Origin of the sequence: Aeromonas cavernicola, from assembly GCF_002795305.1 — a bacterium.
GTDB lineage: Bacteria > Pseudomonadota > Gammaproteobacteria > Enterobacterales > Aeromonadaceae > Aeromonas > Aeromonas cavernicola.
The window spans coordinates 1-57,671 of sequence record NZ_PGGC01000013.1; the positions used below are offsets into that span (position 1 = coordinate 1).

Genomic DNA, 57,671 nt, shown 5'->3' on the forward strand with positions numbered 1-57,671 from the left:
CTGGCTTCACTAGGAGGCGAGCTCATCAGCGTGGCGCTAGGTGCCGTGCTGGTAGGGGCGCATTATAGGGAGGCGCGCCAAGATGACAAGGGGAAAATTGCAAAAACAGGCTCTTTTTACCTATTTTCGATTCAACCGTTGTTTTATTAAACAAAAACCCCTTCATAAAGGGGTTTTGCGGGCCTGCAGGACCCTATCTCACTTTGATTTGTTATTTTTTTAGCCAAAACTCGCGAGCAAAACTGCGCACTTTTTCCCAATCGGTAAACTCGAGGTCTTGGCGGGTATCCGTGCTACCGCCAGTTATCTTCATAATCAGTTGGATAATCCGCGTCTGCCACCAATTGTAACGAGAGTACTGCAGCGCACCTGCCACCACGCCCAACGTTTTCGGCTGCCAGGGTGAGAGGCGCAAGAACTTCTTCATATAGGCATTAGTTTGCGGTGTCTGCTTTTCAGGTTTACGGGCGGTCAGATTGACACAGAAGAAAGCCGCATTCGCCACTTCTAGTTGCTCTCGATGAGCATGGATAAAGCTAAATAGGCTGGGATGAAAGTTGCCGTAGCGAACAGAGGCACCTATCAACACCTTGGCATACTTGCTGAGATTACACATTGGCAACATATGCAAATCATGACTCACCACCTCGCATCCTGGCATCTCCTCCAGCATGACATCGATGATTTTGCGGGTTTGGCCATCCCGAGAGGAATAAAGCACCAGAATCTTGTCCATAACAACCTCAGCTTCGCCAAAATGCGGGAGTGAATAGCACTAACAGAGTGAATACCTCTAATCGCCCAAATAACATCGCCAACACCAGCAACCATTTAGCAGTGGCTGTGGTGCTAGAAAAATTAGCAGCAACATCGCCAAGACCTGGGCCTACGTTAGTCAGGGTGGCAGCCACTGCGGAGAAGGCGGTTAACTCATTCATCCCCGTGGCGATCAGGGCCAGTATAAATAGCACAAATAAGATGATGTAAGTGGCGAAAAACCCCCAGACAGCCTCCACCACCCGTTCTGGCACCGCTTTATGGCCGAGTTTGAGGGTGTAAACCGCGCGCGGATGAACCAATCGGCGTAATTCACGCATGCCTTGCATAAATAAAATCATGAAACGCATCACTTTGATGCCACCGCCAGTACTTCCGGCACAGCAGCCTATAAACGTCGATGTCATCAACAGGATTGGCAAGATGGACGGCCAGTCAGCATAGCTCGTCGTATTGTAACCCGTCGTCGTGCCTATTGAGACCGACTGAAACAAGGCGTGATTGAGGGTCTCCAGCCAATCCTCATAGTGGTTATGTTGCAGTAGTACGACCGCACAGAATAGGAATAGAAAAAGCTGAATCCCGAGAAATACCTTCACTTCAGGATCCCGTAAGTAGGTTAACAGCCGGACCGGCATGTGTGTAAACACGGTAAAATGCAGGCCAAAATTAATGCTGGCAATCAGCAGAAAACAGACCGTGATGAGGTTGATGGCGCCACTGTTGAAATAACCAATGCTGGCATCATGGGTAGAAAACCCGCCGATAGACAGGCTGGAGAAAGAGTGGCAGATGGCATCGAATAGCGTCATACCTGCCAACCAATAAGCTAATGCACACAAGAGGGTCAGCAGCAGATAGATGGACCACAGCACTTTAGCCGTCTCGGCAATACGCGGCGTTACCTTGGTATCCTTCACTGGCCCTGGAATTTCGGCACGATAGAGCTGCATCCCGCCGATCCCGAGCAGCGGTAAAATAGCAACGGCCAGCACGATGATACCCATCCCGCCAAGCCACTGCAGCAACTGGCGGTAGAACAAAAAGGCCTTGGGCAAATCATCTAATCCCGTTAATACCGTCGCGCCTGTGGTCGTTAGGCCAGAAAATGACTCAAAGAATGCTTCAGGCACCGACATATTGGGGGCATCACTGAGGATAAACGGCACGGCACCCACGCTGCCCAACACGGTCCAGAACAGCACCACAATCAAGAAGCCCTCTTTTGAGCGCAGCTCTTTTTTGTGATAGCGATTGGGGAACCAGAGCATCCCGCCAAGCAATAGCGCAATCAGGAACGAGCTCACAAATTCGGCACCACCGCCATCCCGGTAGCCAAAAGCCACCAGCGCAGGCAACAGCATGGTCGAACTAAACAGTGCAACCAACAGGCCAACGATGCGAATAATGCTCAAGATCTGCATTCAAGCTCTCTCCAGACTAAAAGAGCGATGGATTCTAGCCATCTAACGAACGAAGAGATACCCGTCCATGAGTCCGGTCGGTTAATTCTTTATCAATATTGGCCCATGCCGAGGACTCCCACGCAATCTGTAAGCGCACCTGCAAGCCGTACTCAGCGGCCAGCAACTCACCACCGTAACGGTTAATCAGTGACTCCACCACGCCCATATCGCCATAGTCGCACTCAATAAGAGCAGGGGTGCGCAGCACCTTGAGTATTGTGACTAACTGTTTCAGCGCTGCGCCAACCCCACCACCATAGGCTTTCACCAAGCCACCGGTACCAAGCTGAATACCACCGTAATAACGCACCACCACCGCACAGATTTCACCGAACCCTGAGCCCATCAGCTGGGCCAGCATGGGTTTACCTGCCGTGCCGGACGGCTCTCCATCGTCGCTAAAACCGTAAACCTGGCTATCTTGGGGAGCGCCCGCGACAAAGGCCCAGCAGTGGTGACGTGCCGTCGGGTGCTGCCGCTTGACCTCGCTCACCCACGCCTTAGCGGCCGCAACTGTCGGGGTATGACCGATCAGGGTAATGAAACGGCTCTTTTTGATCTCTTCGGTCAGCGCCAGTGGCGCTGCTGGAATGGGGTAAGCGGCTGCCATTAACGCCCTACTGATCTGGTGAGGTGGTCCACGGCACCGCTCCAGATAGCGGCCGATGCACAGCGCCCAACACGCCGGCCGACCTTGATTGGCGGGCCTGCGACAGGCTGATGCTGGATAAACAATAGATTGTTGCGACGCATCGCATCCTGCTCTTAAGTGAAGGGTTGCAGCATACCATCAAGCACAAAGGGGCTCGAGCCGTCACACTGCCGCTTCGTGAAGTCACGCATGGGGGATAGCACATTTGTTATTAAACAAAACCAATCATTAACAAATAAAAAACAATTCAATACACTGCCGGTAGATACATGAAGTCAGGGATTACTCATGGACAACCTCTGCCTGTGGCAACCGGACCCGCTCAGGATGCAGCAAGCCAACCTCTACCGCTTTATGGCTGAAGTGAACCGCTTCCACGGCTTGCAGTTGCAGAATTACCCGCAGCTTTACCAATGGTCGGTGGAGAAGACTACCCGTTTCTGGCCGCTGGTGTGGCAACACTGCGGTGTCAAGGGCGAACTCGGCAACATAGTGGCGGAGAACCGTCAGGAGATGCAGCGCACCCGCTGGTTCCCCGACAGCCGCCTCAACTTCGCCGAAAACCTGCTGCGCCGTCAGGACGAGAGCCCGGCTATCATCTCCCGCATCGAAGGGAGCCCAAGCTGTACTCTTAGCTGGGGTGAACTCAGTGATCAGGTGGCTAGGCTGGCTCAGTGGCTGCGTCATCAGGGGATTGGTCGTGGCGACGTGGTGGCGGCTTATCTGCCCAATATTCCCCAAACCGTGGTTGCCATGCTGGCAACCACCAGCATTGGGGCGATCTGGACCTCCACCAGCCCCGATTTTGGCGAGGCCAGCGTGGTGGAGCGCTTCGGCCAGACCCGGCCGCGAGTGCTGTTCGCCGTGGATGGCTATCGCTACAACGGCAAGGAGATCGACATTCAGCAGAAGGTCGCCAGCGTGGTGGGTCAGATAAGCAGCGTAGAGCAGACGGTGATGGTCCCTCTGCTCGGCAACCCGCTGCAGCTTGGTCACGACTGGCAACAACTGCTGGCGAGCCAGCACAATGCCCAGCTCACCTTCGAGCCGATGGCCTTCAATGATCCGCTCTATATCCTCTACTCCTCCGGCACCACCGGCAAACCCAAGTGCATCGTGCACGGCATCGGCGGCACCCTGCTGCAACATCTGAAAGAACATCAGCTGCACTGCGACATCAAACCGGGGGAGCGGATCTTCTACTTCACCACCTGCGGCTGGATGATGTGGAACTGGCTGGTAAGCGCCCTCGCCTCCGGCGCCACCCTAGTGCTCTACGATGGTTCGCCCTTCTACCCGGATGGCAACGTGCTGTGGGATCTGGCCCACGACGAGCAAGTCAGCTTGTTCGGTACCTCGGCCAAGTATCTCGATGCGCTGCACAAACAGGGTTATGCCCCCATCAAGACCCACGGCTTGCCGCACTTGCGGCTGATCTGCAGCACCGGATCTGTGCTGTCGCCGGAGGGGTTCGACTACGTCTACCGGCAGATAAAGCAGGATGTGCAGCTCAGCTCCATCTCTGGCGGCACCGACATCTGCTCCTGCTTCGTCATCGGCAACCCGCTCAGCCCTGTCTATCGCGGCGAGAGTCAGGGTCGCGGCCTCGGTCTCGCGGTGCAGGTATTCAACGAAGCGGGCCAGCCGGTGCAGGGGGAGAAGGGCGAGCTGGTCTGTACCAAGCCGTTCCCGGCCCAGCCAGTGGGCTTCTGGGGGGATGAGAGCGGCGACAAGTACCACGCCGCCTACTTCGAGCGGTTCGACAACATCTGGTGCCACGGCGACTGGATCGAGCTGACCCCGACCGGCGGCATTCTGTTCTACGGCCGCTCCGACGCCACCCTCAATCCTGGAGGCGTGCGTATCGGCACTAGCGAAATTTACCGCTATGTCGAGCGACTGGACGAGGTGGAGGAGAGCATCGTCATTGGCCAGCAGTGGCAGCAGGACGAGCGGGTGGTACTGTTCGTCAAACTCAAGGCAGGCTGCCAGCTGGACGAGCCACTGCGCGAGCGCATTCGCCAGCAAATAAAGCGACACTGCACCGCCCGCCACGTGCCCGCCCGCATCCTGCAGGTGGATGCCATCCCACGCACCAAGTCTGGCAAAATCGTCGAATTGGCGGTACGGGAAGTGGTGCACAATCGGCCAGTCAACAACACCCACGCCCTCGCCGACCCAGAGGTACTGAACCAGTATCGCAATCGACCGGAGCTGGCTGACTGAGGGTCAGGGCCCTTGCTCCCACCTTAATAGATAAGGGCCGCAAGCGGCCCTTATCTGGTCTAGGTTAACGATGCTGTTGGCGGCGTCGCTGCAACCAGACGATCACCCCAAACAGCAGGAAGCCAGGAATCCACATCCACTCTTTGGTCCAGCGCTCGGTCGGCGCCTTGACCTGTTCAATCTCCTGATCAAACTCCAGCCCCATGGCGGCGGCTGGGCTACCAAAGGTGACGTTGTCGATCAGCGTCTTGCCATCCTGCTCATAGAGGCTCAACCCCAGATTGGCCAGCCGCGCCTCACCGGTAGCCCCTTCCGGCACGGCGACCAGCAAGGTGAATGTGCGCGCTTTGCCGACCGCGTCCTCGCCCACCACACGAAGTCGCAGGGTGCTCTCTGCTTCCACTTCGCCCATGGTTTGCGCAAGTTGGGCAGGTGGCGTCTCACGATAGGGATCGTGCACCATGTCCATCCAAAAACCGGGGCGGAACAGGGTAAAGGCGACCAGAAGCAGCAAGACGCTCTCGTACCAGCGACTCTTGACCAAGAACCAGCCCTGAGTGGCGGCGGCGAAGATCAGCATGGCGATGGTCGCCACCACGAAGATCAGCACCCCGTGGGCAAAGTCCACGTCGATCAGCAGCAGATCAGTGTTGAAGATAAACAGGAACGGCAACGCTGCGGTACGCAAGCTGTAGTAAAACGCCGTGATCCCAGTCTTGATGGGATCGCCCTTGGAGACGGCGGCAGCGGCGAACGAGGCCAGTCCCACCGGTGGCGTCACATCCGCCATGATGCCGAAGTAGAAGACGAACAGGTGCACCGCGATCAGCGGCACGATCAGCCCGTTCTGCTGCCCAAGCGTCACCACCACCGGCGCCAGCAGGCTGGATACCACGATGTAGTTGGCGGTGGTGGGCAGCCCCATGCCAAGGATCAGGCTCAGCAGGGCGGTCAGCAGCAGCATCAGCAGCAGGTTGCCCATAGAGAGCATCTCTACCAGATCCGCCAATACCAGACCGACCCCAGTCTGAGAAACCGCTCCGACAATGATCCCCGCGGTGGCGGTGGCAATACCGATGCCGATCATATTGCGGGCACCGGCCACCAGCCCTTCCCGCAGATCCACCACCCCATCCGCCACCGTGCCGTAGTCATGCTTGCCGTCACGACGCAGCCAGTTGAGCAGGGGCCGCTGGGTCAGCAGGATGATCACCAACATCACCGTGCCCCAGAAGGCGGACAACCCTGGTGAGAGACGCTCCACCATCAAGCACCACACCAACACCACCACTGGCAGCATAAAGTGCAAGCCAGAGAGCAGCACACTGCGGGTGTTGGGTAGCTCAGTCAGCGGTTTATCCGGGTCTTCCGCCGCCAGCGGTTCGTTGCTGGCAGCAACCTTCAACAGCCCCAAATAGGTAACAGCCAGCAGCAGGGCGATGCCGGGCAGGGCGTAGTCACCCAGCGCAGGCTTGAGCCAGCCAAGGCCGTAGTAGACCGCCAGCGACAGGCCGCTGATGAGGGCCGATCCAAAGGCAAAACCGGTCAGACGCCGTAGCCACGGCTTGGGCTGATGATTGCCGATCGGCTGCATGCCCAGTTTCAGCGCCTCCAGATGGACGATGTAGAGCAGCGCGATATAGGAGATGGTCGCAGGCAGGAAGGCATGTTTGATGATCTCCACGTAGGGAATGCCGACATACTCCACCATCAGGAAGGCGGCGGCCCCCATCACTGGTGGCATGATCTGACCATTAACCGAGGAGGCCACTTCGACCGCCCCCGCTTTCTCGGAGCTAAAGCCAACCTTCTTCATCATCGGGATGGTGAAGGTGCCGGTGGTGACCACGTTGGCAATCGACGAACCGGAAATCAGACCGGTCAGGCCAGAGGCCACCACCGCCGCCTTGGCTGGGCCACCACGCAGATGACCCAGCAGGCTAAAGGCAAGCTGGATAAAGTAGTGACCCGCTCCGGCCCGCTCCAGCAGGGCGCCGAACAGCACGAACAGGAACACGAAACTGGTAGACACCCCGAGGGCAATGCCAAATACCCCTTCGGTGGTGATCCATTGGTGGTTGGCCAGCGCGGTGAAACTTACCCCGCGGTGAGCCAGCAACCCCGGCATCCAAGGCCCCGCCAAACTGTAAGCGAGGAACACGATGGCGATAGCGGCGAGGGCCGGACCCAGCGCTCGGCGGGCGGCTTCCAACAACAGCGGAATGCCGATGCAGGCAGTTACCAGATCCGCAGTGGTGAGGTTGCCCGGTCGCTGCGCCAGCGCCTCATACATCACAAACAGGTAGGCCGCAGCACCAGCAGCAATCAGTGCCAGCGCAATATCGCCAACCGGTACTCGGTCACGGGGCGAAGTGCGACCAGCCGGAAACACCAAAAAGGCCAGCAGCAGAGCAAAGGTAAGGTGAATAGAGCGGGTTTCGGTATCATTGAGTACGCCAAACCCCACCATAAAGGGGAGTGGCGAGGCGATCCAGAGCTGGAACAGCGACCAAGCCAGCGCCAGCGCAGTAATGAGCCAGCCCATGATGCCGAGCGGCAGGCGAGCGCCCACATCCTGGGCGATCAGCTCTTCAGTAGAAAGTTGTTTATCTTGCATAGTTCATTTTTTGCCAACAAGTACCATAAAAACGACACCCGTCGCCGCACATAACGCGGCCAACGGGTGTCGAGGCGTTTAACCAGCCCGCAGGCTTGCTATCAGAGCCAGCCACGCTCTTTGTAATAGCGAGCGGCCCCTTCATGCAACGGCGCTGAGAGTCCGACCTTGATCATGTCGGCCTCTTTCAGGTCAGCAAAGGCGGGGTGCAGACGCTTGAAGCGATCCAGATTATCAAATACCGACTTCACCAGCTGATAGACCACTTCTGGGTCTGCCTTCGCGCTAGTGGAGAGCACTGCTTTACCACCGATGGATGGGGTTGGCTTATCACTACCCTTGTAGATGCCGCCGGGGATCTCGGCTTTGCTGTAGTAGCTCTTCTCAGCCAGCAGCTTGTCGATGTCGGCGCCGGTGACCGGTACCAATACCGCGTCGGTGGTGGTAGAGGCTTCTTGGATGGCACCGTTCGGGTGGCCAACGAAGTAGCTCATGGCGTCGATATTGTTGTCGCCAAGGGCAGAGGCTTGCTCAGCAGGCTTGAGCTCGGAGACCAGACCGAAGTCACCTTTCTTCCAGCCCTTGACCGCCATGATCTCTTCCATGGTGTCCCGTTGGCCGGAGCCCGGGTTACCGATGTTGACGCGTTTACCTTTCAGATCGTCAAAACCGGCGATCTTGGCGTCGCGGCGCGCCAGAATGGTGAACACCTCGCTTTGCAGGGAGAACACGGCACGGATGTCGTCCATCGCGCCTTGTGCTTTGAATGGCTCAAGCCCCTTCATCGCTTTGAACTGGTGATCCGACTGCATGATGCCGAAATTGAACTCGCCGCTCCGGATACCATTGACGTTGGCCACGCCACCGCCGCTAGCAGGGGCATTGCACTTGATCTGATGCTCAGCAGCACCACGATTGAGGAAACGACAGATAGACTGGCCCGCCACATAGTAGACACCAGTTTGGCCGCCAGTCCCTATGGTCACGAAACGCTCCTGTGCTTGCACTGGGCCACCAAAGGAGACACCCACCAGCGCAGCAGACAGGGCGCATGCCAGAGATAATGCTTTCATCTTGTTCATCCTTTTTGATTGATTCCGATCACCCGTTCCCCGGGCGAATGCCAGACGAGCCGCTAGGTAGCCGCAGGACTCATCCATCCTCTCGGTGATGAGACACTGGTGTGAACGCTAAGCGTTTGCCAACTCGTCACCCGCATTCCGTGGTGAGACAGCCGGCTCCCGGTCGACTGAAGATAATTGGCCCCAAAGGGGCCAATTAAGAAGTCATAACCGCCATGATTAAGCACATTACGCCAACATAAATCAAACAAAACAGCAATCTGACAGATTTAAATATTGAGAAATTTGATACGGATCATCAATTCATCGCTCATGAATTCAGGGGTTGTACGAGGGATAAGCAGGCGGGCGGGATAGTGCGAAGATTCTTTTGCAGCCCTTGCCAGACAAGGGCTGCCATCCAATCAGCAGAGGTTAGCGCTTGGCCAGATCCAAGATAAAGGCGTATTCCAGTGCAATATCTTCATACGCCTTGAACCGACCCGACTTGCCACCATGACCGGCATCCATATCAACGTGCAGCAGGAGCTGGTTATGGTCTGTTTTCAGTTCCCGCAGCTTGGCGACCCACTTCGCAGGCTCCCAATACTGCACTTGCGAGTCGTGCAGACCGGTGGTGACCAGCAGATTGGGATAGGCCTGCGCTTTGACTTGGTCGTAGGGGCTGTAGCGCTTCATGTAGTCGTAGTAGCGCTTCTGATTGGGGTTGCCCCACTCGTCATACTCGCCCGTGGTGAGGGGAATTGACTCATCCAGCATGGTGGTAAGCACATCGACAAAGGGCACTTGGGCCACCACGCCGCGATAGAGTTCTGGCGCTTGGTTAATGACGGCCCCCATCAGCAAGCCTCCAGCACTGCCGCCCATGGCATAGACTTGATCGCTCGCGCCATACCCCTGCGCGACTAACGCTTTGGTGACGTCGATGAAGTCATTAAAGGTGTTTTGCTTGTTCAGTAACTTACCCGCGTCGTACCACTGACGACCCAGCTCCTCCCCCCCGCGAATATGAGCAATGGCGTAGACAAAGCCCCTGTCCAGTAAGCTCAGACGAGAGCTGCTGAAGTCGGGGTCCATGCTGGCGCCATAAGAACCATAGCCATAGATCAGCAACGGATTTTTACGGGGTGCCGCCGCCTCTTTCTTCACCAGATCTTTGCGATAGACCAACGACACTGGCACCGCGACCCCATCCCGAGCCGTGACCCAAACTCGCTCGCTAACGTACTGCTGGGCCTTGAAGCCTGCGACGGGCTGCTGCTTGAGCAGGGTACGCTTGCCACTCGCCATATCCAGCTCATAGGTGGAGGAGGGAGTGGTCATCGAGGAGTAGCCATAGCGCAGCGCACTGGTATCGGGTTCTGGGTTATAAGCAAGCCATGTCACGTAAGCCGGATCGTCGAAGGCGATCTCCTGTTGCTCACCACTCTGCCAGTTGATCTGGCGCAGCCGAGTCAGCCCTTGATAACGCTCTTCCACCACCAACCACTCTTTAAACAGGGCATAGCTCTCTAACAGCACCTCAGGATTGGGGGCAATGACCGGCTTCCAGCGATCGACTGGGCTTTCTTTGGTCTCATACAGACCAAAGTTCTTACCATCCTTATTGGAGCGAATATAAAAACGGCCACGGTAGTGATCCAAGCTGTATTCGTGATCCACCTGACGGCTTAAAAATAGCCGTGGCGCTTGCTCTGGTTGGTTTGCATCAATCAGGCGAGCTTCACCTGTGGTGGTGCTGGAGAGGTTGATAACGATGAAGTCATCCGAGGTGGTAGCGTAAAGGCTGACGTAGAAGGTATCGTCTTTCTCCTCATAAACCAGCTGATCCTGGGTGGGGTCAGTCCCTAAGGTATGACGGTAAACCTGATAGGGCAACAGGGTCTTGGGGTGTTTACGGACGTAAAACACCGTTTTGCTGTCGTTCGCCCAGACCAGATTGCCAGAGGTGTTCTCCAGCGTGTCGGCGGCCCACTTGCCACTCTCTAAATCGAGAAATTGCACCCGATATTGGCGGCGGGAGAGATAATCCTCCGCCACCGCTAGCCAGCGGTTGCTGCGGCTCACCTCAAGGGCGCCGAGAGCATAAAATTCGTGCCCTTGCGCGCGCTCATTGCTGTCGAGCAGTAACTTAGTCTCTTGCTCGCCCAGCTTGGTACGAGAATAAATACCGTACTCCTTGCCCGGCTCATAACGCGTCTGGTAGCGATAGCCATTCTTGACGTAAGGCACTGATTCATCTTGCTGAGGAATGCGCGCCACCATCTCTTGATAAAGCTGATCTCGCAGTGGCTGGATAGGCTTAAGCTGCGCCTCGGTGTAGGCGTTCTCCGCCGCTAAATAGGCCAGCACCTCTGGGTTCTGTCGCTCGTCATCGCGTAACCAGTAGTAGTTATCAATGCGGGTATCACCGTGTTGTTTCAGCTGGCGTGGGTGCTTGGCAGCAACCGGCGGGACAATCGAGGTTTCACTTGTCGGCATGGCGGACTCTTGGTTGGCAGATGAATAGGGAATCACTATCAAGCAGGCTAGCAGCAGTAGCCTTTGGTAAACGCTAATCATGTCGCATCCTTGGCTCTTTGCAATGGAGGGCAAATCCGTTGAATGGCTCATCAATCTGCCCCTTGTTGCCTTGCGTTGCAAGTTATCTCCCTGTTAATTCAGCCATATTTATAACAACAAAGGGGCCACTATCGTCAGATAGTGGCCCCTTTTCTGGCCATGAGCAGCACAGGTCCGCTCAAGTGTGCCTCACATGTTAGGGTGGTGCTGATTCATGGCCAGTCTCAGTCAGCCGGGGTAGCTCGACCACACCTTGGTCTCGCCGTCACCCTCTTTGCTGATACTCAATACTTGATAAGGCTGACCTGGAATATCCATACCTGGGGCGCTTTGCGGCATCCCCGGAATAGTCAAACCGTGGATGGCCGGTTTCTCTTTGAGCAGTTTCAACACATCGGTGGCAGGTACATGCCCCTCAATCACATATCCCCCCACCACACCGGTGTGGCAAGAGGCCAACTGCGGTGCAATGCCGTATTGCTGCTTTACCAGATCAAGCTGCTCAGTTTCGATGACCTCAAGCTCGAAGCCATTGTCTGCCATGTGCTTGTTCCATGACTCACAGCATCCGCAGTATTTGGATTTATAGACCGTCATTTTCTCTGCAGCTACCGCAGAAAAGCTAACCGTACCGGCCAAGATGGCCAGCAACAGGGACTTGTACATAACTCACCTCAAATTTAAGAAAACATGCCCAAATAGGGAAAAATGCCGTTAAACCTGAAACTGAGGAGGACGTTCCAGCCGCTCGCAAGGGGCATCTGGTATAAAAAGAGGAGGGGCAATAAAGTCAGGGTTGTCAGGGTCTGGCACTGCCACCTGCAGACTATCGTGCAGCACCATGCTGATGGCCAACACGGCAGTGAAACTACCGCACGGCATCGCTTGCTCTAGGGTGCGCTCACTCTGACTACAGTGGGTGCTCAAGGCGCAGAGATCCGTGGCAGCCCGACTACCAAACGACATCAACACCAGCAACAGACTCCACAATGGGAGCCAGCGGCGAGCGTGAGCGAATTGGCGACGGCTGAGAACCATGAAAAGGCCTACTGACTAAAAGGGCTTGTATGGTAACCCTTGCTACAGGGGGCGGGTCAAGTGCTGTTCATCCGATGGTCAGCTCACATTAAGCTGGCCTCACTGGCTCGCAGGCTGTTGGCAGAGACGGACCCTTCTTGCTAAGGTCGCGTGATAAGGGACTTTTTACACCTCACCCTCCTGGCGAGGTGGCCACTCGGATGATGTCGTCATGAAACGCATTCTAATCATCTTTTCACACCCCGCCCTGCAAAGCGCGCGGGCTAATAAACAGTTACTGCAGGCAATAGAAGGACTGGAAGGCGTTAAGGTTCACGATCTTTATCAGCATTATCCCGATATGTTCATCGATGTTGCCCGCGAACAGGCCTTGCTGTCAGAGCACGACATTATCGTCTTTCAACATCCACTTTATTGGTACTCTTGCCCAGCCATCATGAAAGAGTGGATGGATCTGGTGCTGGAATACGGTTATGCCTATGGCCCCTCGGCCAATGCGCTCAAAGGCAAACAGTGGCTCTCGGCTATCACAACCGGCGGTGCACCCGAATCTTACTGCCGCGAGGGATACAACAGCAGGCCACTGCTCGACTTTCTATTACCATTCCAGCAAACCGCGCAACTCTGTGGCATGACGTGGCTGCCCCCGTTTGTGCTGCACTCTTTTCACAAAATCAAAGACCAAGAGGCACTACGTCGCTGCGGTCAGGATTATCGTCAACTGCTGTGCGCCCTACGTGATGAGCAATTTCCCCCCGAGCAACTGGCCGAGCACCTCTATTTACGGGATTTGCTGGAGGTTCGCTCATGAACAACTCATCACATCGCCAACACGGGCATGACACACCCCTCAGGAGGGTTCGCTAATGGGACATGGCTTGCTGTTTGATGCCTTGATCTACCTCTGTGCCGCCGTCATTGCCGTACCGCTGGCCAAGCGCTGGGGATTGGGCTCGGTGCTGGGCTATCTGTTGGCAGGGATCATCATTGGCCCCTTTCTATTGGGGCTAGTGGGGGAGCAGAAAGATGTGATGCACTTCGCCGAGTTTGGCGTGGTACTGATGCTGTTCTTGGTCGGCTTAGAGCTACGCCCAGCCCTATTGTGGCAATTAAAAGGGCCCATTTTAGGCACGGGTGGGCTCCAAGTGCTGTTAACCACCGGCGTGCTCAGCGCAGTGGCCTACCTCATTGGTTTACCGTTGCAACAAGGCCTAGCGATTGGTTTGATTCTGGCGCTCTCCTCCACCGCCATCGTGCTACAGAGCCTGCAAGAGCGCAGACTGATGCAGAGTGAAAGCGGCCGCAGTGCGTTTGCAGTTTTGCTGTTTCAAGATATTGCCGTCATCCCCATTCTGGCGATCCTGCCACTGCTCGCCATGGCGCCGATGACTACCCAGGGGGGGCCAGACTTAGCGGGCTGGCAACATGGTCTGCTGGTGGTGGCCGCCATCGCGGGCATCGTCTTGGGTGGCCACTATTTGATGCGCCCCGTATTTCGGGCCATTGCCCAATCACATATGCGGGAAATATTCGTCGCGGCCGCATTGCTGTTGGTGATTGCTATTGCAGTCTTGATGGAAGCGGTCGGTCTATCCCCCGCCCTTGGTACCTTTCTCGCCGGTGTCGTCCTCGCGGACAGCGAATATCGTCATGAATTAGAAGCTGACATTGCCCCGTTCAAAGGGTTACTGCTCGGCCTGTTTTTCATGTCGGTAGGGGCGGGTATCAACTTCAGTCTGTTCGCCGAACACCCGCTATTGATCCCAGCCCTAGTTGTCGGGTTGATGGCATTGAAATGGTTAGTGCTAATGGCGTTGGGATGGATCATCCGGATCTCGCCCAGCCAGCGCTGGACCTTTGCCTTAGCGTTAGCGCAAGGGGGCGAGTTTGCCTTCGTGTTGTTCTCGTTTGCAGGGCAAAACCACGTGCTACCTAGCGACACTGTGTCGTTGCTGACACTGGTCGTGGCGCTCTCGATGGCCCTCACCCCTTTGCTGCTGATCCTCAATGATCGGCTGATTCAGCCTTGGTTCGACTATCGTAGCCAGAGCAAAATGCCAGAACATGAGCAGCCTGAATTGGTGGAACATCCGGTTATCATTGCAGGCTTTGGCCGCTTTGGTCAGATTGTGGGTCGTCTACTTCATGGTCATGGCATTGGCACCACGATCCTCGAACAAGACGCCAGCCAGATAGAGATGTTGCGCAAGTATGGCTATCAGGTGTTTTACGGTGATGCGAGCCGCCTCGACCTACTGCATGCCGCCGGCGCCCATAAAGCCAAGCTGCTTGTACTCTCGATTGATGACCCTGCTACCTCATTGACAGTGATTGAGCTGGTAAAGAAACACTTTCCACACCTGAAGGTACTCGCTCGGGCACAGGATCGGCCTCACGCTCATGATATTCTGCGCCACGGGGTCTCGTTGGTATATCGGGAGACCTTGGGATCTGCCGTCGATTTGGGGGTGGAAGCACTGACCCAATTAGGGTTTCGTGCCAATCAAGCTTGGCGGGCTGGGCAAACCTTCAAATTGCACGATAACTGGTTGCTACACGAGCAAGCTAATTACCTCGATGACGAACACACCTATATCAATAAAAGCCTGCAATACCGGGAGATTCTTTCTGACCTGCTGCAAGACGATCAAGAAGAGCAGGAGCGTATCCACGCTCATAACTGGAATAGCGGACTACCCAATGACGACAAGGATCAAAAATGATTGCTTATTACCCTCTGCTGAAACACCTGCACATGACCCTCGCGCTGGTCAGCCTCCTGCTGTTTATCTACCGCTGGGGCCTCGCGCTGGCAGGTAGCAGTAGGCTCCAGCAGAAGTGGTTGAAGGTGTTACCCCACATCAACGATACCTTCTTGCTGTTGTGTGGCGTACTACTGGCGGTAATGCTACAGATGAGCCCAAGCCAACAACCTTGGCTGATGGCCAAACTGATCGCTTTGATGCTCTACATTGGCTTGGGCATCATGGCACTCAAACGAACGGCTACGTCCCACAAGCTGCTGGCCGGTATCGCGGCCCTCACGGCATTTGGCTATCTCATCGGGACGGCTATGACGAAAATGCCAAGCTCTTGGTTAGCCTACTGGTTAGCGTAAATTCTCAGCGTTTAAGAGGGATGAGCCCTTCTTAAACGCACTTCTCTCAAACAAGTACCGCAAAACCACCCTCCATTTGAATCTAATGACTTTTTTATTTGAGGCTATCGCACTTAAAAAAAGCCTCGAATGCACCTTTTAAAATCAGTATTTTCCTTTTAGATCATATAAATAACTCACTTTGTATGTGAATGGCGACAGTTGTCGCAGCAATGCTTACGACATATATTGTCGCAAGTTCTCGATAGGATTATCGTCAACGCTAACACCCGTTAAGGCATGCAAGATGAGTAAGAAGCTGTTACGACAACTGACCTTGGCACGTTGCATTCCGCATCGCCCTTACAAACTGACAGCGAGCCAACTTCAAATGAAGCTTGAGGAGGAGGGGATTCAGGTCAGTCTGCGCACCGTGCAACGGGATCTAGAAGAGATGTCAGGGATGGGATTATTTGACCTCACGTCCGATGAGCGCAGTAAACCCCACGGCTGGTGTTTCGAGCGTCATGGCCTCAATGACTTTGCCAATATCATGCCGCTGTCACTTGCCGTTGCTCTCAAAACATGGAGCGATCAGGCCAGCCAATTACTACCAGCGAGTGTATTGACCGAATTACACCCATTGGTCGATAAGGCCAACCAAGTGATCCGCGATAGCCAAAGTGAGTTAGCCGAACGCTGGCTCGATAGCGTGCACCAATCGCCGCGCCCCTTTGCAGGTAACCCAGATATCCGCCGGAGCACCCTGATCCGCGATGCCCTGTGGCGTGGACGTAAGTTCAGTGCAGAGATCCATCGGGTGATCAAAGAGCGCACGGTATGGCTCTCCTATGATCGTATCAACCCGCTTGGCATCCTGAATCAACCCGAAGGTACTGTGCTGCTGTGTACCCTGTCGGAGCTTGATCCCAAGGTTTATGGCATTCCGTTCGACCACATCAAAGAGGTGGAACTGACGAATTTCAGTGCCACGCAACCCAAGGATTTTAATCTCCAAAAGTTGATACGTGAGCAAAGTTATCAGGATGTTAGTACGCCCATCCGATTGGTTGGCCGGATTAATGCCAGCAGCTCATCGCTGCTAGATAACCAGATCCTTGGCAACAATCCGCGGATGACTCGCTACGATAAACGCAGTGTCGTGGTCGAAACAGAAGTGCAAGATACGCCGTAGTTTGACCACTGATTAAGCGCCGATCTCAGAGACTGGGTCCAGGCTAACGCCAAAAACCCGCAGTAGCGGGCTCGCTTGTGTCAGGACCTCAGCTTAATACCATCAGTAATGTGGGATCTGCCACATGCGATTAAACAAATGGGCCGCTTATCAAGCGGCCCATTTGTTATTGTAAAAGTTGCCAGCAGCTTAGAGGTTATCGCTCATCTGCTCCATCTTGCCCAGCAAGGCTCGCAGGCGCTCTTGCCAAGCGACATGCTCATTACGTAGCTGATGGTTTTCATCATGCAGCTTCCCGTTTTGCTCTTTCAGCTCGTCTAACTCCATCTTCAGTAACGCGATGTTATCGACAGCGGATTGGACTTTGGATTCAAGTTGCTCAAGGACTTCTAGTGACATATGTGTACCTATGTTCGATTGCGATGCCCCTCATCAGGGCGGTGTCAGCGCGTGGGGTCAGCATACCTTGAGCGTCCCAAGACAAACAAGCTGATGTGTTACAAATTGCTCCTACCGTAGCGGTATTGGCTAAATAATCAGCTATTTATAGCGGCCAACCCCAGCAGCTGGATTGGTGGCTAGCATAGGGAGTGAATCGGGCACTACAACGCAGCACTCTCGCCAGTAGTAAAGATGGGGTATACGACACGAGACCAAGCTTGCAAGTAGCATCACTCTGGATAAGCGTGACCGTGGAGACTGGTTATCGGTAAGTACAGATACCTATTTCCTGCCACTGGGCGCACCAAGGTGTTATTCGGGGTTTACCGAGGTGAAGTCGAGCTGCTTATGCTGCCCTTGCCAGATAAAACGTAGGCCTGCCACGTCGGCAAGACTGAGCTGCTCGCCGCTACATAGCTGCAGATATTCGTTCCCACCCCTAGCCTCGATGGTGCGGATCTGGTCATCCCACTGGCGACCATCGCGACGGGTGAGGGTCACTGGCAGTTGCCAGCTGGCGGCAATTTCGAGCCAATCGTAGAGATCGCAGCTGATGGGTTGATAATCCGGCATATTCGACTCCAAAACAGCCAAGTTGCTGAGTCAGGCTTCCTGGACGCAGGTCGGCCAGCCCATCTTCTGCTGGCGTTCCACTTCAAAGCGCAGCTCGCTGGCGCGCAGGTAGTGTTCATCCATCCAGCCCTTGGGCAGGGTCAGGGTCAGTGACTCCTCTTCTACCTGCAGGGTGAAGCTGGGCACCGTGCCCTGGGTGCGGCGCATGCAGAGGATCAGCGCGATGCGCAGGATACGGGCCAGCCGGATTGCTTGCCTAGCAGCGACCGCCCCCTGCTTCTCTAGCGGTTCCAGCTTGAATTCGTCCCGCTGGTTGAACAGCAGGGCCGACAACAGCTTCTTCTGGGCAGGGGTAAAGCCCGGCATATCGATGTTATCGATGATATAGGCCGCGTGTTGCGGCGCTTTTTTGTACTCGATACAGAGACCAATCTCGTGCAGCAGGGCGGCATAACGCAAGATCGGGCGACCGTAGCGTTTGGAGAGTCGCCAGGCCGGTTGCAGCTGGTTGAACGCCTCGACGGCGGTATCGCGAACCCGTTCGGCGTGCTCTTTATCCAGCTGATAGCGGCTGATCAGGCTGTCGGCGGTGCGATCCCGGGCATCACAGTCGTGATTGTTGCCAAGCAGACCGTAGATCAGTCCTTCGCGCAGGGCGCCACCCGCCAGCGTCATGCTCTCGATATCGAGGGTTTCGAAGATGGCGATCAGGATGGCGAGGCCGGAGGGGAACACGGTCAGCCGTTCGGCCGCCAGCCCTTCCAGTTGCAGCCGGTCGAGCTTGCCGCAGGCGATGGCCTGACCCATCAACTCCTGCAACTTCGGCAGGGTGACCCGCTCGCTCTTCCCTTGCGCCAGCATGATCTCTTGCAGCGCCTGTACCGTGCCGGAGGCGCCGACGCAGGTGCGCCAGCCGAGGGCGCGGTAATCTTCCGCCACCTTCTCCAGCACCGCCTTGGCGGCGGCAATCGCCTTCTCGAAACGGGCTTCGGAGAGCTCGCCATCACCGAAGTGATTGTTGAGCCAGGTGACGCAGCCCATGTGCAGGCTGTTGAGCAGTTTTGCTTCGCTATGTTCGCCGATCACCAGTTCGGTGCTGGCACCGCCGATGTCGATCACCAGCCGGTTGCCTTCCCCGGCGGAGGTCCAGGAGACCCCTTCATAGATGGTCTTGGCCTCTTCCTCGCCCGAGATGATCTCGATGCTGTGGTTGAGTACCCGTTCCGCTTCGCTGAGGAACTCATCGACGTTGGTGGCAAGGCGCAAGGTGGCGGTGCCCACCACCCGGATATTGTCGGCCGGAATGTCCTGCAACTGTTCGGAGAACAGACGCAAACAGTCCCAGCCCCGCTCCATGGCGGCACGGCTGAGACGAAATTCCGGATCGAGCCCGGCAGCGAGACGAACCTTGCGCTTAACCTTGGCGACGGTGCGCAAAGCGCCAGCGACCTCGCGCACCACCAGCATGTGAAAGCTGTTGGAGCCGAGGTCGATAGCGGCATAGAGCGGCGAGTTGTGCAACGGGCCTGTCCTTAACTCTTGCGCGGCGGACGACGACGGTTGTTGTTGCTGTTGCCACCGCCCTGGCGATCCCGCATGGTGCGGTTCATCGGCTGACGATTGCGGAACACCCGCTTCGGCGCAGTCACGTCATCTAGCAGCGCTTCGCGATCATATTTGCTGACCGGAATGGCGTGGTGGATGTACTCCTCAATGGCCGGCAGGTTGAAGGCATAGTCTTCACAGGCCAGGCTGATGGAGTGACCGCTCTTGCCGGCACGACCGGTACGACCGATACGGTGTACATAGTCTTCGGCGTCGTCGGGCAGGTCATAGTTGAAGACGTGAGTCACGTCGGGGATATGTAGGCCACGGGCAGCTACATCAGTAGCGACCAGAATATCCAGCGCCCCCTTGGTGAATTCATCCAGAATTCTCATGCGTTTCTTTTGCGGTACATCGCCGGTCAGCAGGCCAACGCGGTGGCCGTCGTTCTCTAGCCAAGCGTGGACGTCTTCGCAGACATGCTTGGTGTTGGCGAAGACGATGGCTTTTTCTGGCCATTCCTCTTCCATCAGGGAGAGCAACAGCAGCATTTTGTCTTCGTTAGAGGGGTAGAACAGCTCCTCTTTGATCCGCACGCCGGTCATCTGCTCCGGTTCGACCTGCACATGTTCTGGGTGATTCATATGCTCATAAGCCAGCTCCTGCACCCGCAGGGAGAGAGTGGCGGAGAACAACATGTTCAGGCGCTCTGTGGCGGGCGGCATACGGCGGAACAGGAAACGGATGTCCTTGATGAAGCCCAGATCGAACATGCGATCCGCTTCGTCCAGTACCACCACTTGGATACTACCAAGGTCAATTACCTTGGACTTGAAATAGTCAATGATGCGGCCAGTAGTGCCGATCAGGATGTCGACACCCTGCTCCAACACGGCCAGCTGCTTGTCATACCCTTCGCCGCCATAGGCAAGGCCGAGTTTTAGACCTGTAGAGGCGGCGATACTGTCAGCATCGTTATAGATCTGTACTGCCAGCTCCCGAGTCGGCGCCATGATGATGGCTCTCGGTTGATTTACCAAACGGGGAGTGGTCAGCGGGTGAGTGAGAAGATAGTTAAACGTTGCCGCTAAAAAAGCGATGGTTTTACCAGTTCCTGTTTGGGCCTGACCAGCTAGATCATGGCCCTCTACAAGCAGTGGCAGAGACAACGCTTGGATGGGCGTGCAGTAGTGAAATCCCTTTGCTTCCAGACCAGCCAGAACTTCGGGTTCGAGGCCCATTTGGGCAAATTTTTCAGTCGTTAAATGTGTTTTGCTCATGGCGGTAGGTTATCAGGTTAGGCTTGCAATAATAAACAGGATCATTTCAAATAGGGCAACTATTGCCTTTATTGATGAGTCAATTAAGGCCTATTTACTGATTGGAGTTGGAGATGAGTGACAAGATTGTTCAGCTGAGCGATGCCAGCTTCGAGGCCGATGTAATCAACGCCGATGGCGCGGTACTGGTCGACTTCTGGGCTGAATGGTGTGGTCCGTGCAAAATGATTGCCCCGATCCTCGACGAGGTCGCCCAAGAGTATGCTGGTCGCGTAACCGTAGCCAAACTGAACATCGATCATAACGCCGACACTCCGCCCAAGTACGGCATTCGTGGTATTCCAACCCTCTTGTTGTTCAAAAATGGCGAAGTGGCCGCGACTAAGGTTGGCGCCCTGTCCAAAACCCAACTGAAAGACTTTTTGGACGGTAATTTGTAATGATTTAAAAGGAGCGCATTGCAATAATGCGCTCCTTCGGTTTTATCACCTAGACGCTCATCCCGATTGGTGCTAACTTATTGCTCGTTTGCTAACCTTTTTGCCTGACTTTTTGCTTAGCAATCACATGGGCAATCCAAATCTGATCAGCATCAATCCAGCAGACTGTCTCCTCATTTCAATCCTTGCTTACAGACTTTCACCACTATGAATCTGACTGAATTAAAGAACACTCCTGTGTCTGAGCTGGTCAAGCTCGGCGAATCCATGGGGTTGGAAAATCTGGCTCGGGCGCACAAGAAAGATATTATCTTTGCAATCCTTAAGGCGCACGCCAAGGGTGGTGAGGATATATTTGGCGACGGTGTGCTGGAAATTCTGACCGATGGTTTCGGCTTTCTGCGTAGTGCAGACGGCTCTTACTTGGCAGGTCCAGATGACATTTATGTCTCCCCAAGCCAAATTCGCCGTTTCAATCTACGCACCGGCGATACCATCTCAGGCAAGATCCGGCCGCCCAAAGAGGGCGAGCGCTATTTCGCGCTGCTCAAGGTCAACGATGTCAACTACGACCGTCCGGAAAACTCCCGCAATAAGATCCTGTTTGAAAACCTTACCCCCCTGCACGCCAACGAGCGTCTGCGTATGGAACGGGGTAACGGCTCTACCGAAGATATCACCGCTCGGGTTCTGGACCTGGCTTCCCCCATCGGTAAAGGCCAGCGTGGCCTGATCGTGGCGCCGCCCAAGGCCGGTAAGACCATGCTGCTGCAGAACATCGCCCAGAGCATCGCCTACAACCACCCAGACTGTGAACTGATCGTTCTGCTGATCGACGAGCGTCCGGAAGAAGTGACCGAGATGCAGCGCATGGTGAAAGGGGAAGTGATCGCTTCCACCTTCGACGAGCCAGCTTCCCGTCACGTTCAGGTTGCCGAAATGGTGATCGAGAAGGCCAAGCGTCTGGTCGAGCACAAGAAAGACGTGGTGATCCTGCTGGACTCCATCACCCGTCTGGCTCGCGCCTACAACACCGTCATCCCCTCATCCGGCAAGGTTCTGACCGGTGGTGTGGACGCCAACGCCCTGCACCGTCCCAAGCGCTTCTTCGGCGCCGCGCGTAATGTTGAGGAGGGCGGCAGCCTGACCATCATCGCCACCGCGCTGATCGATACCGGTTCCAAGATGGACGAGGTTATCTACGAAGAGTTCAAGGGTACCGGCAACATGGAACTGCACCTCTCGCGCAAAATTGCCGAGAAGCGCGTCTATCCTGCTATCGACATAACCCGCTCCGGCACCCGTAAGGAAGAGCTGCTCACCACCGGCGACGAGCTGCAGAAGATGTGGATCCTGCGCAAGATTGTTCACCCGATGGGTGAGATCGACGGCATCGAGTTCCTCATCGACAAGCTGGCGATGACCAAGACCAACGACGAGTTCTTCGACGCCATGCGGCGCCAGCAGAAGTAAGTCCGGTCAGAAAATGACGAAACCGCGGCCCTGGTCGCGGTTTTTCATTTGGCTAGCTGACCTCCCCTACCTCATTGCTATGTATCAGCACTCTCACTTGCTTGCCCCTGATGACCTCACGCATCTGTTCCAATCCAGATACACCTGCAAGGGCGCCAAGGTTATAATGCAACATCTCCTCCACCCTGTTGGGAACGTGCATGAAATACAAGGATTTGCGTGATTTCATCGCGCAGCTGGAACAACGCGGACAACTCAAGCGCATCAGCCGCGAGATCGATCCCTATCTGGAGATGACCGAGATAAGCGATCGCACCCTGCGGGCCGGTGGCCCAGCTCTGCTGTTCGAAAATCCCAAAGGCTACACCATGCCAGTGCTGACCAACCTGTTCGGCACCCCAGATCGGGTGGCCATGGGCATGGGCCAGCCCGATGTGAGTGCCCTGCGTCAAGTCGGCACTTGGCTCTCCTATCTCAAGGAACCCGAGCCACCCAAGGGATTCAAGGAGCTGATGGAGAAGCTGCCGATCTTCAAGCAGGTGCTCAACATGCCGACCAAGCGCCTCTCTTCCGCCCCCTGCCAGCAGGTGGTGCAAGAGGGGGATGCGGTTGATCTCGACCAGATCCCGATCCAGCACTGCTGGCCTGGCGATGTAGCGCCGCTGGTCACCTGGGGTCTCACCATCACCCGTGGCCCCTACAAGAAGCGGCAGAACCTCGGCATCTATCGCCAGCAGAAGATCGCCAAAAATAAGCTGATCATGCGCTGGCTTGATCACCGCGGCGGTGCCATCGATTTTCGCGAGTGGCAGGAGGCCCATCCCGGTGAGCGATTCCCGGTAGTGGTGGCACTCGGCGCCGATCCGGCGACCATTCTCGGCGCAGTAACACCCGTGCCGGACACCCTCTCCGAATATGCCTTTGCCGGTCTGCTGCGCGGCAGCCGTACCGAGGTGATCAAGGCCATCAGCTGCGATTTAGAGGTGCCAGCCAGCGCCGAAATCGTGCTGGAAGGCTATCTGGAGCCGGGTGAAATGGCGCCGGAAGGGCCTTACGGCGATCACACTGGTTACTACAACGAGGTGGATGAGTTCCCGGTCTTTACCATCACTCACCTCACCAAGCGGCGCGATGCCATCTATCACAGCACCTACACTGGCCGGCCGCCCGATGAACCGGCGGTGCTGGGTCTGGCGCTGAACGAGGTGTTCGTGCCGCTGCTGCAGAAGCAGTTCCCCGAGATTGTGGACTTCTATCTGCCGCCGGAAGGGTGCTCCTACCGGATGGCGGTGGTGACCATCAAAAAACGCTACCCGGGCCATGCCAAGCGGGTGATGCTGGGGGTCTGGTCCTTCCTGCGCCAGTTCATGTACACCAAATTTGTGATCGTCTGCGATGACGACATCAACGCCCGTGACTGGAACGATGTGATCTGGGCAATCACCACTCGGATGGACCCAGCGCGCGACACGACCCTGATCGAGCACACCCCCATCGACTACCTCGACTTTGCCTCACCGGTCTCTGGGTTGGGCTCTAAGATGGGGCTAGATGCCACCAATAAGTGGCCGGGAGAGACCAACCGGGAGTGGGGACAGCCCATCGTGCAAGATGCTGCGGTGAAGCAGAAGGTCGATGCCATCTGGGATGAGCTCAATATCCTCGGATGAGGCAAACATGACAGCTTTGCTGCAAAAAGTGATGCGATCCGCACTGATTTGAGTATTCTCGACTGACGGGGCCAGGGCTGCTGGTCGTCACTCCATAGTGAAACAATGAGCGAAGCGGGCCACGCGAGCCCGCCACAAGGATAAGCATGCAACGTATCAAATGCCGCGTAGAGGAACTGCGCGAATATGTCGACACCATCTGGCATGTGGCCCTCACCCCACAGCAAGCCGTGCAATTTAAACCCGGCCAGTATCTGCTGGTGGTGATGAGCGATTCGGACAAGCGCCCCTTCTCCATCGCCAACTCGCCGACCCGCCCGGGCGTGCTAGAGCTGCAAATTGGTGCCACTCCCGAGAATGCCTACGCAGGTCAGGTGCTGGCGCGGATGCGCGAGCAGGGCGAGATCGAGGTCGAATTGCCGGCGGGCAAGGCGTTCCTGCGGGATGAATCCCCCCGTCCGCTGATCCTGATGGCGGGCGGCACCGGCTTCTCTTACGCCCGCTCCATGCTGGAATACCTGATCGACACAGGCAGTAAGCGCCCGGTGTTCTTCTACTGGGGCGTGCGTCAGGCTCACTGGCTTTATGAGCTGGAGCAGATGCAGCAGTGGGAGCGTGACTATGCGCCGCTCACCTTTATTCCTGTGGTGCAGGAGCCGGAGGCTGACTGGACCGGCAAGAGCGGACTGGTGCACAAAGCGATCATGGATGATTTCACCAGCCTCTACGACTACGACATCTACGTCGCCGGTCGCTTTGAGATGGCGGGGGCCGCACGGGAAGAGTTCAAGATCCTCGGCGCCGAGCCGGAGCGGATCTTTGGTGACGCCTACGATTTTATCTAGTCAGGCCGACGTTCTCCCATTGGTGCCGCACAGCCTGTGACTATTTGCCGCGACAATCCCCGTCTCTCTCTATCTCACTCAACCATGCCCGTCAGTTCGCCCTGACGGGCATGGTTGTTATTGGCTTTGCTCACCCTGTTCTGCTGGGACCTTGACTGCATACCACAGCAGCACTTAACACGTGATTATCAGGTAGCACCCGATAACCCCGCAGCTGACCCCCTCGCTATTCCACCAGCGCTGGGATGATAATGGCCAGCGGCAGGGAGGGGCCTCCTGAGCGGAGTGGTCTGGGTCAACGCGGTGAAGGGCCCCGAGTCTGGCACCCTCATTGCAGCACTTGGGATCGATGGCAGGCTGACTGCCGAGCGACGAGGGTCAGACTTACTCAGGCATCACGAAGCCGCTGTTTCACTCTCTCTGCGGTGCCCGCATACCCTATCACGGGTTGATGTGATGCAAATCTGGTATGCGCGCCCCAAGGCGGACCCCTGCGCCGCTGGGTGCGTCAGCAAATCCATCAAGTTGCCGATGTACTAGCGACCGAATATGCCGAGCAGGCACAGAGCGAACAAGGCTCATCATCAACCTAGATGGTAGATCGGCCGCCTCAGCCAACACACAGATAGAGGACCGATATCGTCAGTTCCCAGAGGTCTGAGATTCAACCAGCACGGTTCGTGAATTGTGTTAATACCAAACAAAGAGGTCATCATGTTTAAGGCTCTGTTACTAGAAAACCAAGCGGGCAAAACTGTAGCCACCCTGACCCAGCTGGCCGAGAGCCAGTTGCCAGCAGGTGAGGTACGGGTATCGGTTGCGTATAGTTCCATCAACTACAAGGATGGGTTGGCGATCACCGGCAAGGGCAAGATCGTCCGTCAGTGGCCGCTGGTGCCCGGCATCGACTTCGCCGGCACCGTGCTCGAATCTGCCGACAGCCGCTATCAGGTGGGCGATAAGGTGGTGCTGACCGGCTGGGGCGTTGGAGAGAGCCATTGGGGCGGCATGGCCGAACAGGCGCGGGTCAAAGGGGACTGGTTGGTACCACTGCCTGCTGGGCTGGATGAGCGACAGGCAATGTGTATCGGCACTGCCGGTCTCACCGCCATGCTCTGCGTGTTGGCACTGGAAGAGGCCGGCATTACGCCGGAAAGCGGCGAGGTGCTGGTCACCGGCGCGGCCGGCGGTGTGGGCTCCACCTCGGTGGCGCTGTTGGCGGCGCTTGGCTACCAAGTGGCCGCGTTGACCGGTCGTCCACAAGAGCAGGGGGCCATGCTGACGGCGCTGGGTGCCAGCCGTATCGTGCCACGTAGTGAACTACTGCAACCCGCCAAGCCGCTGGAGCAGCAGCAATGGGCCGCAGCCATCGACACCGTTGGTAGCCAAGTACTGGCCAAGCTGCTGGCCCAAATCAACTATGGCGGCGCCGTGGCTGCTTGTGGGCTGGCGGGCGGTATTGATCTCCCTACCAGCGTGATGCCCTTCATTCTGCGCAATGTGCGGTTGCAAGGAGTTGATTCGGTGATGTGTCCGCTGGCGCGTCGTCAGCTGGCGTGGCAGCGACTAGCGCAAGCTCTACCCGCCCATTTCTTTGCACTGGCGGTCACTGAGATTGGGCTAGAACAGGTCGTTTCAGCTGCTACTGCGATCACCGAGGGACAAGTGGCAGGACGAATTTTGGTTAAATTTTAATCTCATTTTGACTGGCAACGCCCATTTTTATGGATAGACTTTGAATGCAGGCGCACTATCCAAGGAGAATGAAAATGGGTGGACACAAGCCGGATGACGAACTCGACGACGAGTGGGACTCGGAATCCTGGGAAGATGAGCTGGATCAGTGGGAAGATGAGATTTGGCTAGATGACGAGCCGCTCGATGACCAATGAACAGCCAATTTATATGAACAGGCGGGCCATGTTGCCCGCCTGATTACTATTACTATTATGATCGACGATTACGCGGCCCAGCAGACCCCCCTCTTGCTGGGCTGCTTTGTTATGGCCAGCTCCTTTATTGACCCTAAGACAACGCCGCCATTGATAGCTGATGGTTTGTTGGTGGTCGATAGCATCATCACTCATCCCTACACTGCCGCGCTCATAAGCTATCAGGATGCCGTGAACCGCTGAGGTAACCCATTAGGTGACAGGTCCTGCTTGTGATGGTGGCCGCACTGGAACAGAATAAATTACTCAAACGATACTCAAGGATGGCTATGCGACTTTCCATGATGGTGCTGGTGGGACTGCTCGGAGGCTGCGCCTCCCACGGTGATCCCTGCGAGAAGGTATGGCGTGATGTGGGGGAAGCCGACGGCAAACTCGGATTGACGGCCGACCGAGTGGCCTTTCATCAGACGCAATGTGGCAATAAGGTGGATGCAGAGTTGTGGGAGCAGGGCCGCCAGCAGGGGCTGGCGTGGTATTGCCGCCCAGAGCACCTGTATTTAGCGGGGCGGACCGGCAGTGAATATCGCGGTGTATGCCCTAACGATGGGCAGGCTCGCAGGTTGCTTGAGCAAGGTCGCCAGAGCTGGGCAGATCAATAACTCGCTGACCAGCCATCACTCCTCTTTAAGCCGTAGTGGCTGACACAGGTAGTCTCTGTCGTTGGCACTGCGGGCACATTTTCCGCAGACAAACTTGGGTTTACTCACGATTCTACGCAAAGACTTGAGATCACTGGGGATCTCGTGGCGGCGCCACTCACACAGGGTTTTGCTGCCCATCTTGACTACCTCTACGACATGATGGGCGTATTGTAATCGATTTTCATTTCGAATAAAGCGGCAAATGCGCGTCACCGATCTTTACGCGAATCCTTACGTCTCGCAGGTCATTGATAGAGGAACTTGGTAAAAAAAAGCTCGCGAACGGCTTTCTTTCCCGTCTCACTGACCAGCAATTCATTGACCTTGGCCTCACACTCTTGACGCAGCTCTTCGCGGTTCACCAATGATTTGACCTGCTCGCCCTGTTTACTCCCGATTAAGCGGATAATGGCATCACGGATCAGCGGGTCATGCTGTTCCAATAACTTAAGGTCAGCCTCATTTTCAGCCATTAACTCGACGCTGACCCGCAGGTAACCCAAGGTTTTGTTATTGCTCAGATAGTTGGTAATGATGTCAGGATCGAGCGCATGGTAGGAAAAGCTCGGCTTGACCACCCCTTCGGCACCCTCTACGGCGGGTTCTTCCTCAGACGAGGCTTGTACTTGCCATCCACCACAACTGAGTAGCAACAGCAGGAAAATTTTAAATATCTTCATATAGATGACTCACATTTGCGGCAAAGAATTGAGACTGGATATCGCCATCAGGCCAGCCAAGGGCCACCGAGGTGGTCAATCAACATGGCGATATCACTATGTTCTGGCTGACTAAGCCGACCAATAGGGGTGCTTAGGGCTGCTTCACCCAGATCAATTTATCCGTGGCAAAACCTAATTTTTTTGCCTTGGCAACCACTGCATCGAGCTGCTTTTGGGGGGGATTCGGCTGACGAGAGAGAATCCATAAGTAATCGTGGTTATAACTGGTGACCAACGAGAGCTGATAGTCAGGATCAAGATCAATGACGTTATACCCGCCATAAAAAGGGCCGAAAAAGCTGACTTTAAGCCGTGCCTCATCCGGTTTATCGACAAAATAGGCTTTTCCTTCAGCCTCACGCCAACTGCCATTGGCCTCTCTACCGCGGTTAACCACCTTAACCCCGCCATCGTCGCGCAAACTATAGGTCGCACTAACCTGTTCCAACCCCCGCTCGAAGCTGTGATCAAGGCGGGCAATTTCATACCAAGTGCCGAGATAACGCTCAAGCTGAAAGCCCGTGATGGGGCGCACGCCATCGGCAAGACCAGTACACGCTGTCAATAACAGTCCAGTGAGCAGACCAAGCAGTAAACGCATCCTCTATTCCTCTTTATCAATGTCAATGTGGCTAGGTTAGCCCCTTCATAGACCGACCCGCGGGCGTGCTGCCCCTTCCATAACGGGCACAAGTGATCGCACACCCTTAGTACCATGGCTCGCCCGATACTCGGCCTCATGTTACCGATACCTTACCCGTTAACGTGCTGTAGGGTAAGTCAGCAAAGGGACACATCTCCATTCATGCCCTCATCTCAACCGCAACGTTGTCCCCTCGACCATGGTGAACACCAGCAAGGCTCGCTTGTCCCCTAATTAGCATATTTATGGCATTCACGCTGACGCCGTCAATGACTCATCAGACAATGTAAAGTGTGAAGCTGATTGCTCCCAAGCCCATTGTTTACTGGGGTAACGCTGTTAAATTGTTATAAAACGGTTATTTTTTCGATTTTGGCCCAATATCTGTGATCTGGGCAGATTTTGTGAGAATAAAAAACGCTAAGATAGAACTTGGGCAAAACATTTTTTTTGACTGGTTGGATCACTTTTAGTAGCGGATTTGGCTGATTTAACTCTCTAATTTGGTTTGTTTTTTTAAATCCCTGCCGTTGACAGGCTGAATTCTGTGCACTGACTGCTGGTTGTGTGGTTGTAATAAAACTCCAAAATTTGATACTAATCACCCTCGCGCCTGAAAAGCAGGGCCTGACCATGACAGGAGGTTGAGGTAAAGCCGCCTTGTTTTCATTAAAAAGGCCCTTGGCCCACCGCTTGGGCATGTTTTGTTTCGCTAGAAATGCGACACTGGGAAGCGATTTTTTATTAACCATCAGGGAATAGTCATGCAGATTGGAATACCGAGAGAGAGTCTCGTCGGTGAGACCCGGGTCGCAGCGACCCCGGCTACCGTCGAGCAGCTGAAAAAGCTCGGCTTCGAGGTCGCCATCGAGTCCGGCGCAGGCCAGTTGGCCAGCTTCGATGATGCCGCCTTCGAGGCTGCCGGTGCCAGCGTGGTGCCGAATGTCTGGCAAGCGGACCTTATCTTCAAGGTCAATGCGCCGACCGATGCCGAAATCGCACAAATTAAAGATGGCGCCACTCTGGTGAGCTTCATTTGGCCTGCCCAGAACCCTGAGCTGGTCAAGAAGCTGTCCGAGCGCAACATCAATGTGATGGCGATGGACATGGTGCCGCGGATCTCCCGTGCCCAGTCCCTCGATGCCCTCTCCTCCATGGCCAACATCGGTGGCTATCGCGCCGTGGTTGAAGCTGCGCACCAATTCGGTCGCTTCTTCACTGGTCAGATCACCGCAGCTGGTAAGGTTCCTCCTGCCAAGGTACTGGTGATCGGTGCCGGTGTAGCCGGTCTGGCCGCCATCGGTACGGCCGGTTCCCTCGGCGCCATCGTGCGGGCGTTCGATACCCGGTTAGAAGTGGCCGAGCAGATCGAATCCATGGGTGGGGAGTTCCTCAAGCTGGACTTCGGCGGCGAAGATGGCGCCTCCAGCGATGGTTATGCCAAAGTGATGTCCGATGAGTTCATCGCAGCCGAGATGGCGCTGTTTGCCCAGCAGGCCAAAGAGGTGGACATCATCATCACCACCGCGCTGATCCCTGGTCGCCCAGCGCCCAAGCTGATCACCAAGGAGATGGTCGACAGCATGAAGCCGGGTTCCGTCATTGTGGACTTGGCTGCAGCAACCGGCGGTAACTGTGAATACACCAAACCGACCGAGCTGTTCGTCACTCCTAACGGCGTCAAGGTGATCGGTTACACCGATCTGCCGGGTCGTCTGCCTGCCCAATCCTCCCAGCTTTACGGTACCAACCTGGTCAACCTGATGAAGCTGATGTGCAAGGAGAAGGACGGTAACGTTGCCATCAACTTCGAAGATGTGGTGCAGCGCAACATGACGGTGATCCAGGCTGGTGAAGTGACCTTCCCGCCGCCCGCTATCTCCGTCTCTGCCGCGCCGCAAAAGCCGGCTGCCGCCAAACCGGCCGCGAAAAAGGAAGAGGCCAAACCCTCCAACAAGAAGTTCATCTGGGGTGCCTTGGGCATCGCTGCGTTCGGCTGGGTTGCGGCTGTGGCACCTGCTGCGTTCCTCTCTCACTTCACTGTATTCATCCTGGCCTGTGTGGTCGGTTATTACGTGGTGTGGAATGTCTCCCACTCACTGCACACACCACTGATGTCGGTCACCAATGCCATTTCCGGCATTATCGTGGTCGGCGCTCTGCTGCAAATTGGGCAAGGTTCTACCTTGGTTACCGCGCTGGCGTTTATCGCCGTGCTGATTGCCAGTATCAACATCTTCGGTGGCTTCACCGTGACTCAGCGCATGCTGAAGATGTTCCGTAAGGATTAAGGGGGTTTAACGTGTCTCAAGGACTGGTAACAGCAGCCTATATCGTTGCCGCCGTGCTCTTCATCCTCAGTCTTGCGGGACTGTCGAAGCAAGAGACGGCCAAGCATGGCAACTTGTTCGGTATCGCGGGGATGGCTATTGCGCTGCTCGCCACCGTGTTCAACCCAGAAACCAGTGGCGTGCACTGGATCATTCTGGCCATGGTGATCGGTGGTGCCATCGGTGTGCGTCTGGCGCTCAAGGTCGAGATGACCGAGATGCCCGAGCTGGTGGCGGTGCTGCACAGCTTCGTCGGTATGGCAGCGGTGCTGGTGGGCTTTAACAGCTTCATCGATCTGCACCCCTCCGCCCCTGCTGAAGTAGTGGTTTCCGTTGGTTCCAACCTAGATGCCACCTTGGCAGCGGCCCGAGCGGCGTTCGAGCAGGCAGCCAGTGTTGCCCAGGTCGAGCACCTCTCCGGCGCCATGCTGAACATCCATCTGGTCGAAGTATTCCTTGGTATCTTCATCGGTGCCGTGACCTTCACCGGCTCTGTGGTGGCGTTTGGTAAGCTGCGTGGGCTTATCTCCTCCAAGCCGCTGATGCTGCCACATCGCCACAAGCTGAACCTGCTGGCGGTGGTTGCCTCGCTGGCACTGATGATCTACTTCGTCAACGCCGGTGGTTCAACCTTCGCCCTGTTGGTGATGACCCTGATCGCCTTCGCCTTCGGCTGGCATCTGGTCGCCTCCATCGGTGGTGCTGATATGCCGGTGGTGGTCTCCATGCTCAACTCCTACTCCGGTTGGGCGGCAGCAGCGGCGGGCTTCATGCTCTCCAACGACCTGCTGATCGTGGTGGGTGCGCTGGTCGGCTCCTCCGGTGCGATTCTCTCTTACATCATGTGTAAGGCGATGAACCGCTCCTTCATCTCCGTGATCGCCGGTGGTTTTGGTTCTGACGGCGTGGCCTCGACCGCTGAGGAAGAGCTGGGCGAGTACCGCGAAACCAATGCGGAAGACGTGGCCGACATGTTGAAAAACGCCAGCTCCGTCATCATCACCCCCGGCTACGGCATGGCGGTGGCGCAGGCCCAGTATCCGGTGGCTGAAATTACCCAGAAGCTGCGGGATCGCGGCGTCAAGGTGCGCTTTGGTATTCATCCGGTTGCCGGTCGCTTGCCAGGCCACATGAACGTGCTGCTGGCGGAAGCCAAAGTACCGTACGACATCGTGCTGGAAATGGACGAGATCAACGACGACTTCAGCGACACTGACGTGGTGCTGGTGATCGGTGCCAACGACACCGTTAACCCAGCTGCCATGGAAGATCCGGGCAGCCCGATCGCCGGGATGCCGGTACTGGAAGTGTGGAAAGCGCAGAATGTCATCGGCTTCAAGCGCTCCATGAACACTGGCTATGCCGGTGTCCAGAACCCGCTGTTCTTCAAAGAGAATACCCAGATGCTGTTTGGCGATGCCAAAGCCAGTGTCGAGGCAATCCTCAAGGCGCTATAACGCCAACCTTGGATTGCCCATGCCGCTGCGGGTCTCCCCGCAGCGGCATTTTTATTGTCTGGCCATAGCCACCGCTCATCACATTAAGGTTTTACATCGCGCAAGATCGGGTTTTGCAGTGAGATCAGGGTCTCTGTGGACTGGATCTCATCAATGGTCTGGATCTTATGGATAAGGACGGTTTGCAGCTCGTCGATGGAACGGGTCATCACCTTCATGAAGATGCTGTAGTGACCCGTGGTGTAGTAGGCCTCCACCACCTCGTCTAGCGCCTCCAGTTTAGCCAGTGCCGAGGGGTAATCTTTGGCGCTTTTTAGATTGATCCCGATAAAGCAGCAGACGTCATAACCCAGCTTCTTCGGATTCACCTGTACGCGGGTCCCTTCGATGATCCCAGCCTGTTTCATCTTCTCAACCCGCACATGGATGGTGCCTGCGCTGACCTGCAACTGCTTGGCCAATTCGGCATAAGGCAGCCGCGCATTGGCCATCAATGCAGTGAGGATCGCTTGATCAAGATTATCGATCCGATAATTTTCTGGCATTTTTTCGCCCTTTAATTAATGAAACCTCATTTATTTACCCTTTATTTTGAACAAAAAAATCATAAAAGCCTATTTCCGTTGTCGAATATTGAATTAGGTAGGGATTTTGTTGAAGAATCGCCACATCCAATGATGTTTGAGATAGGTATCTAGCATGAAACAGCACTACATTCGCAGCCAGCAACAGATCAGCTTTGTCAAAGAGATGTTCTCCCGTCAGCTTGCTTTGCAACTGGGCTTGATCGAAGTACAAGCCCCGATTTTGAGCCGCGTGGGCGATGGCACCCAAGACAACCTGTCAGGCCATGAGAATGCAGTGCAGGTCAAGGTGAAGAGCCTGCCGGAGCACCGCTACGAAGTAGTCCACTCCTTGGCAAAATGGAAGCGGCAAACCTTGGGGCGTTTTGGCTTTGGTCCGGGTGAAGGGCTTTATACACATATGAAAGCGCTCCGTCCCGATGAAGACAAACTCACCCCCATCCACTCGGTCTATGTGGATCAGTGGGATTGGGAGAAGGTGATGCCCAGCGATCGCCGCGATCTGGCCTATCTGCAAGAGACGGTCTGCTGCATTTGGAGTGCCATCAAAGCCACTGAACGCGCAGTATGCGCTGAGCATGATCTCACTCCCTTCCTTCCTGCCGAGATCCAATTTCTGCACAGTGAAGAGCTGCTGACTCGTTATCCCGATCTCGATGCCAAGGGGCGCGAGCGCGCCATCGCCAAAGAGCTCGGCGCGGTGTTTCTGATCGGTATTGGCGGGGCTTTGTCTCAGGGTGAACGGCACGATGTGCGAGCACCGGATTATGATGACTGGAGCAGCCGCAACGAGCTAGGGCTCGCGGGCCTCAACGGTGACATTCTGGTGTGGAACCCCGTGCTGCAAGATTGCTTCGAACTCTCTTCGATGGGGATCCGGGTCGATGCCGACGCTCTGCGCCGCCAACTGGCCATCACCGGTGATGAAGATCGCCTGCAATTCGAGTGGCATCAGGCGCTGCTGGCAGAGCAGATGCCACAGACCATCGGGGGGGGAATTGGCCAATCTCGCTTGGCGATGCTGCTGTTGCAAAAAGAGCACATCGGCCAAGTACAGGTGGGGGTGTGGTCTGCCGAGGTGAAAGCCAGCCTGCCAGGGATGCTGTAGTCAGTCCCCAACGATAAACGATAAGCCATGGGAAAACCCAACAGGGATGCCGCGCGCATCCCTGTTGGGTCATAGAGAGAGCAGGCTACCTCGGCGTTCATGCCACCGAAGAGCCGACGGCTTTGCTACCATGAACAGCCGAGCCTTGCCTTAATCAGCCCAAGTTTGAGGTGAGCCCTTCTCTGAGATAAGCGCAACCAAGCCATTGATATCGATCACAACGCCGATCTGCGGGTGGAGACCACGCGCTTGCAGATCTTCTGCCATCACATACACGGTGCGTCCTACCAACCGTTTACACCAATCCGGCGCGACGGCGGCAATGACACCATCTTGCGCCAAAATCAGTTCATCCTCAGGTTGCAGGTACGCTAAGGCCTGTTCCAGTGCAGCGTGCTGAAAAGGTGAACTGAGAATCAGGTGTAACATGAACAACCTCAAAAACTAATGTGAGTTGGATAATCGGTCCAACAGGCAGCGAGCTCGTCGCGGGCCAGTAAGGTAACCGGTATCACTAAATCAGCCTCTTGCAGGCCGCGCTCGAACAGCGAGTCCCGACAGACATAGATATGGTCAATGTCGTAGAGCTCCAGCATCTTAAAAGTGGGCGCATAGTGACGCTGTAAAATGGTGGCAGGCTGCTGTGCTTTCACCAGTTGCAGCACCCCATCGCCAATCAAAAACAGCGCGAGCGATTCGGTGAATGCTGACGTGGCTAATAAGGCATCCAGCCCTTCACGACCCGCTGCATAACCATGGGGCGCATGACGACCAATAAACGCGATTTTTTTCATGACGCCTCTAAAACTGAACAAAGCGATCGGCAGTGAGAACCGCCTCAGCCAATTGGCCTAAACCGCTTAAATGAAAAGGGGCCTGTAAGTTGAACTGCGTTTGGCCACTGCTTTGCGCCTCCGACTGATCCAGCACGCCACGGCGCAGCGCCGCCGCCACACAGACATCAATGGGGATGCCTTGTTCCTGCGCTAAGGCTGACCACAGACGCACTAAATCGACCTCATCAGAAGCGGGTGAGTGCAGGGTATTGCCGTTGCAAACCCCCTCTTGATAAAAAAACACATATGCTAATCGATGCCCCTGAGCCACCAGCGCTTGGGCAAAACGATAAGCCGTGCTGGCCGTCTGGGTGCCATAAGCGGGCCCCGTGACTAACAAGGCATAACTCAAACTCATACCCACTCCTGCTTGCACATCATTACCTACAGAACCCGCCCACTCCGGTACGCCTGCCCTAACATATGGCGCCACCTGCGCACGCTATCACCGTCATATGTGGCTATGTAGCGCGTGGCGTTAGCGCCGCCGCAACCCGACGTCAGCCACGTTGGCTAACGTCATCTGGCTGTCATCGCGCAGTGCCATAACCTGAGTAGGTTTTCGTTATATCCAGCAGGAGCGAACGATGGAACTGCAAGATGCCCCAGTATTGCGCTATTTAGGCCACCTGAGCCAACCTGACGCCCCTACCCTGATTAACCTCGATTGGTTTTTACAGCATCAAGACGCCGCAGGCTTGATGAGCCAACCAGAGCCCCCCGCCGATCAGGGCTGCGCCGCCTCGACAGCCGCCACCTTACCTTCTATCAAAGGCAGGCTGAAGCTGTAAGCCACATAATATTTGTAGATGGTGCTGACGTAGTTAATGGGGCCTTGCCCCACCTCATTGGCGACCAGCTGATCGACGTTACCAAACCAGACGTTGGGGTCCAGCCCCAGCTTGCTCGCCTTGGCACGCTGCGCCTGCACCCGATTCGGGCCCGCATTATAAGCCGCCAACGCAAACAGATGACGATTCAGCCGGTCAAGGGCGGGGTCATTAAAATAGGTATCTAGGATCAGCCGCATATAGCGACAGGCTGCCTCCACATTGCCCGTCAGCGAGGTCAAGTTTGCCCCTGTCACGCCGACTTCTCGGCCAGTGCTGGGCAGCAGCTGCATTATACCAACCGCCCCTTTGCTCGAACGCGCATTGGCATTGAGACCTGACTCTTTGTATCCCAATGCGGCTAGCATCAGCCAATCCAACTCATATTGGGCGGCATAGCGCTCAAACACTTTGCGGATCGCCCCCAGCCGTCCCAGCGGGTCGGGGGCCAAAATATTACTCATTCGTTCACTGTGGGCCACTAAACGGCGCAGGCTCATGTCGTTGTACAGCGTCCGCTTACCGGTATCAGCAAGATAGCGATTCACCGCCTTGAGTAGCTCAGGGCTATCTTTACGCAGCGCCCACGCACTGCGACCATTAACCCGTAACGGGACCAGCTTATGCGCATTGACGTCTGAGAGACTCTCCAGCCAGATCCGGCCCTTATAGCTATCGGTCACCGTAAGAGGAATGATGCCCGCAGCAACCATTTCCAGCAGATCGCCATCTTGTAGGTATTCTGGCACGGTCTCGATGTAGACAGGGGGCAAGCCTAATTCCCGAAACAACCAGTTAAGCTGGCGCAGGCTTTCGTGATAGCTAGAACTAGCCCGTACCCAGACACGCCGCCCCGACAACTGAGTGATCCGGTTAAACTCGGCCAATCCCCCCTGACTGATCACCCACTCTTCGATTGGCGCAATAACGGGGTTTGAAAACGCCACCTGCTCACTTCGGGTTGACGTTACCGTCATCGTGGCCACCACGATATCGCCTCGCCCTTCGGTCAGATAGTCCAACAGTTGATCTTGGCGCACCGGAATATAAATCACCTTGAGTTTGATCTTTTCGTTGGCCAGATAAGTCTTGTTGAGCCAGTGTTCAAAACCCTGTAACTGATTGACTAATATGCCGTATTGCGCCCCTTTATCGAGGAAATAGAAGCCACGCTCATAGACAACCAGTGCCCTGAGCACCCGCTTTTGCAGTACCTGCTTGAGATCAGCGGATGGAAAAAGATGCTGGGGCGCTAAATCCGCCGCAAAAAGAGGAAAACAACAAAGGGCCAGCAGACCCCATATCCATTGCCGCATATGGGCGTCCTCTGTTGGTTGGCACGAGCGATACGCGCTGCTTGAAATACAACTTGTCGAGGAAACCTTGGCACACACATGACATTGATGCCGCCTTCGCAAACACCATGCACCCTTGCAACCCCGAGTAAAAAACCAACACGGCAGGCAGGCCTGCCGCATCTCTGCACCGTTAAATAGCGCGGGCCCGCATCTCGAAAATCAGTTTTTCTGCGGTACACGTAAATTGCAACAACGCCTTAAGGGTCACTCCCGCCGCGCTCTGCGCTACTTCGCTGCTCACCGTTGCCTCCGCGGTCACTTGCTTAGCCAGCGCTTCGTAAGAAGCTAACTTGAGGCGAGCATCCGCTTCACTTGCCGCTTCAATCACCAGCTCCATCACATCATCACCTTCACCAATGATGGTGCCAATCTCCGCAAAACAGCCGCAGCTGTCACAGGTTTCGTTTAGTTCAACTTTATCGTTTATCGACATACTTATGCTCCTACTTAATCTCAGGGCTACTGGCTAACAAACACCTTGCAAACATCTCAGAAGGCTGTAGCTAGCATCTATCTATTGGTAACTCGCTATATTTCCAACCAAACCCTTGCGATAAGCCTCCCACCAGCACGAGCAAACAATGCTAGATATGAACATCATCGTGCCCTGTCGCAGGCTTATATCAACGTCGAGTGCGAGATGTTGTACCAAAAAAACGGTCGGGGATTGCTGGGCAATATCAAGGTCAATGCAAATTAGCAAATAAATCGGCACCCTGAAATAAATACGGCGACCCTAAGGCCGCCATATTGCTTGTGCTACTTGCCTCTTCTGCTGCTACATCCTGTACCAGCGGCCCACACTGAGGGCCAAAGACCGATCGAGGATAAGATCGGCAAGATATGAAGACAAATGGTATAAATTCATTTTAAAGTTGAAAAAGATTCATATCATGCTGTTGGAACAACTCGGACGTATTGACCTCAACCTATTGATAATACTTCAAGTTTTACTAGAAGAGCGCAATGGCAGTCGGGCAGCTCGGCGTCTGCATCTGAGTCAATCCGCGGTGAGCAAAGCCCTCGGTCGCTTACGGGAAACCTTTGATGACGCACTCTTCGTCCGCTCAGCTTATGGTCTCGAACCCACGGCACGCGCCTTAACGTTGCAGCAGCAACTCCAGCCCATCTTGCTGTCGTTAGATACCTTAATCCAACCGCCTTGCTTCGATCCCACCAGCTCGGAACGCGAGTTCGTGATCGCCAGCATGGATAGCGCGTTTACCTTGTTTGCTCCCCTCTACCTGAGTGAACTCAAGCAACAAGCGCCACGGATACGGCTGCGCTACGAGGAGTGGACTGAAAATAGCCTGACTGAAATGAGCCAAGGACGGGTCGATATTGCGTTTACGGTGCGAGAAAATTGCATTAACTCTGATTATCGGCTCGATACCCTACCCAGCAGTATTTGCCAGCGGCTCCTGACATTGGATGGGCTCACCTGCCTAGTACAACAACACCATCCGGCGTTACAGGCGACGAACTGGACACTGGCAGAGTATCTCAGTTATCCCCATGTCCAAACCTACTGCGAAGGGCGGGATCGCTGGATGCTGGACCATAAATTGGCAGAGCAGGATCTCTACCGACGGATTGAGGCTAGCGTCCCCTCCTTTGAGGCGGCGCTACGAATGACGATGCACTCCAATATGATCGTCACCCTCTCCAAGCTCTATGCGCGACATGCCACCCAGGTGTATCCCCTGCTCTCACTACCGCTCCCGCTCGAGCTGGACACCATTTCTCATCTGCTGATCTGGCATCAGCGCCATCAGGAAGATCCCGGCCATCGCTGGCTCAGAGAGACCCTACTTTCGCTGATCATGAACCAGCTGGATCACTAGGGTAGTTCTTCTCCTATTTCCCACCTTATAACGAAAGGAACTAGCATGACCCGTCATCCCAGCATCAAACATTGGCACGAGCTGCAAGAACCTGAGCCGGGATGTTACCCCGGCAGCGAGGAGCGAATGTCCCTCGGTAGTGCACTGGGCAGACATTTTGGCTTTAGCCGGATCGGCATTCATCACGAGCTAGTGGAGCCAGGCTGCCGCACTAGCTGGCCCCATGCTGAAGAGACCGAGGATGAGTTCGTCCACGTGCTGGAAGGCACACCAGATGTCTGGCTAGATGGGACGCTGTATCGACTACAACCGGGGGACTCGGTCGGTTTCAAGGCGGGTGATGGGCTTGCCCATACCTTTATCAACAACACGGATAAACCAGTAAGATTGCTCTGCGTGGGGGATCGAAATCGCGCCGATAACCGCATCCACTACCCCCTACATCCCGATTACAACCATCAGATCGGCGAGCGACACTGGCACGACGTGCCTGCCCGCGACATGGGCCATCACGATGGCCTGCCGGATAGACTACGCGAGCGGGACGGCCCTTTCTGATCCCCCTCACCATCGTGGGGGGAATGAGCATGGCAGCGTTTTACTACAAAGCCCCCTATGTTTCCTCTCGGTATTTAGGCACCCCCTCCGGCGAGGGGGGCAAGATGAAGAGGCTGATGGGGCTGCCAACATGGGGCCGCAGCGCCTGAAATCAGTGGGCCTGATCCCAGTTGTCACCGGTGCCCGCTTCAACCAGCAGCGGTACATCCAGTTCGGCAGCGGCCGACATCTTCTCCTTAATGATGGCGGTGTACTGCTCCAGCTTCTCTGCACGGATCTCGAACACCAGTTCATCGTGTACCTGCATCAGCATCCGGATCGACTCATCCTCGATACCGCGGATCCAGCTGTCCACGTTGATCATGGCGCGCTTGATGATATCGGCTGCCGTGCCCTGCATCGGGGCGTTGATGGCGGCCCGCTCGGCTGCCTTGCGCAGACCGGCGTTGCGGGACTTGATATCCGGCAGATAGAGGCGACGACCGAACAGGGTCTCGACATACCCCTGGGCTTCCGCCTGCTGACGGGTGCGCTCCATGTATTCCAGCACACCCGGGTAGCGTTCGAAGTAGAGATCCATGTACTTCTGCGCTTCGGCGCGACCGATCCCCAGCTGCTTGGCCAGACCAAAGGCACTCATGCCGTAAATAAGGCCGAAGTTGATCGCCTTGGCGCTGCGGCGCATGTCGGTGGTGACTACATCGAGCGCGACACCGAATACCTCGGCAGCCGTCGCCTTGTGAATGTCCTTGCCCTCGGCAAAGGCGGTCAGCAGCCCCTTATCACCGGAGAGGTGCGCCATGATCCGCAGCTCGATCTGGGAGTAGTCCGCCGCCACCAGCTTGTAGCCGGCGCTCGGGATGAAGGCCTGACGGATCCGGCGCCCCTGCTCGTTGCGCACCGGAATATTCTGCAGGTTGGGATCAGATGATGACAAACGACCCGTGGCCGCTACCGCCTGATGATAGGAGGTGTGCACCCGCCCGGTCTGCGGCTTGATCATCAGCGGCAGCTTGTCGGTATAGGTGGACTTGAGCTTGGCCAAGCCGCGATGCTCCATCAACAGGCGTGGCAGTTCATAGGTCTCCGCCAGCTCGGCCAGCACCTCTTCTGCGGTGGACGGCGCTCCCTTGGGGGTCTTTTTGATGATCGGCAAACCCAGCTTGGTGAAGAGGATCTCCCCCAGCTGCTTGGGTGAGGAGAGGTTGAACTCCTGTCCGGCCAGCTCGTGGGCCTGACGCTCCAGCTCGGCCAGCCGCAGTTCGATCTCCTGACTCTGCTGGTGCAGCAGCTTGGGATCTATGGTGGTGCCGATCAGCTCCATCCGCGCCAATACCGGCAGCAGCGGCAGCTCGATTTCGCTAAATACCTGGCACAGACCCGGCACGGCCTCCAGCTGACCCCACAGGGTCTGGTGCAGACGCAGGGTGATATCGGCATCTTCCGCCGCATAGGGAGCGGCCTGCTCCAGCTCGATCTGGTTGAAAGTGAGCTGTTTCACCCCTTTGCCTGCGATATCTTCAAAGGAGGTGGTCTCGACCCCGAGGTAACGCTTGGCCAGCGAATCCATGTCGTGGCGACTGGCGGTGGAGTTAAGCACATAGGATTCGAGCATGGTGTCGTAGGCGATGCCCTGCAGGTCGATGTCGTGGTTGAGCAGCACGTTGCGATCGTATTTGAGATTCTGCCCCACCTTGAGACGGGTCGGATCTTCCAGCAGCGGCTTGAGCTTGCCCAACACCACAGCTTCGGTCAACTGCACCGGCGCCCCGAGATAGTCGTGGCCAAACGGTACATAAGCGGCTTTACCCGGTTCTACCGCGAAGGAGACGCCGACGATCCGCGCCTCCATATAGTCAAGACTGGTGGTTTCGGTATCGAAGGCAAACAACGGTGCCGCTTTCAGCTGTTCCAGCCAGCCGTCAAACTCGGCTTCGTCCAGAATGCAGCGGTAGTCGGTTTCGATGGCGACAACCGGAGCAGCCGCCTCGCTACTTGCCTCTTCCGATCCGACGCTCTCTTCGCCACCGGAGTCCAGCTCCTTGATCAGGTTGCGCAGCTCATATTCGCGGTAGACCGCCAACAACGACTCCTTGTCGACCGGTTTGAGCAACAGCTGTTCCAGACTCTGTTCCAGCACCACATCGGTCTTGATGGTCGCCAAGGTATAAGAGAGACGAACCTGCTCTTCCTGCTCGCGGAACTTGTCGGCGAACGCCTTGGAGCCACGAAAGCCCAGGGCGGCCACCTTGTCGAGGTTGGCGGCAATCTCGTCGATGCTGCCAATCCCCTGCAGCAGAGCCAGTGCGGTCTTCTCGCCGACACCGGTCATACCGGGAATGTTGTCGACCTTGTCACCCATCAGGGCCAGATAGTCGATGATGAGCTCGGGCGGTACGCCAAACTTCTCGATCACCCCTTCCCGATCGGTCTTCACATCTTTCATGGTGTCGATCAGGGTGACATGGTCGGAGACCAGCTGTGCCATGTCCTTGTCACCAGTACTGATCAGCACCGGCAGCTGCTTCTCAGTCGCCTGGCGGGCTAGGGTGCCAATCACATCGTCAGCCTCAACGCCTTCCACCATCAAAAAGGGGAAACCCATCGCCTTGATCATCTGGTGAATAGGGGCAACTTGGCTGCGTAGATCGTCCGGCATGCTGGCACGAGTGGCCTTGTACTCGGGATAGATGTCGTCGCGGAAGGTCTTGCCTTTGGCATCAAACACCACGGCCACATGACAGTCAGGATATTGCTTGCGCAGGCTGCGCATCATGTTGGCCATGACACGGACGGCGCCGCTCGGCAAACCGGTCGAGGTACGCAGGTCGGCCTGCTGGGAGGCGAAGAAGGCACGGTAAAGATAAGAAGAGCCGTCGACCAGAATAAGGGGATTGCTAGGGGCCATGAATTCGTCCTGCCAGAATTAAACAGCCGCTAGGATGCCACAGCGCCCCCTTTCACACCAAGGAGATGGCAGTAGCATAAAATAATCACCCACCGCGCAAAATCTGTGGATAACTCTGTGCTTAAAAATGAAGCTTATGCTGAAGAGAGATTAAAAAACTGTGGAAAAGTAAATTTTAAATGATTTAAAACAAATAGTTAGATCATTAACACCAAATGAATGAGCAGTTAGAATGATCTCGATCAATGTGGAAAAAACTCAAGGGAGTTAGTGCGGTCACTGAGCATGCGATGCAATCCTAGCACAGCAGCGCGAGTTCGCCAGCTGACGGCGAGTAAGGATCAAACAAAAATACGACTATCGATCTTGGCTCACATTTTCAGCAATAACTGGTTTGCCCGCTGGCCACTGTGATGCGGCGTACTTGGCTTGCAGTGCTCAACTCAAGCTGAGCGGGCCGTTTCACCCAGCCCCTTTTGTTGCTTGAGTGATAAACACCGTTAAGGTGACAAAAAACGAGGGGCTTGCCTCACGCTTGCCGCAGCCACTCCCATATTGGCCAGCCCTGCTCATTAGCCTGCTGGCGCAGGACCGGGGCCGGATTCACCGCATGAGGATGGGTGACGGCCTGCAACATTGGCAGATCGTTGTGGGAATCACTGTAACCAAAGCTGCCCCGCCACAGGTTGGGCTTCCCTGCGAACTGTTGGTTGATCCTTGCCACCTTACCTTCGCGAAAACTGAGGATGCCCTGGGTTTGGCCGGTGAGCTTGCCCTCCACCTGGTCTAGCAAGATGGCAATGCAGTGATCCATGCCCAGCATCTTGGCCATAGGAGCCACCAGATGCTCACCCGAGGCAGAAATCAGCACCAGCTCATCACCCCGCTCCCGATGCCATTGGATGCGGGCTAATCCTTCGGGATAGAGTCGCTCACACAGCACTTGCTCGGCAAAAACGGCGCTCATCTCATCGAGCCATTGCCGAGACTTACCCACCAGTGGCTGCAGGGTAAAGGCCATGTACTGGTGCATGTTTAACGAGCCCTCGTGATAGCGGGCCATCATCGCCTGTTCGTCGGCAATCATGCTGGCAGGGGCCAGCCCTTGCGCCACCATGAACTGCAGCCATAGGCTAGCGGAGTCGCCCGCAATCAAGGTGTCATCCAGATCAAACAACGCCAGAGTCATTGTGGCTCCTTGTAGTAAAACGCCAAGCAAAAGAGGTGCAGCCCACCTGCAGCGGCACCTTTAGTCTTAGGCGCACGGGTTTCGGTTCACTGGTTTCGACTCACTGGTTTCAACTCATGGCCACGGCAACTGTCACTGGTGGTATAGGCCAAGGTCAAATGCCATTGACGGATAGCTGATTGGAGCTGACCTCAAGGGCAACGGCCCGTTATCTCCCCCGCTGCCATCTCCTCGCGTCGCCCGTGAGCAAGGGTCAGTGTGCCGTGGGGCAACGGCAGCACAGGCGGAGACCAGCAACGGTTGGCAGCCACTCCGGAAGTGGTAAGAGGTTATTGAACCTGAGCACGGGCGATCAGTGCATCACACGCCCCATCTGGACTAGACCAGCGACAACCGAGCACAGATGCTAGTGGGGCTATATGACGGTAGCGGGGCATTTTGATGGCAATCTGATGACACGCTAGGCTACGTCATGGTGCTATGGACAATGCCAGCTCGAGTCAGCCTCCCACTGCCAAGATGGTCGACCCAACTCCCAGTGTCGTTGCCAGTTAAAGTGACACCGCGTATCCCGTCGATAGGCTCATCCTGACGGCTTACTCGCCACCAGCAACCGTGCCGCCTTACTGCTCAAGTCGCAGAGCTTGCCCCCGCGAGGGATCATCCAAAAAGGTATGCATGATGTCGTCATAAACACCATTCTGCTTAATCGTGCGTAATCCTCGCTCGAAGCGCTGTGCCATCTCCTGCCCTTGAGGATGATGCCGAGAAAAAGCGATTTTAAAGTCATCGTTAGATAAGCTGCCCACATTATGAATAATGTTGGCGACGCCTTTCTCTTTTATTCTCACCAGCGCCGGACGCTCATTCATTAAAATATAATCAACACGCCCTCTTATTAGCATATTAATAAGCTGGTAATCTGATCTTGCTTTATATTGCAGAATACTTTTATCTTTCGAAAATATATCTGGATATGTATAGCCCAAGGTGATCCCAACCCGTTTACCTCGGAGCTCCATAATAGCAGGCGGTGGTATCATCTCTTTTTTTAATGAAAATACAATGAGTTTATCTTGAAATAATGGGGTGGTATGCCAAAAGTAATTCTGTTTATTATCAGCGGTTTCAGCTGCATTAAAACAACCAAGCACGATGTCAGTCGTCGCGCTACGCATACATCTTGAAAAGGGCATCTTTTTAAAATGAATATTAATGTTTTCAGTAGCAAACGCGGCCCTCACCAAAGCGGGTGTTAAACCTACCAATTCTCCCGTCATTTTATCCGCTGAGCTATAGGGCGCCCAGTCATTTTCCGCCGCCAACGTCAGATGATTTGCTCTCGCTGGGGCCGTTATCATGCTGCTGAATATGACTGAAACAATGAGTTGATACATCCTGAAGGTGGTGAAACCCAAGCCAAACGGTGATCTATTCATGCTGACCCCGTGTAGGTTGAATGGCGCTATCCGTGTTCATAGAGAATGACCTAAGCTATGTGCCGATGGATTAATCCTTACACAATCGGAGCTCATTAAGAACTCCGACTGCATGAAATTTAAAATCCCGGGAATGGCTCGGTTAGCGAATGCAAGTCACATAGTTATCGGAAACATCATTTGTGCCGCTAGAACGACCATTAGAGAGATCGGCATAATAGTACGCATTAGGGCTAAACAATGTCGCAGACCAATATACGAAATTTGTCGGCCAGCCCAAGATGGTCTTGAGTTGATTATTCGGATATTGATTATACAGTGCGGTCAATTCATTCATTGAAGGTAATCGCCAATCATCCTGCCCGGACCATATCAAGGTTCGGCAGTAATTATCCGCGTTCGCCCACATTCGTCTAAACCCATCCGGTGAACTAAAACTCCCCGTATCAGGAACCGGTAAGGTATCAATAATCTCAAGCTCGGTGTTTGCGGTGAAGGGCCTGTTATTAGCCATCCCCGCCGCAGTCAGGGTAACAGTGCCCACCGCCACGCCGGTGACACGTCCCTTATTAGGGCCGCTGTTTTCGACGGTAGCAATCTCTGGGTGGCTACTGCTCCAATTTAACACTGCACTGCTGGTCACATCCAACTCCCGACCATCCGACAATATTGCGTTCGCCTTGAGCGGCGTACTCAATCGAGCAGGTAAGCTTGCAATCGCAGCAGTGACCTGCAGATCTGTCACGACAGCATCGGTAATCTCAAGCGCAAGACTGTCGGTAAAAGACTGGCCATTCGCCATTCCCGCTGCAGTCAGGGTCACCTTGCCCACCCCAATCCCCGTTACACGCCCTTGGTTTGGACCGCTGTTTTCGACAGTGGCAATTTTCGGATCACTACTACTCCAACCCAAGGCGGCATTATTGGTCACATCCAGTGCCCGCTCATTAGACAATAAGGCACTAGCCCTGAGCTGTGTGCTCAATCCCACCGGTAACGCTGACGTCTCAGCGCTAACCTGCAGCTGAGTGACCACGGCATCAGTGATCTTAAGCACAGTACTAGCAGTAAATGATTGACCATTCGCCACCCCTGCAGCGGTCAGCGTGACTGTCCCTACGGCAATGCCCGTCACGCGCCCTTTGTTAGGACCACTGTTCTCGACAGTCGCTACCCCCAAGTTATCACTGCTCCAGTTCAGTGCCGCATGATTGGTCACTGCCAGCACCCGACCATCAGACAATAAGGCATCGGCCCCGAGCTGTGTGCTCAATCCTGCCGCTAACTCAGGAGTCGCGGCGCTAACTTGCAACTGAGTAACTACGGCATCAGTGACGTCAAGCACAGTATTAGCGCTAAATGATCGGCCATTCGCCGTCCCTGTGGCTGTCAAGGTAACGGTTCCTCTTGCCAGTGCACTCACTCGCCCTTTATTGGGACCACTGTTTTCAACGGTGGCAATCCCTGGGTTGCTACTCACCCAATTGAGGATGGCATTGCGAGTAACATCCAACACCTGGCCATTCGAGATCACCGCATCGGCCTTGAGCTGGGTATTCAAGCCAACGGGTAACCCGGAAATTGCAGAGGTAACCCGTAAATCGGTCACCACCGCATCAGTGATCGCCAGTACCGTACTCGCGGTGAAGGATTGGCCATTGGCCACGCCCGAAGCGGTCAACGTCACGGTTCCCATAGCGACACCTGTCACGCGCCCTTTGTTAGGACCACTGTTCTCGACAGTCGCGATCGCTGGATTGCTACTGCTCCAATTCAAGGCAGTGTGGCTGGTTACATCCAGCACTTGGTCGTTGGAAAGCAGAGCGTCAGCCTTAAGCTGTTCATCCAATCCCACGGGTAAAGAAACGGTAGTCGACACAATAGCAAGGCGGGCTACCGTCACATCAGGGGGCAATAGCTCCCCCGCTGTTTTAGTATCACTGCCGCCACTACAACCCAATAACAAGACAACGCTTAAGATATAAAAAAACAACTTCATGATGTTCCCTCATGCAATTAAAGTTATTTATATTTTGTTTGGTATTATTTACGATATTTTCAATCGAAATGTACTTTTGGATAGACCCTCAAATAACCAACAGCTCAATAAATGATTTTTGATGTCAGGTTGGTTGATATCCTCGGTGAGAAATAGACTGCTGAACAACATAATGACAATAAAAATAATAGCGCTTGTCTGTATGGACTTAACAGGCAAAATAAATCTCATTATTAAGTTAATAGACACGCTGAGACGTCTCATTCTCACTAATGGGATGCACGCTTTTACTTCGATACTGTCATCTAATTAGACTAACGTATTAATAGTTTTTATTAGAATTGTTATTAACGATTTTGAGGTTGTTATTTCCTAATATTGCGGAGTTACGGTGGAGTTTATTTTGATCAAAATGCATGCCGACCAGAAGAAGGTCGATATACCCGCCGCGATATAGGGCCTGCAAAAATACACTGATGTCGGGCTAATTTAGCAAAATAAGCTTCGACGATGGGATCAGTAGGGTGCGTGGTCTCCTCTTATCGTGTTCCCCTGCCATCACAAAAAAGCCACCCGCGGGTGGCTTGTCAACAAGGTGCTAGCTATATGCCAGCGGCCATTTAGGCTCGCGCCAAGGCGACCGCTTCGCGGGAAAGGCGGGTCACCTCTTCCCAGTTGCCACTGTTAACCGCATCAGCCGGCAGCATCCAGGAGCCGCCGACGGTGGCCACGCATTTGAGCGCCAGATAATCGGCCACGTTTTTCGGGCCGATACCGCCGGTGGGGCAGAACGTCACTTGGGGCAGCGGCGCGGCAATGGCAGAGAGTGTCTTGGTGCCGCCGTTCGCTTCGGCTGGGAAGAACTTGAGGTGGTCGTAGCCCGCTTCCAGCGCCTGCATCACTTCAGACGGGGTAGCCACGCCCGGGATCAGCGGCGCCGTGCTGGTGGCGCCATGGGCTAGCAGTGTCGGAGTAAGCCCTGGGGAGATGATAAAACGAGCACCCGCGGCCACGGCGGCATCGTACTGCGCCGTAGTGAGCACGGTACCCGCCCCTACCATAGCCTGCGGCATCGCCTTAGCGATCAGAGCGATGGCCTCAAGGGCCACCGGGGTGCGCAGGGTGATTTCGAAGACGGAGATACCGCCATCAAGCAGTGCCTTGGCCATCGGCAAGGCCTGCTCTAGGTCGTTGATGACCATCACGGGTACCAGCGGCGAGGCGGCAAACACCTCGGCCGGGGTCACTTTCCAGTTCTGCATAACGCTTCCTTAGTCAAAGGCTCTTAGTCAAAAATAGTGGCGCCACACTCGGCGCTCGATACCGCGCGACGCATCACGCTGAACAGTTCGCGGCCCCACCCCTCTTGTTCCAGCGTGAGGTCAATCTCGGCCTGGGTACGGCCACTCAAATCGGTTAGGCAGTCGAGTCTGCCGGTTATCGCGTCTACCCGCAGCAGGTCGCCATCGGTAAGCAGGCCGATGGCCCCGCCGTGCAGCGCTTCTGGGGTAACGTGGATGGCGGCCGGGATCTTGCCGGAGGCACCAGAAAGTCGACCATCGGTGACCAGCGCCACTTTATAACCCGCCTTCTGCAGGTTACCGAGCACCGGCATCAGCTTGTGTAGCTCCGGCATGCCGTTGGCGGCGGGACCGTTGTGGCGCACCACGATCACAGTGTCCTGATTGAGATCGCCTGCCTTGTAGGCCGCTTCCACCGCATGTTGGGAGGAGAAGACCCGTGCTGGCGCTTCAATCACCCGATATTCGGGGGCGACGGCGGAGACCTTGACCACGGCGCGACCTAAATTGCCGCTGAGTAGCTTGGTGCCGCCGGTGGCCTGAAACACGCTGCCGGAGGGGGACAACACGCTCGCATCGCTACTCTCGCCCACCGGCTGCCACACCAGTTGACCATTGACCAATATCGGGCGGCAGAGGTAATCCTGCATCTCGCCAAACACCGGGGTGGCATCCATGTGGATCAGCCCCTCTTGCGCCAGACGGCGCATCAGGCCGGGCACGCTACCCGCCTGTTCGAACGCGTTGACGTCAGCTGGGCCGTTCGGATACATGCGTACCAACAGCGGCACTACGTCGGAGAGATCGCTGATGTCATCCCAAGTCAGTACCAAACCCGCCGCACGGGCCAGCGCCACCATGTGGATGCTGTGGTTGGTGCTGCCACCGGAGGCGAGCAGGGCCACCAGCCCGTTGACCAGCGAGCGCTCATCCAGCACATCGCTCAAGGGACGATAAGCGGGGGAGCCAGGGATCATGGCGCTGATGCGGCGGGCGGCCTCATCGGTGAGGGCGCGGCGTAGCTCGCTGTACGGGTGCACAAACGCGGAGCCCGGCAGCATCAGTCCCATGGCCTCAAACACCAGCTGGTTGGTGTTGGCGGTGCCGTAGAAGGTGCAGGTGCCCGCCCCGTGATAGGCGCCGCACTCCATCTCCAGCAGGGCGTCGCGACCTACTTCACCGGCCGCGTACTGCTGACGCACCTTGACCTTCTCATCGTTGCTGATGCCGCTCGCCATCGGGCCAGCCGGTACGAAGGCGGTCGGCAGGTGGGCGTGGGAGAGCGCCCCCATGATCTGGCCCGGCGCAATCTTGTCGCAGATGCCGAGCAGCAGGGTGGCGTCGAAGGTGTTATGAGAGAGCGACAGCGCGGTCGCCTGGGCGATGAGATCACGAGAAAACAGCGACATGTCCATCCCCGGCTGACCTTGAGTCACGCCGTCGCACATGGCGGGTACGCCACCGGCGACCTGAGCACTGTGGCCCAGTTCAGCCAGCGCCCCCTTGATGAGGTCGGGGTAGCCCTGATAGGGCTGATGGGCACTCAGCATGTCGTTGTAGGCGGTGACGATGCCGACGTTGGCGCGGGTCATGTCGAGAATGCGACCCTTCTCGTCAGTGCTGCAGGCTGCCACCGCGTGAGCTAGGTTGCCACAAGCTAACGCGGCGCGGGTTTTGCCCTGTTCGGCCTGACGCTGGATGCGGGCTAGAAATGCCTGACGACGGGCGACGCTGCGCTCGCGAATGCGGGTGGTCACCTCGGAAATAACTGGATGAATCATTGGGCTTGCTCCAATGCGGTGACGGCGCGATCAACCACTTGCTCGAAGGTGCCGTCGATGTCGATGTGAAATACCCCAGCTTCGCCATCTGGGCGCTCCAGGGTATCGAATTGACTTTGTACCATGCTTTCCCGCATGAAGTGGCCTTTGCGGGCCCGCATCCGTTCGAGGATCAGCGGCTGACTGCCATCAAGGAAGATAAAACTCACTGACTCGTTGCCTTCGCGGATCTGGTCGCGGTACTGTTTTTTAAGCGCAGAACAGACGATCACGCCGACCTCATTTTTCTGCTCAAGGCTATAGGCGGCATCACGAATGCGCTCCAGCCAAGGGGCGCGGTCTTCATCGTTAAGGGGGGTACCCGTTGCCATCTTCTGGATGTTGGCTCTGGGATGCAGATCATCTCCATCAATGAACTTGGCGCCCAACGTATCTGCCACTTTCAGGCCCACACTGGATTTACCACTGCCACAGACACCCATCACGATAATGCACTTACCCGCCATAATTTGACCTCTGTCCCACTTTTCAAAAAACCAGCGATTGATGGCTTCTAATCTACCACGTTACCGGTAACATGTTACCGGTAACCACGTACTATGTGAAGTACGCCACAAAATATCGAACGAGACAATCACAGGCTTTTAATAAGGAAAACAGTTATGGAAGGTGTGGCTAATACCCCAGATGTTGCCTACCTGCTCTCGGTAGCGGGCGGTGCAATTATCATGTTGTTGCTGCTGATTATGCAGTTCAAAATCCACGCGTTTGTCGCCCTGACCCTGGTCAGTGTGGTGACCGCACTGGCCACCGGTGTCACCTACGATCAGGTGGTACCCACCATCCTCGGCGGCTTTGGCACGACCTTAGCGTCGGTTGCGCTGCTGGTCGGCTTGGGAGCCATGATCGGCCGTATTCTGGAGATGACCGGGGGCGCCAAGGTGCTGGCTGATACCCTGATCAATCGCTTTGGCGCCCATCGGGCACCGCTGGCATTAGGGGTTGCCTCTCTGCTGTTCGGCTTCCCCATCTTCTTTGATGCGGGCCTGATCGTGATGCTGCCGATCATTTTCAGCGTGGCTAAGCAGTTTGGTGGCTCGGTACTCAAGTATGCGCTGCCCTCCGCAGGCGCTTTCGCCGTAATGCACGCCTTCCTGCCACCACACCCGGGCCCAGTGGCGGCTAGCGAGCTGCTGGGTGCCAATATTGGCCTACTGACCATCGTTGGCTTACTGGTGGCGATCCCGACTTGGTATCTCGGCGCTTATCTGTTTGGCTTGTGGGCTGGCAAGAAGTTTGAACTGCCTCTACCACCGAGCTTCACTGACTCTGCCGCGATTCCGGCTCATCAATTGCCTAGCTTTACCCAGGTCATCACTATTTTGCTGTTGCCACTGGTCCTTATCTTCATGGAAACGGGTCTCAATACCCTGATTACCATGGGCATGATCGACAAAGGGGCAGATTGGGTGAATTTGCTGCGCATGGTGGGTAAGACCCCCGTTGCACTACTGATTACCCTGCTCTATGCGCTGTTGGTGTTTGGTCGTCAGCAAGGCAAAGCGAAGCTGGAAACCTTCTGTAACGATGCGCTAGCCCCAGTTTGTGCCGTGATTCTGGTCACTGGTGCGGGTGGTATGTTTGGTGGCGTATTGCGCGCCAGTGGTATTGGGAGTGCCTTAGCTGACACCCTGTCAGATACCGGTATGCCAGTGATTGTTGCTGCCTTCTTGGTCGCAACCGCACTGCGGGTGGCGCAAGGGTCAGCCACGGTCGCCCTGACGACCACGGCGGCGCTGATTGCCCCGATGGTCGCGGCCACACCGGGTTTAAGCGAGCTGGATCTGACCTTTATCGTGATTGCCATTGCCGGTGGCGCCACCGTGCTCTCTCACTTCAACGATTCAGGCTTCTGGCTGGTGGGTCGCTTCTTGAATATGGACGTGAAGACCACCCTCAAAACGTGGACCGTGATGGAGACCCTGCTTGGCACGATCGCCTTTTTGATCGTGGCATTGGCGAGCATGGTGTTTTAATTCACGCCGCGAGGTTCCCCACGTTGCAAGCGTGGTATTCCCGGTCGCACCGAGTAGACACAGCCACCCTAATGGGTGGCTGTGTCATGTCTGCCACGGTACTGGCTGCGCATCAGCTCATAACTGCTTGTTCAGAAAATAACAGAGATGCCCCGGCGGCATATCGGGCAGCTGGCCAAATACCTGGTAACCCAGCGCTTGGTAAAAAGGGAGGGCCTGAAAAGTGGTCGTCTCCAGATGGTAGCGAGTAATCCCCTTACTCTGGGCATACTGTTCCATCGCGCCAAGCAGGCGGCGACCCCACCCACGTTGTCGGATAGACTCATCGACCCAGAGCCAGTCCACATGCAGCCAACCCCACCGAATGTCGGCAATGATGCCGCCGTGTATCTTGCCTTGCTCATCCTTGATAACACTGGCGATCCGCTCGCGCAGATAACAGCCAGCCTGGCTTACGTTATAGTCCGTCAGGCCCATGCGCAGCGCGTCGATCTCATCTTCTTGTGGGGCCTGAATGGCGGTTAAATACATATAAGCTCCTGCTGTATCAGTGATAGATGGCGATGACAAAGGGGCTAAAGCAGTACCGCTTAGACTAATGCAGGTCAAGCACGCTTGCCGCCAAGGTCAGGTGTGCCCGCAATGGTGGGCTAGGCCAGCCAGAGAATGTGCGGCCTTTAGTCACATACCCAGTGGGCCTGTGCCGCCCCATCAGGCCGCACCTAGGGCATCACCACCATTTATTATGCTGACCATCAATATTATTGAGCAGACGGTCTGGTTGAACTAAAAGTGATACCTTGTGCGTATAGAGTGCGCTGTGTGCGAGCGGTAACGCTTATCGCCAACCAACCCTCTCGTTATGGCCAACAAGGAGTCTGTGTGTGACCCAAGCTCGTTATCCTTTACCTCATGCCATCGGCTTAGCTGCGCCAACCCGCACTCCCTTGCTGACTGGCAGCGACCCCGAACAGAAGCGACGCGAGCTGCTCGCCTACTTCTGCCAAACCTTCGATCTGTACGACTCGCTGTTCGACTGTCTGGCCGATGAGCGCGCCTGGTTCAACAAGGCGATCCCGCTACGCCATCCGCTTATTTTCTACTACGGCCACACTGCCGCTTTCTTTATCAACAAGCTGCTGGCGGCGCGCCTGATCGATCAGCGGCTGGATGCCCGCATCGAGGCCATGGTCGCCATCGGGGTGGACGAGATGAGCTGGGACGATCTGGACGAAACCCACTACGACTGGCCCAAGGTCACTGAGCTACGCAGCTATCGAGCCAAAGTCCGTACGCTGGTGTGCGACTTCATTCGCCAGATGCCGCTCACCCTACCCATCGACTGGCAGAGCCCGGCTTGGGTGATCCTGATGGGAATAGAGCACGAGCGCATCCACCTCGAGACCTCCAGCGTGCTGATCCGCCAGTTGCCGCTCGCTTGGGTGCAACCGCAGCCTTATTGGCCCGCCTGCACCGACGCGCGCCTGCGCCTTGACCAAGTGCCCGCCAACAGCCTGCTGCCGGTGGCTGGCGGCAAAGTGCGCTTTGGCAAGCAGGATGCGACCTACGGCTGGGACAACGAATATGGCGAGCGCCATATCGAACTGGCCCCGTTTCAGGCCAGCCGGATGCTGGTGAGTAATGCCGAGTACCTCGCCTTCGTACAGGGCGGCTATGGCCAGCAGCAGTGGTGGGATGAGGAGGGATGGAGCTGGTGCCAGTACGCCAAGGCGCAGATGCCCACCTTCTGGGTCGGCGACCCCGCCGAGCCTGGGCAATTGCAGCTGCGGCTGATGACCGAGCAGGTCGCCATGCCTTGGGACTGGCCAGTCGAGGTAAACCAGCTGGAGGCCGCCGCCTTCTGTCGCTGGAAGGCAGCCCAAACCGGACTCCCCATCCAGCTGCCGAGCGAGGCGGAGTGGCAGCTGCTGCGCGAGCAGGTGCCCGGCGATCAGCCGGACTGGACACAGGCCCCCGGCAATATCAATCTGGCCCGCTTTGCCTCCTCCTGCCCAGTAGATGCCTGCCCGCAAGGGGAGTTCTTCGATCTAGTGGGCAATGTCTGGCAGTGGACCAGCACTGCCATCGATGGCTTCGACGGCTTTAAAATCCACCCGCTCTACGACGACTTCTCCACCCCCACCTTTGATGGCAAGCACACCCTGATCAAGGGCGGCAGCTGGATCAGCACAGGTAACGAAACGCTCAAATCATCCCGTTACGCCTTCCGGCGTCACTTCTTCCAGCATGCGGGCTTCCGCTATCTGGTCTCCCGTTATCAGGAACCCGTTATCGTGAATCCTTATGAAACTGACACGCTCGTCGCCCAATATCTCGACTTCCAGTACGGTCCGAGCCACTTCGGCGTCGCTAATTACGCCAAGACGTTGGCCGACTTAGCCGGCGAGCTGTGCGGCAACCACCAGCGGGCGCTGGATATCGGCTGTGCCACCGGCCGCGCTAGCTTCGAGCTGGCTCGCCACTTCCAGCATGTGGACGGGGTGGACTACTCAGCTCGCTTTATCGATGTGGCGCTGGACCTCGCCAGCCAGGACAGCTTCCGCTATGCCATCCCGCAGGAGGGCAAGCTAGTGGAGTATTGCGAGGCGCGCCTGTCGAGCCATGGTCTGGGCGCCAATGAGATTGCTCGTATCCACTTCAGTCAGGGGGATGCCTGTAACCTCAAACCCAAATATGACCACTACGATTTGGTGCTCGCCGCCAATCTGATCGACCGGCTGCGGGAGCCAGCCCGTTTCCTGCGCGACATTGCCCCTCGATTGCGCAGCGGCGGCCTGCTGATGATCACCAGCCCCTATACCTGGCTGGCGGACTATACCCCACCCGCCAACTGGCTCGGCGGTATCCGCGAAAACGGTGAAGCGCTCACCACCTATCAGACGCTGCAACGGCTGCTGGCAGCTGAGTTTGAAGAGCTGACCCCACCCCGAGATATTCCCTTCGTGATCCGCGAAACTGCCCGTAAGTATCAGCACACCGTGGCCCAGTTGACGGTTTGGCGAAAACGCTAATCTTGCCCTACCGATCACAGCCCATGTAACAAGCCCAACGGGTTAATCTCGTTGGGCTTTTTGAGTGGTTGTTACAGCCGATTCCCCCGTCAGATGGCCTAATGACCTAGCTTGAGATCACGTTTGTTTTGCACTCGCACACTTTATTCGTTAGTTGAATTTATGTGGCCTGTTTGCACTGCCGTTATCCTCGGCTTAACTCATATTGTGATCTTTATCACATACCGAAGGTAAGACTAAGGAGTTGCCATGAAGATGAAATACGTACTATTAAGCGCAGTCATGTTGCTGTCTTTAACCCCTACCATTAGCCAAGCGGAAGGCGCTCCAGCCATGCCACTGGTGGTTTGCCAGATAGACAGTACTCCCCAATTACTACTGCCTGAATTTGTCTGCAACTGGCACAAAAATAGCTAAATGCACTGGGTACTAGGGCGAGCTGCTTACTCACCTTGGTGCCCTCATCCCTGTGGCGTAATAGACCCACAGCGTCAGCCCCCTACCCCATCACCAACTGCTGCATGTCACAAAACAATACAAATAAGATAATTCCTACAGACAAACCAAAAAACATTTATTAGCAAAAAGCCTTTCTTGTGAGACTTTGACCATTTATTTAGTGAGACATAAACCACCCACAAATCTGGCATTGTCGTAAAATGAGATAGAAAAAAACGAACAAAAATAACCCAAACAATTGATATTTAATATAAAAAACATCTTTTTATGGAACTTTTTTATCGCAAAATAAAAACGTTTTCCACCTTACCATTGTAGCTTGTAGGAAAACCCTTATAGTTACTCATGCACGGACGCGATGAAGTCGGTCAGGAAGACGGACTACCAGGGTTAGGTAAAGGACTCACCACAGGAAGTGGTAAAGGACACCTCCCAGGATGGAGAAAGTGCGGCGAGTATGGATGCCTCGTCAGGCCAAGATGGCTACAGGACACCCCAATGGATTGGGAAGGGGAAACCTAAAGGAAGAGGTATTACAGTCAAGGATTGCAGGGAGCAACTTCGTTCAAGGATATGAGCGATACGACTACCGGGGGCGACGCAAGTCGCCCCCATCTTTTTATCCGCCATTTATTTATCATCCCACCCTACCAGCGCATATGACCAGCACACACTAGGCGATGGCTGGAGATGCTCTGTCGTATTGGCGCTTAGATCACCCGTGAGAATTGTTGTTGGCGTGCTTTGCTACGCAAATACACATCGAAACACATGCAGATATTGCGAATGAGTAACTGACCGGTGGAGACCACTTCCAAGCCATCATGGCTCATACGCACCAGACCGTCGTCAATAAAGGTCTGTAACAGCTTAAGATCTTCAGCAAAATAGGTGCTGAAATTGAGGCCATAAGCCTGCTCAATCGCGGTAAAACTGAGCCGAAAATCACAGATAAGCCGCTTAATAACCTCACGGCGGATCAGATCATCCTGATTGAGTGCGCATCCTTTCCACTGGGCATGACCCAACTCAGCGACTTGACCATAGTAAGCTTTCAGTTCTTTTTGGTTCTGCGAATAGGCATCACCCACCATGCTAATGGAGGAGACCCCTAGCCCCAGCAAGTCACAATCCCCCTGCGTGGTATAGCCCTGGAAATTGCGATGCAAGGTACCTGCCCGCTGGGCCACTGCCAGCTCATCATCCGGTTTAGCAAAGTGATCCATCCCGATGAACTGGTAACCTTGGCCAGTGAGGAAGGCGATGGTGTCTTGCAGCATCGCCAACTTCTCCTGCGGTGCTGGCATCGCCTCTTCTTTTAACTTGCGCTGGGCCGCAAAGCGGCTGGGTAAATGGGCATAGTTAAAAATAGACAAGCGAGCAGGGTCAGTTTTGAGCACCTCTTCTAAGGTGTGATGGAAGCTGTCGCGGTTCTGGTGTGGCAGGCCATAGATAAGATCAAGATTGGTTGAGCGAAAACCCAGCTCGCGAGCTCGCTCCAACATGGCGCGAATAAAGTCGTTATCTTGCTCGCGGTTGACCGCGGTTTGCACCGCTTTGTTGAAATCCTGCACCCCAAGGCTAATGCGGTTAAAACCGACCTCACGCAACACATCCAACATGGTGAGCTCGATTTCACGCGGATCCACTTCGATGCTGATTTCACCTTCATCGGCAAAATG

51 protein-coding genes and 1 pseudogene (1 of these 52 running past the window's edge) are annotated in these 57,671 nt (G+C 55.5%); 21 read left to right on the forward strand and 31 right to left on the reverse strand.

From position 1 onward, the window contains the following. Window positions 1–211: 211 nt before the first annotated feature. The 3 genes from hemG to CUC53_RS01840 are packed head-to-tail and all read right to left on the reverse strand — an operon-like array spanning window position 212 to window position 2,853. Entirely contained in the window at window positions 212–736 is a 525-nt protein-coding gene (gene hemG, locus CUC53_RS01830; RefSeq protein ID WP_100292584.1) for a menaquinone-dependent protoporphyrinogen IX dehydrogenase, read from the reverse strand. Window positions 737–743: 7 nt separating this feature from the next. After that, window positions 744–2,201: a TrkH family potassium uptake protein gene (locus CUC53_RS01835; RefSeq protein WP_100292585.1), complete on the reverse strand. Its 1,458-nt coding sequence runs from the start codon at window positions 2,199–2,201 to the stop codon at window positions 744–746. A 34-nt stretch (window positions 2,202–2,235) separates the two neighbouring features. After that, window positions 2,236–2,853: a YigZ family protein gene (locus CUC53_RS01840; RefSeq protein ID WP_100292586.1), complete on the reverse strand. Its 618-nt coding sequence runs from the start codon at window positions 2,851–2,853 to the stop codon at window positions 2,236–2,238. A 330-nt stretch (window positions 2,854–3,183) separates the two neighbouring features. On the opposite strand from CUC53_RS01840, the gene CUC53_RS01845 reads away from it, so the two are divergent. Then, complete coding sequence (locus CUC53_RS01845; protein ID WP_100292587.1) at window positions 3,184–5,121, forward strand: acetoacetate--CoA ligase; 1,938 nt, start codon at window positions 3,184–3,186, stop codon at window positions 5,119–5,121. A gap of 64 nt (window positions 5,122–5,185) precedes the next feature. Here the strand turns inward: CUC53_RS01845 and CUC53_RS01850 are convergent, their stop codons facing one another. From CUC53_RS01850 to CUC53_RS01870, 5 genes are all read right to left on the reverse strand, one after another. Beyond that, window positions 5,186–7,738 (reverse strand): TRAP transporter permease, encoded by a 2,553-nt coding sequence (locus CUC53_RS01850; RefSeq protein ID WP_100292588.1) that lies wholly within the window; start codon window positions 7,736–7,738, stop codon window positions 5,186–5,188. A 101-nt stretch (window positions 7,739–7,839) separates the two neighbouring features. Further along, complete coding sequence (locus tag CUC53_RS01855) at window positions 7,840–8,811, reverse strand: TAXI family TRAP transporter solute-binding subunit (protein WP_100292589.1); 972 nt, start codon at window positions 8,809–8,811, stop codon at window positions 7,840–7,842. A 423-nt stretch (window positions 8,812–9,234) separates the two neighbouring features. After that, window positions 9,235–11,382 carry a S9 family peptidase gene (locus CUC53_RS01860; RefSeq protein ID WP_100292590.1) on the reverse strand — a complete coding sequence of 716 codons (2,148 nt, stop codon included), beginning with the start codon at window positions 11,380–11,382 and terminating at the stop codon, window positions 9,235–9,237. A gap of 228 nt (window positions 11,383–11,610) precedes the next feature. Continuing rightward, entirely contained in the window at window positions 11,611–12,048 is a 438-nt protein-coding gene (locus tag CUC53_RS01865; protein ID WP_100292591.1) for a DUF411 domain-containing protein, read from the reverse strand. A 48-nt stretch (window positions 12,049–12,096) separates the two neighbouring features. Further along, the gene (locus tag CUC53_RS01870) at window positions 12,097–12,420 is read right to left on the reverse strand and encodes a hypothetical protein (protein ID WP_100292592.1); all 324 of its coding nucleotides are present in this window, start codon (window positions 12,418–12,420) and stop codon (window positions 12,097–12,099) included. 211 nt (window positions 12,421–12,631) lie between these two features. On the opposite strand from CUC53_RS01870, the gene kefF reads away from it, so the two are divergent. The 4 genes and pseudogenes from kefF to CUC53_RS01890 all read left to right on the forward strand — a co-directional run. After that, complete coding sequence (gene kefF / locus CUC53_RS01875) at window positions 12,632–13,231, forward strand: glutathione-regulated potassium-efflux system oxidoreductase KefF (protein ID WP_100292593.1); 600 nt, start codon at window positions 12,632–12,634, stop codon at window positions 13,229–13,231. Window positions 13,232–13,286: 55 nt separating this feature from the next. Continuing rightward, window positions 13,287–15,143 (forward strand): monovalent cation:proton antiporter-2 (CPA2) family protein, encoded by a 1,857-nt coding sequence (locus tag CUC53_RS01880; RefSeq protein WP_100292594.1) that lies wholly within the window; start codon window positions 13,287–13,289, stop codon window positions 15,141–15,143. Further along, window positions 15,140–15,538, forward strand: coding sequence for a SirB2 family protein (locus CUC53_RS01885; RefSeq protein WP_100292595.1), 399 nt, complete (start codon window positions 15,140–15,142; stop codon window positions 15,536–15,538). Before CUC53_RS01880 ends, CUC53_RS01885 begins: the two co-directional genes overlap by 4 nt. A 286-nt stretch (window positions 15,539–15,824) precedes the next feature. Further along, window positions 15,825–16,709: pseudogene (locus CUC53_RS01890) on the forward strand (helix-turn-helix transcriptional regulator); the annotation flags it as partial. Between the two features lie 192 nt (window positions 16,710–16,901). Here the strand turns inward: CUC53_RS01890 and CUC53_RS01895 are convergent. The 4 genes from CUC53_RS01895 to rhlB form a co-directional block, all read right to left on the reverse strand. Then, entirely contained in the window at window positions 16,902–17,111 is a 210-nt protein-coding gene (locus CUC53_RS01895; RefSeq protein WP_100292596.1) for a cell division protein ZapB, read from the reverse strand. A 354-nt stretch (window positions 17,112–17,465) separates the two neighbouring features. Beyond that, entirely contained in the window at window positions 17,466–17,726 is a 261-nt protein-coding gene (locus CUC53_RS01900) for a Rho-binding antiterminator (protein ID WP_100292597.1), read from the reverse strand. 30 nt (window positions 17,727–17,756) lie between these two features. After that, window positions 17,757–19,247, reverse strand: a complete 1,491-nt coding sequence (gppA, locus tag CUC53_RS01905) for a guanosine-5'-triphosphate,3'-diphosphate diphosphatase (RefSeq protein WP_100292598.1) — start codon at window positions 19,245–19,247, stop codon at window positions 17,757–17,759. Window positions 19,248–19,258: 11 nt separating this feature from the next. Further along, the gene (rhlB, locus tag CUC53_RS01910; RefSeq protein WP_100292599.1) at window positions 19,259–20,551 is read right to left on the reverse strand and encodes an ATP-dependent RNA helicase RhlB; all 1,293 of its coding nucleotides are present in this window, start codon (window positions 20,549–20,551) and stop codon (window positions 19,259–19,261) included. A 113-nt stretch (window positions 20,552–20,664) separates the two neighbouring features. On the opposite strand from rhlB, the gene trxA reads away from it, so the two are divergent. The 6 genes from trxA to CUC53_RS19425 all read left to right on the forward strand — a co-directional run bounded on the left by trxA (window position 20,665) and on the right by CUC53_RS19425 (window position 26,871). Further along, window positions 20,665–20,991, forward strand: coding sequence for a thioredoxin TrxA (gene trxA / locus CUC53_RS01915; RefSeq protein WP_100292600.1), 327 nt, complete (start codon window positions 20,665–20,667; stop codon window positions 20,989–20,991). 207 nt (window positions 20,992–21,198) lie between these two features. Beyond that, the gene (gene rho, locus CUC53_RS01920) at window positions 21,199–22,464 is read left to right on the forward strand and encodes a transcription termination factor Rho (RefSeq protein WP_100292601.1); all 1,266 of its coding nucleotides are present in this window, start codon (window positions 21,199–21,201) and stop codon (window positions 22,462–22,464) included. 200 nt (window positions 22,465–22,664) lie between these two features. After that, complete coding sequence (gene ubiD, locus CUC53_RS01925; protein WP_100292602.1) at window positions 22,665–24,134, forward strand: 4-hydroxy-3-polyprenylbenzoate decarboxylase; 1,470 nt, start codon at window positions 22,665–22,667, stop codon at window positions 24,132–24,134. Between the two features lie 146 nt (window positions 24,135–24,280). After that, window positions 24,281–24,979, forward strand: coding sequence for an NAD(P)H-flavin reductase (gene fre / locus CUC53_RS01930; RefSeq protein WP_100292603.1), 699 nt, complete (start codon window positions 24,281–24,283; stop codon window positions 24,977–24,979). A 714-nt stretch (window positions 24,980–25,693) separates the two neighbouring features. After that, window positions 25,694–26,674, forward strand: a complete 981-nt coding sequence (gene acuI / locus CUC53_RS01935) for an acrylyl-CoA reductase (NADPH) (protein ID WP_100292604.1) — start codon at window positions 25,694–25,696, stop codon at window positions 26,672–26,674. A 74-nt stretch (window positions 26,675–26,748) separates the two neighbouring features. Further along, on the forward strand, window positions 26,749–26,871 hold the full coding sequence (locus CUC53_RS19425) for a hypothetical protein (protein ID WP_272896743.1): 123 nt from the start codon (window positions 26,749–26,751) through the stop codon (window positions 26,869–26,871). A 9-nt stretch (window positions 26,872–26,880) separates the two neighbouring features. Here the strand turns inward: CUC53_RS19425 and CUC53_RS18765 are convergent, their stop codons facing one another. Then, window positions 26,881–27,066, reverse strand: coding sequence for a hypothetical protein (locus tag CUC53_RS18765; RefSeq protein WP_157798174.1), 186 nt, complete (start codon window positions 27,064–27,066; stop codon window positions 26,881–26,883). 128 nt (window positions 27,067–27,194) lie between these two features. Between CUC53_RS18765 and CUC53_RS01945 the strand changes: the two genes are divergently transcribed. Beyond that, the gene (locus CUC53_RS01945) at window positions 27,195–27,533 is read left to right on the forward strand and encodes a DUF2799 domain-containing protein (RefSeq protein ID WP_100292606.1); all 339 of its coding nucleotides are present in this window, start codon (window positions 27,195–27,197) and stop codon (window positions 27,531–27,533) included. 287 nt (window positions 27,534–27,820) lie between these two features. Here CUC53_RS01945 and CUC53_RS01955 read toward each other — a convergent pair whose 3' ends face one another. From CUC53_RS01955 to CUC53_RS01965, 3 genes are all read right to left on the reverse strand, one after another. Then, complete coding sequence (locus CUC53_RS01955) at window positions 27,821–28,255, reverse strand: flagellar basal body-associated FliL family protein (protein ID WP_100292608.1); 435 nt, start codon at window positions 28,253–28,255, stop codon at window positions 27,821–27,823. Between the two features lie 133 nt (window positions 28,256–28,388). Next, window positions 28,389–28,898: a lipocalin family protein gene (locus CUC53_RS01960; RefSeq protein WP_100292609.1), complete on the reverse strand. Its 510-nt coding sequence runs from the start codon at window positions 28,896–28,898 to the stop codon at window positions 28,389–28,391. A 389-nt stretch (window positions 28,899–29,287) separates the two neighbouring features. Beyond that, window positions 29,288–29,692 carry a hypothetical protein gene (locus tag CUC53_RS01965; RefSeq protein WP_100292610.1) on the reverse strand — a complete coding sequence of 135 codons (405 nt, stop codon included), beginning with the start codon at window positions 29,690–29,692 and terminating at the stop codon, window positions 29,288–29,290. A 12-nt stretch (window positions 29,693–29,704) separates the two neighbouring features. Between CUC53_RS01965 and pntA the strand changes: the two genes are divergently transcribed. Both pntA and pntB read left to right on the forward strand, forming a co-directional pair. Beyond that, window positions 29,705–31,231, forward strand: a complete 1,527-nt coding sequence (gene pntA / locus CUC53_RS01970) for a Re/Si-specific NAD(P)(+) transhydrogenase subunit alpha (RefSeq protein ID WP_100292611.1) — start codon at window positions 29,705–29,707, stop codon at window positions 31,229–31,231. A gap of 11 nt (window positions 31,232–31,242) precedes the next feature. Continuing rightward, a complete protein-coding gene (pntB, locus tag CUC53_RS01975; RefSeq protein ID WP_100292612.1) occupies window positions 31,243–32,727 on the forward strand; it encodes a Re/Si-specific NAD(P)(+) transhydrogenase subunit beta in 1,485 nt (494 codons plus the stop codon). Window positions 32,728–32,810: 83 nt separating this feature from the next. Here pntB and asnC read toward each other — a convergent pair whose 3' ends face one another. Next, entirely contained in the window at window positions 32,811–33,272 is a 462-nt protein-coding gene (gene asnC / locus CUC53_RS01980) for a transcriptional regulator AsnC (RefSeq protein WP_100292613.1), read from the reverse strand. A 154-nt stretch (window positions 33,273–33,426) separates the two neighbouring features. Here asnC and asnA point away from each other — a divergent pair, with 154 nt between their 5' ends. Next, on the forward strand, window positions 33,427–34,419 hold the full coding sequence (gene asnA / locus CUC53_RS01985) for an aspartate--ammonia ligase (protein WP_100292614.1): 993 nt from the start codon (window positions 33,427–33,429) through the stop codon (window positions 34,417–34,419). Between the two features lie 150 nt (window positions 34,420–34,569). On the opposite strand, the gene tusB is transcribed toward asnA, so the two are convergent. Genes tusB through tusD form a run of 3 tightly spaced genes read right to left on the reverse strand, consistent with a single transcriptional unit; the run spans window position 34,570 to window position 35,613 of the window. Next, on the reverse strand, window positions 34,570–34,848 hold the full coding sequence (gene tusB, locus CUC53_RS01990; RefSeq protein ID WP_100292615.1) for a sulfurtransferase complex subunit TusB: 279 nt from the start codon (window positions 34,846–34,848) through the stop codon (window positions 34,570–34,572). A gap of 8 nt (window positions 34,849–34,856) precedes the next feature. Continuing rightward, complete coding sequence (gene tusC / locus CUC53_RS01995) at window positions 34,857–35,213, reverse strand: sulfurtransferase complex subunit TusC (RefSeq protein WP_100292616.1); 357 nt, start codon at window positions 35,211–35,213, stop codon at window positions 34,857–34,859. Window positions 35,214–35,220: 7 nt separating this feature from the next. After that, window positions 35,221–35,613, reverse strand: coding sequence for a sulfurtransferase complex subunit TusD (gene tusD / locus CUC53_RS02000; protein WP_100292617.1), 393 nt, complete (start codon window positions 35,611–35,613; stop codon window positions 35,221–35,223). Window positions 35,614–35,842: 229 nt separating this feature from the next. Here tusD and CUC53_RS02005 point away from each other — a divergent pair, with 229 nt between their 5' ends. Next, on the forward strand, window positions 35,843–36,046 hold the full coding sequence (locus CUC53_RS02005; RefSeq protein ID WP_100292618.1) for a hypothetical protein: 204 nt from the start codon (window positions 35,843–35,845) through the stop codon (window positions 36,044–36,046). Here the strand turns inward: CUC53_RS02005 and CUC53_RS02010 are convergent. Both CUC53_RS02010 and CUC53_RS02015 read right to left on the reverse strand, forming a co-directional pair. After that, entirely contained in the window at window positions 35,983–37,401 is a 1,419-nt protein-coding gene (locus tag CUC53_RS02010; RefSeq protein ID WP_100292619.1) for an MltF family protein, read from the reverse strand. The two genes, CUC53_RS02005 and CUC53_RS02010, sit on opposite strands and share 64 nt — an antisense overlap. Window positions 37,402–37,573: 172 nt before the next feature. Continuing rightward, window positions 37,574–37,876: a YfcZ/YiiS family protein gene (locus CUC53_RS02015; RefSeq protein WP_100292620.1), complete on the reverse strand. Its 303-nt coding sequence runs from the start codon at window positions 37,874–37,876 to the stop codon at window positions 37,574–37,576. Window positions 37,877–38,336: 460 nt separating this feature from the next. On the opposite strand from CUC53_RS02015, the gene CUC53_RS02020 reads away from it, so the two are divergent. Together CUC53_RS02020 and CUC53_RS02025 are read left to right on the forward strand one after the other, a co-directional pair. Next, a complete protein-coding gene (locus CUC53_RS02020) occupies window positions 38,337–39,287 on the forward strand; it encodes a LysR family transcriptional regulator (protein ID WP_100292621.1) in 951 nt (316 codons plus the stop codon). A 45-nt stretch (window positions 39,288–39,332) separates the two neighbouring features. After that, window positions 39,333–39,845: a cupin domain-containing protein gene (locus tag CUC53_RS02025; protein ID WP_100292622.1), complete on the forward strand. Its 513-nt coding sequence runs from the start codon at window positions 39,333–39,335 to the stop codon at window positions 39,843–39,845. Between the two features lie 151 nt (window positions 39,846–39,996). Here CUC53_RS02025 and polA read toward each other — a convergent pair whose 3' ends face one another. The 7 genes from polA to CUC53_RS02065 form a co-directional block, all read right to left on the reverse strand. Next, window positions 39,997–42,753 carry a DNA polymerase I gene (gene polA / locus CUC53_RS02030; protein ID WP_100292623.1) on the reverse strand — a complete coding sequence of 919 codons (2,757 nt, stop codon included), beginning with the start codon at window positions 42,751–42,753 and terminating at the stop codon, window positions 39,997–39,999. Between the two features lie 529 nt (window positions 42,754–43,282). Further along, window positions 43,283–43,942, reverse strand: a complete 660-nt coding sequence (locus CUC53_RS02035) for an HAD family hydrolase (RefSeq protein ID WP_100292624.1) — start codon at window positions 43,940–43,942, stop codon at window positions 43,283–43,285. A 623-nt stretch (window positions 43,943–44,565) separates the two neighbouring features. Next, entirely contained in the window at window positions 44,566–45,381 is an 816-nt protein-coding gene (locus CUC53_RS02040) for a substrate-binding periplasmic protein (protein WP_100292625.1), read from the reverse strand. Between the two features lie 142 nt (window positions 45,382–45,523). Beyond that, on the reverse strand, window positions 45,524–47,380 hold the full coding sequence (locus tag CUC53_RS02045) for an Ig-like domain-containing protein (protein ID WP_100292626.1): 1,857 nt from the start codon (window positions 47,378–47,380) through the stop codon (window positions 45,524–45,526). A 620-nt stretch (window positions 47,381–48,000) separates the two neighbouring features. After that, window positions 48,001–48,642, reverse strand: coding sequence for a bifunctional 4-hydroxy-2-oxoglutarate aldolase/2-dehydro-3-deoxy-phosphogluconate aldolase (locus tag CUC53_RS02055; RefSeq protein ID WP_100292628.1), 642 nt, complete (start codon window positions 48,640–48,642; stop codon window positions 48,001–48,003). Between the two features lie 23 nt (window positions 48,643–48,665). Continuing rightward, window positions 48,666–50,462: a phosphogluconate dehydratase gene (edd, locus tag CUC53_RS02060; RefSeq protein WP_100292629.1), complete on the reverse strand. Its 1,797-nt coding sequence runs from the start codon at window positions 50,460–50,462 to the stop codon at window positions 48,666–48,668. Further along, on the reverse strand, window positions 50,459–50,968 hold the full coding sequence (locus tag CUC53_RS02065; RefSeq protein ID WP_100292630.1) for a gluconokinase: 510 nt from the start codon (window positions 50,966–50,968) through the stop codon (window positions 50,459–50,461). The genes edd and CUC53_RS02065 overlap by 4 nt, the downstream gene beginning before the upstream one ends. Before the next feature lie 156 nt (window positions 50,969–51,124). On the opposite strand from CUC53_RS02065, the gene CUC53_RS02070 reads away from it, so the two are divergent. Continuing rightward, window positions 51,125–52,498 (forward strand): GntP family permease, encoded by a 1,374-nt coding sequence (locus CUC53_RS02070; protein WP_100292631.1) that lies wholly within the window; start codon window positions 51,125–51,127, stop codon window positions 52,496–52,498. A 117-nt stretch (window positions 52,499–52,615) separates the two neighbouring features. On the opposite strand, the gene CUC53_RS02075 is transcribed toward CUC53_RS02070, so the two are convergent. After that, a complete protein-coding gene (locus CUC53_RS02075) occupies window positions 52,616–53,029 on the reverse strand; it encodes a GNAT family N-acetyltransferase (protein WP_100292632.1) in 414 nt (137 codons plus the stop codon). A gap of 353 nt (window positions 53,030–53,382) precedes the next feature. On the opposite strand from CUC53_RS02075, the gene ovoA reads away from it, so the two are divergent. Continuing rightward, the gene (ovoA, locus tag CUC53_RS02080) at window positions 53,383–55,530 is read left to right on the forward strand and encodes a 5-histidylcysteine sulfoxide synthase (RefSeq protein WP_100292633.1); all 2,148 of its coding nucleotides are present in this window, start codon (window positions 53,383–53,385) and stop codon (window positions 55,528–55,530) included. A 249-nt stretch (window positions 55,531–55,779) separates the two neighbouring features. Then, window positions 55,780–55,947, forward strand: coding sequence for a hypothetical protein (locus CUC53_RS18950; RefSeq protein ID WP_167386654.1), 168 nt, complete (start codon window positions 55,780–55,782; stop codon window positions 55,945–55,947). 752 nt (window positions 55,948–56,699) lie between these two features. Here the strand turns inward: CUC53_RS18950 and hemN are convergent. Continuing rightward, window positions 56,700–57,671, reverse strand: partial view of an oxygen-independent coproporphyrinogen III oxidase gene (gene hemN / locus CUC53_RS02085; RefSeq protein WP_100292634.1) — the 3' portion only. The gene runs 402 nt beyond the window's last position; only the last 972 of its 1,374 coding nucleotides appear in the window; its start codon lies off the right edge, out of view — the gene reads right to left on this strand; the stop codon is at window positions 56,700–56,702.

Excerpts from the sequence above, each read along its gene's own strand:
- hemG (WP_100292584.1), bottom strand. The coding sequence starts at position 736 with ATGGACAAGATTCTGGTGCTTTATTCCTCTCGGGATGGCCAAACCCGC.
- CUC53_RS01835 (WP_100292585.1), bottom strand. The coding sequence starts at position 2,201 with ATGCAGATCTTGAGCATTATTCGCATCGTTGGCCTGTTGGTTGCACTG.
- CUC53_RS01840 (WP_100292586.1), bottom strand. The coding sequence starts at position 2,853 with ATGGCAGCCGCTTACCCCATTCCAGCAGCGCCACTGGCGCTGACCGAA.
- CUC53_RS01845 (WP_100292587.1), top strand. The coding sequence starts at position 3,184 with ATGGACAACCTCTGCCTGTGGCAACCGGACCCGCTCAGGATGCAGCAA.
- CUC53_RS01850 (WP_100292588.1), bottom strand. The coding sequence starts at position 7,738 with ATGCAAGATAAACAACTTTCTACTGAAGAGCTGATCGCCCAGGATGTG.
- CUC53_RS01855 (WP_100292589.1), bottom strand. The coding sequence starts at position 8,811 with ATGAAAGCATTATCTCTGGCATGCGCCCTGTCTGCTGCGCTGGTGGGT.
- CUC53_RS01860 (WP_100292590.1), bottom strand. The coding sequence starts at position 11,382 with ATGATTAGCGTTTACCAAAGGCTACTGCTGCTAGCCTGCTTGATAGTG.
- CUC53_RS01865 (WP_100292591.1), bottom strand. The coding sequence starts at position 12,048 with ATGTACAAGTCCCTGTTGCTGGCCATCTTGGCCGGTACGGTTAGCTTT.
- CUC53_RS01870 (WP_100292592.1), bottom strand. The coding sequence starts at position 12,420 with ATGGTTCTCAGCCGTCGCCAATTCGCTCACGCTCGCCGCTGGCTCCCA.
- kefF (WP_100292593.1), top strand. The coding sequence starts at position 12,632 with ATGAAACGCATTCTAATCATCTTTTCACACCCCGCCCTGCAAAGCGCG.
- CUC53_RS01880 (WP_100292594.1), top strand. The coding sequence starts at position 13,287 with ATGGGACATGGCTTGCTGTTTGATGCCTTGATCTACCTCTGTGCCGCC.
- CUC53_RS01885 (WP_100292595.1), top strand. The coding sequence starts at position 15,140 with ATGATTGCTTATTACCCTCTGCTGAAACACCTGCACATGACCCTCGCG.
- CUC53_RS01895 (WP_100292596.1), bottom strand. The coding sequence starts at position 17,111 with ATGTCACTAGAAGTCCTTGAGCAACTTGAATCCAAAGTCCAATCCGCT.
- CUC53_RS01900 (WP_100292597.1), bottom strand. The coding sequence starts at position 17,726 with ATGCCGGATTATCAACCCATCAGCTGCGATCTCTACGATTGGCTCGAA.
- rhlB (WP_100292599.1), bottom strand. The coding sequence starts at position 20,551 with ATGAGCAAAACACATTTAACGACTGAAAAATTTGCCCAAATGGGCCTC.
- trxA (WP_100292600.1), top strand. The coding sequence starts at position 20,665 with ATGAGTGACAAGATTGTTCAGCTGAGCGATGCCAGCTTCGAGGCCGAT.
- rho (WP_100292601.1), top strand. The coding sequence starts at position 21,199 with ATGAATCTGACTGAATTAAAGAACACTCCTGTGTCTGAGCTGGTCAAG.
- ubiD (WP_100292602.1), top strand. The coding sequence starts at position 22,665 with ATGAAATACAAGGATTTGCGTGATTTCATCGCGCAGCTGGAACAACGC.
- fre (WP_100292603.1), top strand. The coding sequence starts at position 24,281 with ATGCAACGTATCAAATGCCGCGTAGAGGAACTGCGCGAATATGTCGAC.
- acuI (WP_100292604.1), top strand. The coding sequence starts at position 25,694 with ATGTTTAAGGCTCTGTTACTAGAAAACCAAGCGGGCAAAACTGTAGCC.
- CUC53_RS19425 (WP_272896743.1), top strand. The coding sequence starts at position 26,749 with ATGGGTGGACACAAGCCGGATGACGAACTCGACGACGAGTGGGACTCG.
- CUC53_RS18765 (WP_157798174.1), bottom strand. The coding sequence starts at position 27,066 with ATGAGTGATGATGCTATCGACCACCAACAAACCATCAGCTATCAATGG.
- CUC53_RS01945 (WP_100292606.1), top strand. The coding sequence starts at position 27,195 with ATGGCTATGCGACTTTCCATGATGGTGCTGGTGGGACTGCTCGGAGGC.
- CUC53_RS01955 (WP_100292608.1), bottom strand. The coding sequence starts at position 28,255 with ATGAAGATATTTAAAATTTTCCTGCTGTTGCTACTCAGTTGTGGTGGA.
- CUC53_RS01960 (WP_100292609.1), bottom strand. The coding sequence starts at position 28,898 with ATGCGTTTACTGCTTGGTCTGCTCACTGGACTGTTATTGACAGCGTGT.
- CUC53_RS01965 (WP_100292610.1), bottom strand. The coding sequence starts at position 29,692 with ATGGTTAATAAAAAATCGCTTCCCAGTGTCGCATTTCTAGCGAAACAA.
- pntA (WP_100292611.1), top strand. The coding sequence starts at position 29,705 with ATGCAGATTGGAATACCGAGAGAGAGTCTCGTCGGTGAGACCCGGGTC.
- asnC (WP_100292613.1), bottom strand. The coding sequence starts at position 33,272 with ATGCCAGAAAATTATCGGATCGATAATCTTGATCAAGCGATCCTCACT.
- asnA (WP_100292614.1), top strand. The coding sequence starts at position 33,427 with ATGAAACAGCACTACATTCGCAGCCAGCAACAGATCAGCTTTGTCAAA.
- tusB (WP_100292615.1), bottom strand. The coding sequence starts at position 34,848 with ATGTTACACCTGATTCTCAGTTCACCTTTTCAGCACGCTGCACTGGAA.
- tusC (WP_100292616.1), bottom strand. The coding sequence starts at position 35,213 with ATGAAAAAAATCGCGTTTATTGGTCGTCATGCGCCCCATGGTTATGCA.
- tusD (WP_100292617.1), bottom strand. The coding sequence starts at position 35,613 with ATGAGTTTGAGTTATGCCTTGTTAGTCACGGGGCCCGCTTATGGCACC.
- CUC53_RS02005 (WP_100292618.1), top strand. The coding sequence starts at position 35,843 with ATGGAACTGCAAGATGCCCCAGTATTGCGCTATTTAGGCCACCTGAGC.
- CUC53_RS02010 (WP_100292619.1), bottom strand. The coding sequence starts at position 37,401 with ATGCGGCAATGGATATGGGGTCTGCTGGCCCTTTGTTGTTTTCCTCTT.
- CUC53_RS02015 (WP_100292620.1), bottom strand. The coding sequence starts at position 37,876 with ATGTCGATAAACGATAAAGTTGAACTAAACGAAACCTGTGACAGCTGC.
- CUC53_RS02020 (WP_100292621.1), top strand. The coding sequence starts at position 38,337 with ATGCTGTTGGAACAACTCGGACGTATTGACCTCAACCTATTGATAATA.
- CUC53_RS02025 (WP_100292622.1), top strand. The coding sequence starts at position 39,333 with ATGACCCGTCATCCCAGCATCAAACATTGGCACGAGCTGCAAGAACCT.
- polA (WP_100292623.1), bottom strand. The coding sequence starts at position 42,753 with ATGGCCCCTAGCAATCCCCTTATTCTGGTCGACGGCTCTTCTTATCTT.
- CUC53_RS02035 (WP_100292624.1), bottom strand. The coding sequence starts at position 43,942 with ATGACTCTGGCGTTGTTTGATCTGGATGACACCTTGATTGCGGGCGAC.
- CUC53_RS02040 (WP_100292625.1), bottom strand. The coding sequence starts at position 45,381 with ATGAATAGATCACCGTTTGGCTTGGGTTTCACCACCTTCAGGATGTAT.
- CUC53_RS02045 (WP_100292626.1), bottom strand. The coding sequence starts at position 47,380 with ATGAAGTTGTTTTTTTATATCTTAAGCGTTGTCTTGTTATTGGGTTGT.
- CUC53_RS02055 (WP_100292628.1), bottom strand. The coding sequence starts at position 48,642 with ATGCAGAACTGGAAAGTGACCCCGGCCGAGGTGTTTGCCGCCTCGCCG.
- edd (WP_100292629.1), bottom strand. The coding sequence starts at position 50,462 with ATGATTCATCCAGTTATTTCCGAGGTGACCACCCGCATTCGCGAGCGC.
- CUC53_RS02065 (WP_100292630.1), bottom strand. The coding sequence starts at position 50,968 with ATGGCGGGTAAGTGCATTATCGTGATGGGTGTCTGTGGCAGTGGTAAA.
- CUC53_RS02070 (WP_100292631.1), top strand. The coding sequence starts at position 51,125 with ATGGAAGGTGTGGCTAATACCCCAGATGTTGCCTACCTGCTCTCGGTA.
- CUC53_RS02075 (WP_100292632.1), bottom strand. The coding sequence starts at position 53,029 with ATGTATTTAACCGCCATTCAGGCCCCACAAGAAGATGAGATCGACGCG.
- CUC53_RS18950 (WP_167386654.1), top strand. The coding sequence starts at position 55,780 with ATGAAGATGAAATACGTACTATTAAGCGCAGTCATGTTGCTGTCTTTA.